The organism is Nocardia sp. CA-119907, assembly GCF_050955995.1.
Taxonomy (GTDB): domain Bacteria; phylum Actinomycetota; class Actinomycetes; order Mycobacteriales; family Mycobacteriaceae; genus Nocardia.
This window is the reverse complement of the sequence record NZ_CP192091.1, coordinates 1499463-1556535: the sequence shown is the minus strand read 5'-3', so window position 1 is coordinate 1556535 and position 57073 is coordinate 1499463. Positions and strand designations below refer to the sequence as shown.

Below are 57073 nucleotides of genomic sequence, written 5' to 3'. Positions count from 1 at the left end.
GCGGCGTGCGGTGGCGGGCTCGCGCCGCTTCGCCGCCCGGTCGCTGCCCGATGAGGACCTGGTCGCCTTCGTCATGCGCCATATCGCGACCACCGGCTGGAAGGTGCAGGCCAGGGTCACGGTGCTGGCCCCCGCCGAAACGGTGATCGCGCGCATCAACCCGGCCGTCGGCGTGGTGGAGGCCGTCGATGCCGAAACCTGCGTCCTGCTGACCGGTGCGGACGCGCTGGAGACCATTGCCATCTACCTGAGCATGCTGATGATGGATTTCCGGGTCGACGGCCCGCCCGAGCTGGTCGCGCATCTGCGCACGCTCGCGCGGCGATACACCGAGTCGGTGGCACTGGCGCCCTAAGGTTTTCGAACGTCGTGGCGACTTTTGGGTCGAAGTCAGGTTGGTGCGTGTATCTGAACGGGGGGATCAGCTCTTGATCCCGAGGGAATCAGGAGGTACATCACCATGACGGATACCCGCCCTTCGATCGCCAGCTATCTGACCGAGCGCCGTGAAATGGCCGGTCTGTCCCAGGCCGCGATGGCGGTGGCCACCGGACTCCCACAAACGGTGATCCAGGATTTCGAACAGGGCGCGGCCGTGCCAACGTCGGCAACGCTGGGTCGGTTGTTCGACGCGCTGGGCGTACCGGTGTTCTTCCGTGACCACATCGTGAGCCTCACTCAGGCGAGCCAGTTTCCGGACACCTTCGGCCCTGTGCCCAGCGTGCCGCTGCCGACCGATCTGCGCACCTTGCGCAGCATCGCCCAGCCCGCCTGGTTCCAGATCGTGCCCTCCTTCGATCTGGTTGCCGCGAACTCCGCTTACCTGCGGCTATGTCCCGGGCTCGAGCCCGGCGGGAATATCCTCGAGTGGACAATGCTGAATCCGCAGGCCAGACAGGCCGTGCACGAGTGGCACAAGGAAGCGCATCTGATGATCTACGCGCTGCGGATAATGGCGCCGGGCCTGGTGCCGCGCGAGCGGCTGGACAAGATCATCTCGGCGTGCCGGTCGGCGCCGGAGTGGGAGCAACTGTGGCTCACCGATGTGGCACCGGCCGACATCGCCAGGCCGTGGATCCACGTGCGCGATCCGGCGCGTGGCGAACTGCGCCGAATGACATTGAACGTCTTCATGTTCGAATTTCCGCGGCGGCCGTGGTGGATGTACACCCTGGTGCCGATCGACTGAACCGACCGAGCGCCCAGGGTCGCCCCGACGACAACGGGACCGATCCTCGCCGTTGAGGATCGGTCCCGAGGGCCGTTCGGGCGCACTCGCCCGAAGATCAGGCGTGCCCCGCCTTATCGGCGGCATCGGCGGCCTTGCGCATCGGAATGACCAGCGTGAGCACGATGGCGACCAGGGCAGCCGCCGTGGCGATGAGGAAGGTGGTGTGGAAGCCGTCGCGCGACGGGAGCACGTGCGGACCGAGCTGCATCGTCATATGCGCCAGCACCACACTCATCACGGCCGAGGAGGTGGAGGTGCCGATCGAGCGCATCAGCGAATTGAGGCCATTGGCCGCCGCGGTCTCGGTAACCGGGACCGCGCCCATGATCAGCGCGGGCATCGCGGCGTAGGCCAGGCCGACACCACCCGCGACGATCATCGCCGCCACCATGAGCTCCCAGACGCTGTTCATCAGCACCACGGCGCACAGGTAGCCGACCGCGATCACCGCCGAGCCCAGCGCCAGCGTGACCTTCGGGCCGCGCGCCGCGGACAGTCGCGCGGAGACCGGCGACAGCAGAATCATCACGAATCCGGTTGGGGCCAGGGCCAATCCGGCATTGACCATGGACAGGCCGAAACCGTATCCGGTCTGCTCCGGCGCCATCATCAGCTGCGGGAAGGTCAGCGACATGCCGTAGAGCGCGAATCCGACCGCGATGGAGGCGGCGTTGGTGAACAGTACCCGCGGCCGCGCCGAGACCCGCAGGTCGACCAGCGGCGAGCGCTGCTTCAGTTCGAAGAAGCCCCAGATCAGGAACACCACCACCGACAGCGCGAACAGGCCGAGAGTGCTCGCACTGCCCCAGCCCCAGTCCGCACCCTTGGTGATCGGAATCAGCAAGGCCAGCAAGGCGATCGACAGTCCGACCGCACCACCGAAATCGAACCGCGCGGGGGTCCGCACCGGCGACTCCGGCACGAAGACGAAAACCAGTGCGGCACAGACGACACCGAGTCCGGCCGCGGTCCAGAACAGCATGTGCCAGTCCGCGTTCTGCGCGATCGCCGCCGCCAGCGGCAGGCCGAGCGCACCGCCGACGCCGAGCGTCGCACTCATGATCGCCATCGCCGAACCCACCTTCTCGGCGGGCAGTTCGTCGCGCATGATGCTGATGCCGAGCGGGATCGCACCGACGGCCGCACCCTGCAGCGAGCGCCCGATGATCTCGGGAACCAGCGAGGAGAACAGCGCGCAGACCACCGAACCGGCGACCAGCGACACCAGATTGGCGAACAGCACTCGGCGCTTGCCGAACATATCGCCGAGGCGGCCGCTGATCGGGGTCGCGACCGCACCGGCGAGCAGGGTGGCGGTGATCACCCAGGACGCATTCGACGCCGAGGTGCTCAGCAGCGTCGGCAGCGTGGGAATGATCGGAATGACCAGCGTCTGCATCAGCGATACGACCACACCCACCATGCCGAGGGTCGCGATGAGCAGGCCGGATGCGGGACGACGCCGGGCGTCGTCCGCGGTGACGGTCGGAGACGCGTCGGCTGCAACAGTCATAAATGTGTAAGGTACACAGCATATGTATCGTGCACAATTTGCTATCGACGTGATTCAGGCGACATAGTGTGGGCCATGCCCGAACCAGGTCCCACGGATAACGATGCGCTCACCCGCCTCGTCTTCGAGTTGACCCTGCTGTCCCGGCACTTCCCCGCCTCACTGCTGCGGCGGCCGGGATTCCAGCTCGATCGGTCGGCCTATCTGATCCTGACCAGACTGGAGATCGATTCCCCGCTCAGCCTGCGTGAGCTGTCGGAGGCCTTCCAACTCGATATCTCCACCATCAACCGCCAGGTCGGCGCCATGTTGAAGCAGGGTCTGGTCGAGCGGGTGCCCGATCCGGAGGGCGGTATCGCCCGCAAGATCCGAGCCAGCGCCAAGGGCCTGGAATTGGTCGCCGCCGATCGGGAGCAGAGCCACGACGGCATCGGCGCCGTCGTCGCCGACTGGAATACCGCCGATATCGTGCAACTGAGCCTGCTGGTCTCCCGGTTCAACGAGTCGATCGAGCACATCGAAGACAACCCGTGGCCACGCCCGCCACATGCCAGGTAGCGCGCGGCCCGCACGGTCGGGCAATATCGCTGCGGTGAGGTTCGGGTTCGGGATGACCGCGATAGCGCTGCTCTTGGCGTCCCCGCTCGCCTCCGGCTGCGGACTCAGCACCGAGACCGACGAATGGGACGGCTGGACGGTGACGGTCTATTACACGGCGGTCGAGTCCTATCACTCCGGACCGACCGAAACCGTGCGCGGCTGCAGCGATCTCGAATGCACCGACGCCAATATCGAAATCGGCCCGCTACCAGAGGCTTTCGTCGATGTGGTGCGCGAAGAGGGCGCGGGCCGGATCACCAGCGGCGACCATGCCGGCGCATATCTGAACTGGTCCTACGATGTCGGCTTCTGGCTCGATACCGAACCGCGCGATACCAGCGGCGAGGCGCTGCACCCGTTCGAGAGTGCGGCGGCGGACGAACTCGAGCCCGGAACTCGACTGCGGCTCACCGGTTGTGGGACCGTCGATTTCGAATCCGAAAGCGCGTGTAGCAGATTCAGCGCCGCCACCTGGACGATCGGCGACGAATTCACGCCGGGTCTCGGCGGGCCGCGCCATCTGGACGTCTACGTCGGCGAGGAGAACTCCGACAGCTTCACCGAGGGGCCGGATTTCGTGACGTTCGTCAACGCGACGCTCGAACCCGTCGGCTACTGAATTCATCCGGCCGCGAGGTAGACGCCCGGTGTGATGCCATAACAGCGCCGGAACCAGCGGGTCAGATGCGCTTGATCGGCGAATCCGGCGGCTACCGCCGCCTCGCTGATCGGTTGGCCGGCGGCGATCAACCGACGGGCGGCACGTAGTCGGAGCAGTCGTTGGTATTCGCTCGGCGCCAGACCATAATTGGCGCGGAAGGCGCGGTACATAGCGAATCTGCTGCATTCGGTCGCCTCGGCCAGATCATCCATGGAAATGGGATCGAGATAGCGATCGTGGAGTACGGCACGGACCCGCCGCGCGATATCGGCTGCCGAACCGGATTGCACAACCGATGCTTTCGTTGGCGTGGTGGTGCCACGCTGCACCAATGCGGCGACCGATGCGGCGAGTGCCTCGTCGGCGGCGAGTTCGGTGGCTGGCCCGATCAGACTCGCGCACAGCCTGCCGAGCGCGAGCGACAGCAGCGGATCAGGCAGGACCGGATCGGCGAACAGCGGCAGACCGGTCGCACGGCCCGCCCGGTCGGTGAGCAGATCGGTGATCAACTCGGATCCGATATGGGCGATCCAGTAGGTGAATCCGAGTTCGGTCGTGCTGTGGCCGTCGTGTGGCTCGTCCGGATTGAAGGCCATCACCATGCCCGCCGTGCTGGTGCGCGTCGCGCCGCGGCAGTGGAAGGTCTGCGCGCCGAATTCGGTCAGGCCGAAGGAATACGTTTCGTGACTGTGCGGGTCGTAGACGTGGCGTTCGAAATGCGCGTGCATGACCTCGACGGGCCGATCGGTCATCCGCCGGTACTGGACCCATTCGTGCTCGGTCACCGATCCATTGTCGCCGCACCAGCGTTCAAGACTCGCTCGCGGCCCCCGCCGAGTATTGATCCGTGCGTATCCGATTGCTTTTGGTCCTGGTCATGGCGTTGTGGGGCAGTGCGTTCGCCTCCTCGAAGCTCGCGGTGCACGAGGTACCGCACGCGGTCGCGGGATTCCTGCGATTCCTGATCGGCACGATCGTGCTGCTCATCGTGCTGCGCGCACCGCGGCTGCCCGTCGCCGACGCCGCGCGCGCCGCCGGGCTCGGGCTCATCGGTGTGTTCGGCTACAACTTCCTCTTCTTCCTCGGGCTTTCGCTGGCGCCCGCGGCCGATGGGAGCGTGATCGTGCCGATGGCCGCGCCGATTTTCACGGTTGCCGTGACGGCATTGTTCGGGCGTACCCGGCTGCCGCTTATCCGGATGGTCGGGCTGACCGTCGCCATCGCTGGCGCGGGTGTGTTCTTCCTCGGGATTCCGGCGAGCGGATCCCATCGGCTGCTCGGCGATCTCGTCTTTCTCGCCGCGGCGGCCTGCTGGGCGAGCTATACGATTTTCGGGGCGCCGTTGTTGTCCAGGCTCTCGGCCCCGACTGTCACGGTGTATGCCACCGCTGCGGGCACGCTCGCGCTCGGGTTCGCTGCCGCGCCGGATCTCTCCGACGTCGCGTGGTCCGAATTGGATTTCGAATTCTGGCTCAACCAGGCATATCTCGGGATGCTGCCCACCGCTCTCGCCTATGTCCTCTATTACCAGGCGGTGCGTCAGGTCGGTGCGGCCACCGCGTCCGCGGCGATATTCCTCGTCCCCGCGTTCGGGCTCAGCTGTGCGTGGATGCTGCTCGGGGAATCCATCTCCGCTGTTCAGGGCCTCGGTGCGGCGCTGATGTTCATCGGCGCTTGGCTCAATACCCGCACTCCCGAAGCCGGGCAGGCCGACAGCACGCATACCGGGCCGGACCGCCTGGTCCCCGCCGATCGATAATGCTGCGCCCCATGTGAAACAGGCATGTCGCGTGGGTGCGGCAATGCACATAGGCTTGCGCAGTGATTTCCGGGCGGACAGTGGTCGACGGGCGTTTCGAGTTGCTCGAGCCGCTCGGCAGTGGCGGGATGGGCACGGTGTGGCGCGCGTACGACCTCGCGCTGCATCGTGAGGTCGCGCTGAAAGAGGTACGGGCAGAGGCCGACGATTCGAGCCGCTCGCCCGGCGTGCACCGTGAGCGGGTGCTGCGGGAGGCCAGGGCGCTGGCCCGAATCGGCCATCCGAACGTCGTTGCCATTCACCACATCGTGGATTCGGCCGCGGTGGCACATCCGTGGATCGTCATGGAACTGGTTCGCGGACAGAGTCTCGCCGACCATCTGGCCAATGGACCGCTGCCGCCCACCCGAGTGGCGCACCTCGGCCGCGGCATACTCGCCGCCCTGCGCGCCGCACACCAGGTGGGTGTGCTGCACCGCGATATCAAACCCGCGAATGTGCTACTGCGCGAAGACGGTTCACCGGTATTGACCGATTTCGGCATCGCCGCGATCAATGGCATGACCGCATTGACCTCCACCGGCAGTGTGGTCGGCTCGCTGGACTATGTTGCGCCGGAACGACTCAGCGGTCAGGAGGGACATCCGGCCTCGGACCTGTGGTCGCTGGGTCTGTTGCTGTATGTCGCGGTGGAGGGATTCCACCCGATGCGGCGCGAGTCGACCGTCGCCACGCTGGCTGCCGTCATCAGAGGCGAGGTGCCGCCGCCGCAGCGTGCCGAGGCTTTGACCGCCGTGCTCACGGCGGTGCTCGTGCCCGATCCGAGTCGTCGGCCGACCGCGGAGCAGGTCGACCGGATGCTTGCGCAGGCGGTTGGTTCGGGAGGGGCATTCGGTGCGCCGGGAGCCTTCGATACACCCGCACCGGGCGATTTCCACACTCCCGGTGCGGGCAATGCTCCGGGCGCGGCCGCGTTCGATACTCCCGGCGCTGCTGGCGCGTTGAATAGGGCTGGGGCAGCTGATCTACCTGGTTCATTCCATACTTCCGGGCCGGGCGATTCGCCGCCTATGATCAACACTCCCAGCCCTGTCAGCGCATCGGGCGACTTCAATACACCCGGTGCGGGCAATGCTCCGGGAGCAGCCAGTTCACCGACTGTCTTCGACACACCTGCCGCAGCCGATGTGCCAGGTGCGTTCAACACACCTGGGGCAGTCAACTTCTCGGGCGCAGCCAGTTCACCGACCGTGTTCGACACACCCGGCGCAGCCGATGTATCAGGTGCGTTCAACACACCTGGCCCAGTCAACTTTTCAGGCGCAGCCAGTCCACCGGCTGCATTCAATTCACCCGGCGCAGCCCACGCACCGAGTGCATTCAACCCACCCGGCGCAGTCAACTTTTCGGGCTCAGCCAGTTCAGCGGGTGCGTTCAACACACCCGGCGCGGTCCACTCTCTGGGCGCAGCTAGACCGGGCGCGTTCGATACCCCTGGGGCGTTCAACACGCGTGGTGCAATCAGCTCGCACGGCCCGGTCGGCACGCCCCATGCGCACGGCGGCCTGCGCAACTCGGCTTCCACGCCCCATGTGGCCACGAAGCATCCTGCGCGCAAACCATTCTCGCGCGGGGTGGCGATCGGGGTCGCCGCCGCCGTTGCAGTCGCTGCCGTAGTCGCCACCATTGCGATCGTGGCGCTGCGACCCGATGCGACCACAAGCCAAGCCATTTCGAGTACACCGCCAACCACCGGTAGCCTTCCGCCCACGACCCGATCCGCAGGCCCGACGTCGGCACCCGTGACCGGAAACTCCGTCGACCTCCTCACCCCGAGCGGTATCCGCCAGGCCATCGCCGCACTCGAAAAGGCTTCCGGCAGTGAGGAATTCAACGAGGCGACCTTCTACCCGACCTATGCCAACGTCGGCGCACCGGTCAAGGACAAACCCACCCTCTTCGACCTCTTCGTCTACCGTGACGGAACCGCTACTCGAAAGGGAGCAGGCGGCCCGCTCTCCGGCCACGCCACGGTCAAACTGAACTCGATCAACTGGGACATCCTCCCGCCCCTGCTCCGCACCGCCGAGGAAAGCCTCGGCATCCCCACCCCCACCCTGCGCTACGTCATCGTCGACCCATCCTGGACCTTCAACAACGACCAGCCGACGGTCATGGTCTACCTCACCGACGACTACGGCGGCGCCTACCTAGCCGCCAACACCGACGGCTCCGTAGTAACGATGTACCCCCGAGGCCGGTAACCCCCACCCAAATCCGGAACCTGCTCAACTCCACCAACTTTCACCCTGGTTACACGAAATCCCAGGCACCCAACCAAAATTGGGTGCCACAGCGGAGCCGGACAACGTCAGGTATTCATACCAGGAAGAACACACCGCCCATCGACCCCAATAGTCCCGATAACCATCCCATCCGTCATCGTGCAGAAGCTACCAACAGCAACACACTCCTGATTGGTATTCATAACCATATTGTCCCCACACGGCGTACCAGGATCATCCGCCGCGGCCAGCACACCCCCAGCCCCCAACACCACCCCAAATCCAGAAGCAGCGATAGCAAGAAAATGCGAAAAACGGAGCATGACAAATCCTCCAAACCAAATTACGCACACTGATTGCTTCTATTAACACCCCCAGAATCACCCATAGGCCCCATCAACCGAGAACCCACCCCGACCTGCAAGATCATACTCCCGAGCCCCCCAATTGCCCACACCCGAACACCCACAAAGCCAATTCCCCGGCGAGAATGTGCTGGTGCAGATGCGCTCTCGACGTTTACCTGCATGAGCGCATGGCGATCGCTTGTCCAAGGGGCTGGTCCCCTGGTTTGTGCGGCGTTTCGGGCGCTGGGGCGTTCCGCTGGACGATTACGATCAGGTCCCTACTGTTACCGGACTAGTTTTCGGTTCGGTCGGTGACCGCGCGGACTACATTTTCGAGGGCGTCTGCGGTTTGGTCGAGGGGGTGGGTGCTGCGCTGGGCTCGGCACATCGCGACGGTGCCTTCGATGGCGGCGACGATGAGGGTTGCGGTCCGGTCGGCGGCGGATTCTGTTGCGCCGTGGGTGCGTAGGGATTCGGCGAGTAGCGCGGTCCAATGGTCGAAGGCGGCGGCGGCTGCGCGCCGGGGTTCATCGTCGTCGTCGGGCTGGTCCTCCACGGAGACCGCCAGCACCGGGCAACCGGCCCGAAAGTCGCTGTCCACCACTACCTTTCGCCACATCGCCACGAACGCGCGTAGCCCGGCAACCGGGCCGGCGGGCAGCTCCTTGACCAGCTTGCGCGCGGCCAAGCCGTCGGCGAAGCGGACCGCCTCGGCGGCCAGCTCGGACTTTCCGCCGGGGAAGTAGTGGTAGGTCGAGCCGAGTGGGGCGCCGGAGTGCTTGGCCAGCTCCCGCACACTGGTCGCGTTCAGCCCGCGCCGCCGCAGCATATCGGCCGCACCGGCCACCATCCGATCACGCGCGTCCGACTGCGCCATCGAGCACCTCCTTGACCATAACGACTGTCATAGCGTACCGTCCCCGACCTATAACAGTCGTTATAACGGAGGTGTTCCCATGCCGATGATCCAGCTCACCCTGCCCGCAGGCGTGCTGTCCGCCGATGCCCGCAGCGCATTGCAGAAGACCCTCGCGACCACCTTGCTCACTTGGGAAGGCGCACCGGACACCGCGTTCTTCCGCGCGCAGGCCTGGTGCCGGATCGACGAGGTTCCCGAGGGCGCGTTCGGCACCGCCGAGGACGATCTGCCGCGCTTCCGGGTGGATGCCACCGTGCCCGATGGAGCGCTGTCCGAACGGCGCAAGGCGGGCCTGATCCAGCAGGTCACCGCCGATGTGCTCGCCGCCGCGGGGCTCACCGATGCGGACGGACTGCGGGTCTGGGTGCTCATCCACGAACAGCCCGAGGGCACCTGGGGCGCCGCGGGCAATATCGTCCGCTTCGCCGAACTGAAGGCGCTGGCGGCCGGGGCACGCGCCTGATGCGGGAACTGCAACTCGTCCGCGCCCGCCACCTCGAATGGCGCGAACGGCCCGACCCGGTGCTGCGGGGACCGCGGGATGCGATCGTCCGCCCGTTCGTCGCGGGGCGCTGCGACGGGGACACCCTCCCCATCCACCGGCACGTTTCCCGCGCCATGCAGCTCGGTATCCGGACCGGGCTGATCGACCCGGTGGTCGCGAGCATCTGCGGGGATGTTCCGTTCCAAGGACCGTTCGGCATCGGGCACGAATGCATCGCGGAGGTCATCGAGATCGGCGCCGAGGTCACCGGCCTGGCCCGCGGCGATTTCGTGGTCGTGCCGTGGGCGGTGTCCTGCGGCGAGTGCCGTGAATGCGAGCGCGGGCTCACCGCCAAATGCGCGACCACCCGGACCGGCACGCTGGCCGCATTCGGATTCGGACCCGCCAGCGGCCCATGGGGTGGCATGGTCGCCGACCGGCTGCGCATCCCCTACGCCGACCACATGCTCGTGCGCCTGCCCGCCGGACTCGACCCGCTGCGGGTGGCCGCCGCCAGCGACAATCTCGCCGATGCCTGGCGCTGCATCGTCGGCCCGCTGGCCGAACGTCCCGGCGGATCCGTACTCGTTCTCGCCGGTGCGGCCCAGAGCATCGGGCTCTACGCCGCCGGCCTGGCGGTCGCACACGGCGCCGAGGTCGTGGACTACGTCGATCACCGGACCGAACGCCTCGCGATCGCCGAAAAGCTCGGTGCCCGAGCACATCCGGTCAAGAAGGGAAAACTCCGCCGCGCGGACCTGCCGTCCCGCCGCTACGACATCGTCGTCGAAGGCACCTCCACCGCCACCGGTGTCGACGCCGGACTGCGCGCACTACAACCGGGCGGTATCTGCACACCGGTCGGCTACTACCTCCCACCCGGCACCAAGGTGCCACTGATGCACATGTACGCGAACGACGCGACATTGAAAATCGGTGTGTCCCACGTACGTCCGATACTTCCGGATCTACTCGACTTCGTCGCCCACACCAACTTCCCCGCCGAAAACGTCACCACCCTGCTCGCGGACTGGGACGACGCCCCCGACGCCTACCGCGCCCACACCACCAAACTCGTCCTACACCGCCAGCCACTCGGCACCAACTGACCACCCGTCCGGTCCACCGAAATACTCACAGAACCAGCGCAACCTACTGCCGCGGGTGGCGAACATCCAGAACTGCCGCATGCCACCTCAGAACGGCCAGCTGCCCCGAACGACTGAGCCCCACCCAGAACCGAGGGTGGGGCTCAGTGCTTTCGCGGACCACATCGTCGACCCGGATTGCTGTGTCATCGCGGGCCGCCAGACGCCGATGACGTTGCCGCCCATGCGCCGGAGGCGGATGCGAGAAAGCTTGCGCGACAGGCCACATCCGCGACAACGCACTGTAGGCGACTACGCTCACCCGCAATATCGGCATAGGTCACGTGATCAACGAGGGGAAGGCGTAATGGAGGATCTCGCCGCGCGATTCGAGGAGCTGAGTCGCCTGGTACCGATCCCCTACCCATGGGACATAACGGAATACATCGCGCGGGTGGCAGAGTACCGGGGACGGCCGATCACGTTGTGCCCGATCGACGTCGGCGCACTCTCGGGGAACGGATGCGGCACCGGAAGTGGCCTGTGGATTGCCCGGGAAGGCGATGACGTGATCATGTACGGGGCCGACTCCGAATGGCATGCCGATCACATCATCGCCCATGAGATCGGTCACATGCTGCTCGGCCACGGCGGGACCGCGAGCGGTCCCGGTGGTGCCGCGGCTGATCTGCCGTTGCGCGAATTGATGCCCTCGCTGTCGCTGGAAACCATCCGCAGCGTACTGCGCCGCCAGGACTACGGCAGTGCGCGCGAGCGCGCCGCCGAAACCTTCGCCGACCTGCTGCTGGTCGAAGCGATGCTGCCGAAGCGGTCGGCGAGCCGGTTCCGCTCGACGTTCTTCCGGAACCGGCATCGATGAGATGACCTCCCCGATCCCTGCTCTGATCACCTGGCCCGTCCTGACCGGTCTCACGTTGGTGCTCGCCGGTCGGTGGTGGCTGTTGCGGGACAGCTTCGTCGACCGACTCATCAACCGCGCGCTCGCCGCCGCTCTCTGCGAAAACCTGTTACGGGACGCATGGTTCGAACAGTCACTGGCCTGGCTGCTGCCCGGCGACGACAGCGATGTGGTGAACATCGCCCGCCAGCTCTCGCTGGGCGCAACCCTGTTGGGCATCTCGAATATCTACGGCTTTGCCAAGTTGTGGGCAGGCGCCGATCCCGCCCAGACGTGGCGCAGGCAGCGGCGCTATTACCTCGTCACGATCACCGCCACCGCCGTCATCCTGATCGCAGGGACGCCCGCCCGCCGCGCCGACCAGTTGATCGACCAAGCCCTCGGCTGGCCGGCTGTCGTGGTCTGCTTCGCATTTTCCCTGCCGCTCGGCGCTACAGCCCTGCTCCTCGGCCGGGTAAGTGTGCGCGAAATGCGCGCCGTAGGCGCTACCACCTGGCAGGAACGTGCACTGTACACAGCGGTCCTGGGCACCATAGTGGGCCTGGGGGCAATCGCGGTCGTATACCCGCTCGGGACCGTCATCAGCCTCATGACAGGCCGACCGTCATTCGATCCCGAGATGCACTGGGAAGCATGGAGCGGCTTCCTTCTCTCGGCCGTCGGCGCTCCCGCCGTGGTCACGGTGCCGCTGATCAGCACCCTGCTCACCCATATCGGATGGGACCGCACCGGCCGATACTGCCGCCGCCTGCAGCCGATGTGGGCCGATGTCACCGCAGCCGCACCCGAAATCGTCCTGGAGATGCGGCGCGACCACAACGGCCGAGCAGACCCGGCCGTCCGTCTGCACCGCATGACGGTCGAGATCCGCGACAGCCTGCTGCATCTCAAGCGCTACAGCGACAGCCCCGACGATCTGACCGCCACCAGCAGTGACCCACGCATCTATGCCCGCCGCATCGCCGAGGCCATTGCCAACAAAGCTGCCGGGCACCCCCCGAGCGCGAGCCGGTTCACGCTCCGGCATCAAATCCAACCGGGGGCACGGGACCTCGACGCGGAGCTGCGCCAGCTACTCACACTGGCCAAGGCATGGCCACACGTCCGCGGCCTGGCAAAGTCGCCGTAGCGTCGCGGTGTGACACCGGCGGTCAGCCGCGCACATGCAGCCCGAAACCCATGCGGCCCGCGGGCTCCAGTCCCTGCTTCAGGTGCAGCGAGGGGATCTCGTACTCACGGCCATTGCCACAATGCTGGCCCGTGGAGCCGAAACCGGCTCACTGCGTGGCGATATCGAACCGGAGGACATCACGGTGATGCTCCTCGGAATTCTGCTCACCACGGCGGGCGATTCCTCCGAACAAACGAAACGGCTACTCGACCTCATGCTCGATGCCTTACGAACGACCACCTGACCAGACGGAAACCAGTGTGGAAGCACGACCGCATCGGCCGCCGGACGTCACGCGCGATCGTGCCGATTATGGGATGTGCACATGCTCGCGCCCGGCACGGACAAGCATGACTGCCCGGTCATGTTGCTGGACAGGCGATCTGAGCTACACGTGTTCGGAGGGGTGTGTAGCAGGTGGTCGCCAGCTGCGGAAAGCCCGATTGTTGGTGTAGCGGAACATGCCGACATTGAGGGCATTGGGCGTGGCCAGGATCGCGGCGTCGCGGAGAGCGGCGAGGGTAGCCGATCCCGGTGAGGTCATGCGCATTCCGTGCCGGGACAGAAAGCTCATCGTCGCGACCCTGCGACGGCGGGCGGCGGAGTATCGGGCCAGGTCCGGGGCGCAGGCGGCCAGCGTTACGGCGTCCTCGAGTGCCATGCCGGCGCCCTGGCCGAGGGTCGGCCGCATGGCGTGAGCGGCATCGCCGACGAGGACGACACGGTCGTTCCACAGTCGTCGGGGCACTCGGATTTCGAGCAGCTCGTCGATGACGATGCGGGAGGGGTCGGTGGCGGCAATGAGTTCCGGAAGCGGGTCTGGCCAGTCCGTGAAGTAGTCCAGGCTGGTGATTCCTGGTCGGGCCGCGGCGAAGACGTAAGTTCGGTCGCCGGCCATCGGCACCACGCCGCTCTCGGCGCTGCGGCCCAAGATCACTCCCACCGGGTCGGGCGCGGGCACGTCGAGGACCCACCGCCACGCGGTTATCCCCGTCCGACGCACCGCGCTTCCATGAGGCCACAACTGCTGCCGGACCACGCTGTTGACGCCGTCGGCACCGATGACGAGGTCGTATCGGGTTGTGTCGGTGTCTGTTTCGATCCTGGCGTCGGCGTGGACAGCAACGACCCGGGTGCCCGAGCGGACACACTGCGCGGGCACGGCGGCGGCCAGAATCGCGATCAGATCGGCACGGTGCACGGTCACCAGGCCGCCGACGAAATCGCTGATGTAGGCGTCGATCAACACTCGTCCGCGTTGATTGCGAGCGAAACCGCGGCGGTCTTCGATGGCCGCGGACCGTACAGCATCCCCGACACCGAGTGCGTCCAAGGCGGTCAAGGCGTTGGCGGCGAGGGTGATTCCCGCGCCGACCTCGGTGAACTGCGGCGACTGCTCGTAGACGGTGACGTCCCATCCGGCGGCGCGCAGTGCGATTGCGGTCGCGAGACCTCCGATACCGCCTCCGACAACACCGGCCCGACCCATGACTTCGGCCATGATCCCCCCTAAATGATCTACCCGAGTGATCGTAACCACCGATCGAAGGCGCAGTCCAGAGGCCACACCACTCGGCCATTTCCGTGAGGTACGAATCACCATCCGCGCGAACGGCGGTCGGCAAACAACTCGTCCGAGCTGCAAAACCACTGCTGCACAACCGATCACGCCCCGCAGTTCGCTGTGCCCGGGACGAGCAGCGCCAACCTGCCATAGGTTGGACTGTGACGCGACACGTCAAAATGTCCGAGGCCGCGCCTGATGCCGAACGTCCCATAATGCCGAGTTCGGGGTGTTCGCAGGAGCGTGGAGGCGATCTCGGCCGCACCGATGAATTTCGGGTGGATCCGTCGTCGATACCTCTGGATACACCGACGGCGGTGGGCCTGCGCCGGGACCGTCCCAGCGCGGGAAGAAACACAGGCAGGCATTGGGGTGCGGAAGTTGACTATGGGCTTTTACGTCCCGCTCGACGGCAAAGCGCTGACGCGGACAACGGAATCCGGGACGTCATGATGAGCGTCGGCAACCCTGAGCAGGAGCAAACGATCCGGACAGTGATCCGGACGGGTGAGCAGGAGGCGAAGTGAGCGGTACCAGAGTATTGGTGGCGGGGGCGAGCATCGCGGGGCCCGCGCTGGCCCATTGGCTGCGTCGGCGCGGTGCCGAGGTGACCGTGGTGGAGCGGGCTCCCGAGCTGCGTCCCGGTGGGCAGGCGGTGGACGCGCGCGGGGTGGCCAAGGAGGTCATCCGGCGAATGGGGCTGGACGCGGCGGTGCGCGCGGCCTGCACCGAGACCGCCGGCGCGCACACCGTGGACGTGGACGGGAACGTGCTGGAGACCTATCGCGCGGACGACCACGGCGGCGACGGGTACATCGCGGAGATCGAGATCCTGCGCGGGGACCTGTCCCAGGTGCTGTACGACGACACCTGCGACGGTGTCGAGTACATCTTCGGCGACCGGATCGCCGAACTCACCCAGGACGCGGACGGGGTCGACGTGGTCTTGGCGGGTGGCGATCGGCGGCGCTTCGACCTGGTGGTCGGGGCAGACGGGCTGCACTCGGCGCTGCGAGCGATGGTCTTCGGACCGCGCGAGCGGTTCGTCCGCCACCTCGGGCTGGTGCTGGCCTTCTACAGCGTGCCGAACGAGTTCGGGCTGGATCGCTGGCTGATCGACTTCCAGGAATCCGGGCGCTCCGCCGGTCTGCGGCCCATTCAGGACGCCACCCGGGCGATGGCCATGTTCTCCTTCCCCTCGGCCGACTTCGACGTCGACTACCGCGACGTCGAGGCGCAGAAGCGCTTGCTGCGCGAGCGGATGGCCGGCCTGGGCTGGTTGACCCCGGACATCCTCGCGCACCTGGACGACACCCCGGACTTCTACCTCGACCAGGTCGCCCAGGTGGTGATGGACCGCTGGTCGAGCGGACGGGTGGTGCTGCTCGGGGACGCGGCGTTCAGCGCGTCGCCGATGTCCGGGGCGGGCACCGGGCTGGCCCTGGTCGGCGCCTACCTGCTGGCCGGAGAGCTGGCCGCCGCCGGGTGGGACCCGGAGGCCGGGTTCGCCTGCTACGAGCAGCGGATGCGCTCGTTCGTCGAGGCCAACCAGGAGATCGGCAGATTGCACGTGCGCAGCCGCGACGTCTCCGGGCCGGATGCCGAGCCGAGCATCGATTTCGAGAGCGAAGGGTTCACCGAACTGATCGAGCGCGCGATCAACGGCGTCGAGCTGCCCGACTACGCAGGGGTGCCGGACTCCGGAGCCCCGCCCGGACCGCCGAGCAACTCGTCGGCCGAGCCGTAGGCCACCGCCTCGGACGCGCTATACGTTGAAGCGGAATTCGACTACGTCGCCGTCGGCCATGACGTAGTCCTTGCCTTCCATGCGGACCTTGCCGGCGGCTTTGGCGGCTGCCATCGAACCTGCGGTTATCAGGTCGTCGTAGGCCACTACTTCGGCCTTGATGAAGCCGCGTTCGAAGTCGGTGTGGATTACGCCGGCGGCCTTGGGGGCGGTGTCGCCCTGGTGGATCGTCCAGGCGCGGGCCTCTTTTGGACCGGCGGTGAGGTAGGTCTGCAGGCCGAGGGTATGGAAGCCGGTGCGGGCCAGGGCGTGCAGGCCGGGTTCGGATTGGCCGATGGATTCGAGGAGTTCCAGGGCGGATTCGTCATCGAGTTCCAGGAGTTCGGCTTCGACCTTGGCGTCGAGGAAGACCGAATCCGCGGGTGCGACAGCGGCTTTCAGCTCGGCGACCTTCGCGTCGTCGGTGAGCACCGATTCGTCGGCATTGAAGACGTAGAGGAACGGCTTGGTGGTGAGCAGCGAAAGTTCTTTCAGCAGTTCACCGTCCAGCTGGGCGCGCGCGGAAAAGAGGGTCTTGCCGCTGTCGAGGACTTCCTGGGCGGCCTTGGCCGCGTCGAGCAGCGGCTTGCGGTCCTTCTTGACCTTGGCTTCCTTCTCGAGGCGCGGGATGGCCTTCTCCAGGGTCTGCATATCGGCGATGATCAGCTCGGTCTCGATTACCTCGATATCGGCGAGCGGGTCGACCCGCCCGTCGACGTGCACCACGTCATCGTCGGCGAAGACCCGAACCACCTGGCAGATGGCATCGGCTTCGCGGATATTGGCGAGGAATTTATTGCCGAGTCCGGCGCCCTCGGATGCGCCCTTGACGATGCCCGCGATATCGACGAACGACACCACCGCGGGCAGGATGCGCTGGGAGCCGAAGATCTCGGCCAGCTTGTCCAGGCGCGGGTCGGGCAGCGGCACCACCCCGACGTTCGGCTCGATGGTCGCGAACGGGTAGTTCGCCGCCAGCACGTCGTTCTTGGTCAGCGCATTGAACAGCGTCGACTTTCCGACGTTGGGCAGGCCGACGATTCCGAGGGTGAGACTCACGCGACTGCCTCGCTTCGCTCGGCAATCGCGTACGTCTCAGACGCTGTGTTGGATGGTTCGCTCGCACGCTCACTCACGAGGAACAGAGTCTACGCGGCGCGCCCATTCGTTCTGCCCGCAGGCCGTCGGCCGCCAACCGCCGGGTCGGCGCGGATAACCCGCTGGCCGGTGGGGTCGCTTGCGCGGCCCCTGCCCGGCGAGCGGCATCGGCGTCAGGGGATCAGGATGACCTTGCCGAGGTTGGCGCGGTTCTCGATGACGGCGTGTGCCTCGGCAACTGCTTCCAAGGGGAACTCCGCGTGGACAGCGGGGCGGAGTTGGCCGGAGGCGAAGTATTGCCACAGTTCTTGGCGCCAGTGTTCGTACAGGTCCGGTGAGTTTCGGGCGATGCGGGCCATTTGGAAGCCGATGACCGATTTGGCGCCGACGAGCAGGTCGTAGGCCTGAATGGTGCCGCCACCGGAGCTGTAGGCGACGAGACGGCCGCCGGGGACAACGGCGGCGATGGCCGGAGTGAGGAGGTCGCCGCCGACCGCGTCGAGGACGTAATCGACTGGGTCGCCCCAGGATTCGTCGTCGTAGGCGACCACTTCGTCGGCGCCGAGGTCGCGCAGGAAGTCGGCCTTGGCGATATCGGAGACCGCGGCGACCACCCGCGCGGCGCCGCGCACGCGCGCCAACTGCAGGGCGAGGTGGCCGACACCGCTGGCCGCGGCGGTGATCAGGGCCGATTCGCCCGGCTTCGGGTTCGCGGCGTCGAGTGCGCCGAGCGCGACCAGACCGCTGCGGACAAGTGCGACGGCATCGACGGCCGAGGCGCCGTCCGGAATCGGCGAGGCCATCGCCGCGGAGAGCAGGGCGTAGTCGGCGTAGCCGTGGCCGAAGACCATACCGGTCACCCGGTAGCCGGGCATGCAGCTGGTGACGCCATCCCCGACCGCAACCACCTCACCCGCGATCTCGCCACCGAGCGCGATCGGCTCCCGCGGTTCGCGCACCTTGCGGACCACCGGCAGGGTCACACCAACCGCATCGACCCGGACCAGCAGTTCACCCGGGCCGGGCGTCGGCACCTCGGCCGATACGACCTCGAGAACTTCCGGACCACCGCTGCGCTGGTATTGCACCCGCCGCATCACACCTCCAAGAACGTTAGAAGCGGTAACGGTAACCGGCCACGACGCCATCTCACAGCACGTCACCGACCCGAGTGCGATATCTCACCGTCCGGTGGCGGCGGTCGTCACAACGGTGACAACCGCCGCATCCGACTCGCCTTGCGATAGCGGCCGGGCGGCGTACCGTTCCGGATGTGGAGCCGACCACCGAAGTGGTGACGGCACGTCCGGCACCGGCGCTCGCGGCGTTCATCGATGGCTACGTCGGGTATCGACTGTGCGGATTCGCGCCCGGACTGCATCGGGGGCTGCCGTCGCGGCATATGACGTTCATCGTGTCCATCGGGCCGAGCATCGACGTTGTCGCACAGACCGACTCGCGGCAGTCGCCAGCGGACTACCGGTGTGTGCTGAGCGGGTTGCAGGCCAGTTCGGCGGTCATCGCACACAACGGGTACCAGGAGGGGATCGGCATCGAGCTGACGCCGCTCGGGAGCCGGGCCCTGTTCGGGATGCCCGCGAGTGCGCTGTGGAACACCTCGGTGGAATGTGCCGAGGTGACGGGGCCCGTTGGGCGTCAGCTGTGGGAGCAACTGCAGGAGCTGAGCACCTGGCCGGATCGCTTCGCCGCCTGCGACCGGATCCTGACCGCACTGGCCTGCCACGATCGCTTGGTGACACCCGAATTGACTTGGGCCTGGCGGACTTTGGTCGAAACCGACGGTGCGGCGCAGATCGGTTCGCTGGCCGAGGATATCGGCTGGAGCCGCCAGCATCTGGCCCGCCGCTTCGGCGCGGAGTTCGGCCTCAGCCCGAAGCTCGCCGCCCGGATCGCCCGATTCGAACGAGCCAGGCGGATGATCGGACACACACCGTCCTACGTGACAATCGCCCAGGTGGCCGCCACCTGCGGATACTACGACCAAGCCCATCTGAATCGCGATTTCACGGAACTGGCCGGTTGCAGCCCCACCGTATGGCTGGCCGAGGAGATTCCATCCGTCCAAGACCCGGAGGGGTCCGGCGAGTGAGGCTGGATCCATGACGACACCAACGAATTCCGCACCGACCACAGCGACCCGCACCGCCGTCTGGCCGTGCCTCAATTTCACCGACGCCCGCGCCGCGGTCGGCTTTCTGACCGGCGCATTCGGCTTCGAAGAGACCGCGCTCTACGCCAGGGATGACGATCCGTCGTTCATCGAGCACGGTCAGCTGCGCTGGCCGCTCGGCGGCGGCATTATGTTCAGTTCCATCGGCAAGGGCGATAATCCGTTCTGTGAGCGGGGGCCGGGCACCGACTCGATCTATCTCGTCTGCGAGGACCCCGATGCCCTGCACGACCGCGTCGTCGCCGCAGGCGCGGAGGTAGTGCGCGGACTGCGCGATGAGGACTACGGATCGCGCGGCTTCACCGTCCGCGATCCGGAGGGCAATCTCTGGAGCTTCGGCACCTATTGGGGCGAGTAGCCGAGCGTCGGCTTTCGGTCGCGGAAACGGCGATAGGCCGCGGCCGAGGCCGACGTGACGTCAACGACCACCGAGACCGGACGCCGCGATGCCGCGCACGAACGCACGTTGCGCGATCGCGTAGACCACCACCAGCGGCAGCAGAACGACCATGGCCGCGGCCATGAGGATCGGCCATTGCGTGTGGTACTGACCTTGCAGCCGAACCAAACCCAAGGTGGCGGTGGCAATGTCGTTGCGTTGGATCATGATCAGCGGCCACAGGAAGTCGTTCCAGACGGTGATCCAGGTCAGCACACCGAGCACCATCAGCGCAGGACGGGTGTGCGGCAGTAACACTCGCCAGAACACCTGCCAGGTGGTGCAGCCGTCCACGATCGCCGCCTCCTCGAGCTCGGCGGGCAGCGTCCGGAAGAACTGGCGCATCAGATAGGTGCCGAATGCGCTGCCGAACAGGCCAGGAACGATCATCGCCCACGGCGTGTCCACCCAGCCGAATGCGCGCATGAGCAGGAATTGCGGAATCACGGTCACGGTCAGCGGCACCATCAGCGTGCCGAGATAGGCCAGGAACAGCACCTCTCGTCCGCGAAATCGCAAGCGCGCGAACGCATACCCGGCCAGCGAGCAGAAGAACACCTGCCCAGCCGTGACACACAGTGCGTAGCAAGCGGTATTGGCCAGCATCCGCCCCAGCGGCAATAGTTCGAAAACCTTCCCGTAGTTGGACCACTGTGGGCGCGCGGGAATCAGTGTCGGCTCGGTGATCTCGCCATCGCGCTTCAACGAACCCGACAGCGCCCACAGGATCGGCCCGACTGCGCACCAGGCGATGCCGATGAGTGCCACGTAGATGAGAACACCACGCACCGTGCGGCGCACAATGGCCCGCTCCACCCGTCCACGACCTGCCCGCGCGCCGATCGGAGCGGGCGTACTACCGATGCGCCGCACCGGAAGCGATCGCCGCACCATTTCCGACGTACTCACAACTCCACCTCCGCCCGCCGCGCGAACCGCAACTGCAACACCGTCAGCACCAGCAGAATCGCGAAGATCACCCACGCCAGCGCCGCCGCGTAGCCGACCTCGTAGAAACCGAAGGCGTTCTGGAACAACATGATTCCGAGCAGATAGGTCCCCGTCTCCGGCCCGCCATTGCCACCGGTCAGCGCATAGGCCTGATCGAAGGCCTGCACCGAATTGATAATGGTGATGACGAAGACGAACGATAGCGGCCCGCGGATCAAGGGCAGCGTGACCGACCAGAACCGGCGCAGCGCCCCCGCCCCATCGATGCGCGCTGCCTCGTACAGCGTCTCGGGCACCCCCTGCATCGCCGCGAGCAGGATCACTGTCGCGAAAGGCACGCCCTTCCATACTGTCACGATGCTCAGCGATATCAGCGCCCGATCCGGATCGGTCAGCCACGGCACCGGATCGATGCCGACCCAGCCCAGCATGACGTTGAGCAGCCCGTCATCGGTGGTGAACATGAAGCGCCAGACCACCGCCATGGCGACGGTCGAGGCGACCAATGGCAGGAACGCGATGGTCCGAAAGATGCCGATACCGGCCAACTTCCGATTGAGCACCGCCGCGACCGCCAGCCCGATCACCACCGTCGGCACCAATGTCAACACGGTGAACACCGCGGTGTTGCGTAATGCGATGAGGAACAACGGATCCGATGTGAACAGCCGCCGATAGTTCGCCACCCCGACGAAGCGCGGCGCACTGAACAGATCCCACGAGTGCAGACTCAGATACAGCGAAACCGCGAGCGGAAACAGCAAGAACACCAGCACCGCGACCACATTCGGCGCCACGAACGCCCATCCCGCCCGCTCCCGACGCCGCGCCAGCCGCCCCTGCTCATGCGACACGGCGCGGCGGGGCCTTGGTGCGGTCCGCCGCCGTGTGCCGATCGAAACACGCGATGGTGTTGGGGTCATGAGGGATCCAGGAGAGTGTCGATGTCGGCGGTCAGTGATGCGCTGATGGAATCGGCGGTGGCGGCGCCGCGCAGCACACGGTTACCGCCGCGCTCCAGCAATGCGGAAACCTTTCCCCAGACGGGGGTAACCGGCAGCGGGCGCGAATTCTGCGGTCCCTCTGTGAAAACCTGGAGGTTGCGTATCTCGCGGTGCACGGCCGCAAATCCGGGTGACCCCATCGCCGATTTCAGCACGGGCACGAATAGTCCGGAGGCCGCGATTATGGCCTGCCCCACCGGACCGGTCGCGAACTTGACGAATTCCCAAGCCTGTTCGATGCGCGGACTATTCGCAGCGATCGACAATCCCGTGCTGCCGACATCGGTGATCGCCCCGGGGCCGCCGTGTGGCCCGACCGGCAACACCGTGACATCGATGGGCAGATCATCTTGTCCGGCGAATTCGGAATACAGCCAGTGCCCACCCATCGCCATGGCAGCACGGCCGCGCCGGAACAGATCGGGCGCCGAAACCGACTGCTGGTCCGCGACTTTCGGCGCAACCCCATGGCGCACCGCCAGATCCGCATAGAACTGGAACCCCTCGGCGAACCGGGGATCGCCGAGATTGGTTCTGGTCGGGTCCACCGATGGCGTGAACCACTCCGCCCCGTTGTTCATCCCGAAGCAGGCGGCCGAGAAGTACGGCACCCACGCGTCGGCGAAGCCCCACTGCCGCGTCCGGCCGGAGGGATCGCGGTGTGTGAGTGCCTTTGTGGCATCGAGGAATTCGGCGAACGACCAGGCCTGCGACCACCGAGTCGGTGCACTGAGCCCGGCTCGGGCGAACAACTCCCGGTTGTAGTAGAGGAATACCCCCGACCACTGCTCCGGCAGCGCGTACTGCCCACCGGCATAGGTGAAGGTGTCGTACAGCGTCGGGTAACTGTCGGCCCGCAGTGCCGCGGCGTATTCGGGCTCCCGATCGAGCAGGGTGCGCAAATCCAGCAGCACCCCGCGCTCGGCGAGTCCGGCGTAGAGCAACTCCCACGCCATCATGACGTCCGGACATTTGCCGCCCGCGCAGTAGGTGAGCATCTGCTGCAGTGGGTCGGGTCCGGACATGATGGTGCGAATCCGGATGTCCGGGTGCCGCTTCTGAAATTCGTCGATGATCCTCAGCCGGACCCGCGCCTCCTCCGGCCGGGCCTGGAAGAAGAAGGTCAGCGCGTCGTCATCGGATCCGCAGCCGGTGGCGGCGAGCAGCGGCGCGGCGAGCACCGAGCCGAGCAGCGTGCGCCTGCGCAAAAAGGCCCTCCTCCAGGCGGATGTGGAGCTTGGCGGAATCGCATGGCAGCATACGTTCGGCAACACCGAGGTGACGGCCGACACACGAACAAAACTTAACGTTGTCCAAAGCCGAAGGAAAACGGCCGCGATCGGCGTCACCAATCGGATACGTTGTCACGAGTTCGAGCAGCATCCTGCGCGTTTTACAGGAGAGTAGACCGATGGCGACAATCGAATATTTGCGGACGGATCCCGATCTGCCGCCCGTCGGTGTGATCGATCGATCACCGATCACACCACGGAAGAAGGCGATCTTCGGGGCCATCGCGGTCATCGGCGCGATCGCCTGGGCCGTCCTCGCCATCTCGCGCGGTGAGAATGTCAACGCGGTATGGATCGTGGTCGCGGCGGTCTGCACATATGTGACCGCGTACCAGTTCTACGCCAGGCTGATCGAGTACAAGATCGTCAAGCCGCGCGATGATGTGGCCACGCCCGCTGAGGCCATGGAGAACGGCAAGGACTACATGCCGATGGATCGGCGGGTGCTCTTCGGACACCACTTCGCCGCCATCGCCGGTGCCGGTCCGCTGGTCGGACCGGTTCTGGCCGCCCAAATGGGTTATCTGCCAGGCACGATCTGGATCATCGTCGGCGTGGTCCTGGCCGGTGCGGTGCAGGACTACCTCGTGCTCTGGGCCTCGTCCAAACGTCGCGGTCGCAGCCTCGGGCAGATGGCCCGCGATGAACTCGGCCCGATCGGCGGCGTCGCCGCGATCATTGCCGTGCTGGTGATCATGATGATCCTGCTCGCGGTGCTCGGCATCGTTGTCGTGCAGGCGCTGGCCGCGGTGAAGGGGCCCGACGGTGCGCTGCACGGCGGCAGCCCCTGGGGTGTGTTCTCCATCGGCATGACCATCCCGATCGCGCTGTTCATGGGCCTGTATCTGCGGTTCCTGCGGCCGGGCCGGGTCGGCGAGGTTTCGGTGGTCGGCTTCGCACTGCTGCTGTTCGTGATCATCTCCGGACGCTGGGTGTCCGAATCCGGTTGGGGCCGTGACCTGTTCACGCTGTCCGGCACCACCATCGCCTGGCTGCTGATCATCTACGGTTTCATCGCGTCGGTGCTGCCGGTCTGGCTGCTGCTGGCACCGCGCGACTACCTGTCGACCTTCATGAAGATCGGCACCATCGGGCTGCTCGCCCTCGGCATCGTCTTCACCATGCCGGTGCTGAAGGCGCCGGCGGTATCGCAGTTCGCGCACAACAGCAACGGTCCGTCCTTCGCGGGCAGCCTGTTCCCGTTCCTGTTCATCACCATCGCGTGCGGTGCGCTGTCGGGATTCCACTCCCTCGTTTCCTCCGGCACCACACCCAAACTGCTGGAGAAGCAGTCGCATGCGCGGATGATCGGCTACGGCGGCATGCTGATGGAGTCGTTCGTCGCGGTCATGGCGATCATTACCGCGAGCATCATCGACCAGCACCTGTATTTCGCGATGAACGCGGGCGCCGGACTCACCGGCGGCACCGCCGAGAAGGCCGCCGCCTACACCAATTCCCTCGGCCTGAGCGGTGATCCGATTACGGCGGGTGAACTCACCCAGACCGCCAAGGATGTCGGCGAGACCAGCATCATCTCGCGCACCGGTGGCGCGCCGACGCTGGCGATAGGCATGTCCCAGGTGATGTCGGACTTCCTCGGCGGCTCCGGGTTGAAGGCGTTCTGGTACCACTTCGCGATCATGTTCGAGGCGCTGTTCATCCTCACCACCATCGATGCGGGTACCCGCGTCGCCCGCTTCATGCTCTCGGATTCGCTCGGCAACCTCGGCGGTCCGGCGAAGAAGTTCAAGGATCCGTCGTGGCGGCCCGGTGCCTGGCTGTGCTCGGCCATTGTGGTCGCGGCCTGGGGTTCGGTCCTGCTGATGGGTGTGACCGATCCGCTGGGCGGCATCTACACGCTGTACCCGCTGTTCGGCATCTCCAACCAGTTGCTCGCCGCGATCGCGCTCACCGTCGTGCTGACCATTCTGATCAAGAAGGGCCTGGTGAAGTGGGCCTGGATTCCGGCGCTGCCGCTGATCTGGGATCTGACGGTGACTATGACCGCATCCTGGCAGAAGATCTTCTCCGCCGATCCGAAGCTCGGATACTGGAAGCAGCACAGCAACTACAGCGCCGCACGCGACGCCGGAAAGTTGTTGGCGCCCGCCAAGAATGCCGACGATATGGACAAGATCGTGCGCAACACGTTCATCCAGGGCAGCCTGTCGGTCATCTTCGCGGTGTTGGTACTGATCGTCGCGGTGGTCGGTGCCGTGGTCTGCTTGCGTGCCTGGCGCGCGGGCGGCGGACCGAGCAGCGAATCACCGGACGAACCGTCGAAGATCTTCGCACCGCGCGGCTTCATCGCCACTGCGGAGGAGAAGGCGGTGCAGAAGGAATGGGATGCCCTGATCGAATCGGGGCAGGTCCGCGCACCGGGCGCCGCGCACGCCAAGGGCGCCGCGGCGGAACCGGCGGGGCCAGCGGTACATTGACCGCAGCAGCGCAGCCCAGTGACGGCCGGTCGCCTCGACCGGCCGTCATTCGGCGTCTGCGGACCGCCGGAAGTGCCGGTGCGACAACGGTTCGCGCGGTCGGATCGTGGTTCAACGCGGTCCTCGGCGGCCAGGACTACCAGCGCTACGTGGACCATCTGCAGCGCAACCATCCCGGATGCGAAATCCCGTCCGAACGCGAGTACTGGCGTCGACGCCATGCCGACGCCGATAGCAATCCGCAGAATCGGTGCTGCTGAGCGCTGCCGACCCGAACCCGTTCCGGCGCGGGACTATTCGATGGTCAACTGAGCGTTGCCGCCTTCGTGATCCAATAGCCAGCGTTTGACCGGCAGCCCCCAGCGGAAGCCGCCGAGCGCACCGCCGATGCGCAGGACCCGGTGGCACGGTACGAATAGCGCCGCGGCATTGCGGGCGCAGGCATTGGCTGCGGCGCGGGTGGCATCGGGACGGCCGGAGATGGCGGCGTATTCGGTATAGGTGACCGGATCGCCCGCGGGGATCTTGCGCAGCACTTCCCATGCGTGCATGAGGAATTCGCCGGATCGCTGGCGCACCGCGATCGGATCGATCGCGGTCAGCTCACCGCGGTGATACGCGGCGATCGCACGGGTTACCGCGCCGAGTTCGTCGCGTCGGCGCAACTGGGCCGGACGCAGGCTCGGGTGGATGAGCTGCCGCAGGCACTCGGCATCGGCGGTCCAGCCGGAGGCCAGCACGGCACCCTCGGCGTCGACCAGTGCGGTGAACGGGCCGATCAGCGTGTCCGAGGTTGCGAAATCGGTGGGCGCATTCACAATTCGGTCTTCGCTTTCGCTGCGGCGACAGACTTCGTCGCGGGTGACTTCGGCGGAGCGGTCTTGCGACCGGCGAGCGCGGCCTTCCACAGTTGCATAGACAGATACGAGCGCCACGGCGCCCAGCGCGCGGTATCGGACAGGTCGACACCGAGCAGGGTGGCGCCTTGGCGGACAACGAGATCGGTATCGAGCAGGACATCCGGATCGGCCAGCAGCCGCATGGTCACGTAGTCGGCGGTCCACGGTCCGACGCCGTCCAGGGCCAGCAGTTCGCGGCGCAAGTCGGCGGCGGTGCGGCCCTGGTGCAGTACCAGATCGCCGGAGGCGAGGGTCGAGGCGACGCCGACAATCGAACGGATCCGGCGCGCCGGACCGGTCAGCACCTCGGCCCCGCGTTCGGCGATCACGGCCGGGGTGGGGAACAGCCGCGATACCGGTCCGTCGATCGGCTCACCGAGGGCCTCGACCAGCCGGGCGGTATGGGTCGCGGCCGCCGATACCGAGATCTGCTGTCCGATCATGGTGCGCAATAAGAGCTCCGGGCCGTCGAGGCAGCCGGGCACCCGGATGCCGGGGGTGAACGGCGGACGTGCGCCAGCACGGCGGGCGGTGGTCGCACCGACATTGAAGGGGTGGTTGGCCGGTGCCGCACCGGCATCCGGGAGATCGCGCGCCGATGCGACGACGACATCGGTATCGGCCGGCACCACCCCGAGCGCCTCATCGATGCCGACCGGGTCGGCGTCCAGATCCAGCAGGTGCCGCAATCGCGCGACGGTCGGCGCGAGATCGCGCATATCGTGCAGGGACAGTTCGGCGCGCACGTGATCGCGCTGGAAGCTCAGTCGCGCCAGCGCATGCCCGTGCGGGGTGCGCAGACTGCGGGTGTAGGCGCGGTCCTCCCACAGCTCCATGCCCGGCGAAACGTGCGCGGAGAGAAACCACTCCAGCCAGCCCCGATCCAGCGGTTCCCGAAATGGCAGGCGCAGCGTCAGCGAACCGTTGGCGGCGGCCACGGCGGGATTTCCCGAGCGGTGCACCCGCTGTGCCTCGGTGCGCATGGTGGTGGGGCTCACCGCGAATACCTCGCGGACGGTGTCGTTGAACTGGCGAATGCTGGCGAATCCCGCCGCGAAGGCGATATCGGACATCGGCATATTCGTGGTCTGGATGAGCAGCCGCGCGGTGTGCGCGCGATGCGCCCGGGCCAGCGCGAGTGGACCGGCGCCGAGTTCGGTGGTGAGCACCCTGGTCAACTGGCGCTGTGAATAGCCGAGGGTGGCGGCCAATGCGGGCACGCCGCCGCGCTCGATGACGCCGTCGCCGATGAGCCGCATGGCGCGCGCGGCCAGATCGGCGCGGGTATTCCACAGCGGTGACCCGGGTGCGGCATCGGGCAGACAGCGGCGGCAGGCGCGGTATCCGGCCTGCTGTGCGGCCGCGGCCGTCGGCAGGAACGTCACATTCGTCGGCTTCGGCGTGATCGCCGGACATGAAGGGCGGCAATAGATCCCGGTAGTCCGCACGGCGGTGAAGAACTGGCCGTCGAATCGGGAATCCCGGGTCGACACCGCCCGATAGCAGCGCTCGAAATCCAAAGCCGTGATCGTCACCCAATCCACAATGTCAGTAACCCGCGCCTGACGCTAGCGGAAATCCGCCATAAACCCCCATGGTATGCGCGGACGGCGCTGGCGGCAATCGGCCAGGACACCTGGGCACCATGATCGAGAGCAGTCGGCGATCCGCTGTCGGCCGACCCGTGCGCCCTCTACCAGGAGCGCTGGCCACAGCCGTGGACCTGGCAGGAGACCGCCGCCCTGCTGCATGCGCTGCAACCGGATTCGGGCTGGACCGAGCGGCATGTCGCGAATGTGATCGGGCGCGGCCGTGCGCGCCTGTCGGACGAGAAGTACGCCCGCGCCTGCGGCCACGACCCGGTCCCCGGACTGACCAGGGACCAACTCACCGAACCCATCGGCAATATGCTCAACCACAATCTGCTGCAGGAGCTGATCCAGCGACCACCCTGGTGCCCCGCGATCTCCAACTAGTCGACGGCTCCTGACCTCATTCGGCTCTCCGTCGAGGACGCGCGATGAAAGTGCCGCGGCTGTGCCGATGCCCGCGGCGGCGATTCCGCCGTACAACCAGGGCCGCCACGGTGTACCGGGATGCGCACCGACAGCGATCTCCCGGCGAGCGGTCGAGGGGGCGTGCTCGGCGCCGCCGGGGTACCCGCGGAAGCACACGCGACCGGGTCCCTCCGAAGACGCTGCCCGACAACGTGTTCTCGCTCCGCAGCTGCCAGCGCGTACGGTCGGCTCAGGCGACAGTGGTGCGCAGTTGGGAGCCCGCTCGACCGCGGATGACGTGCAGGCGGCTCGGGATGCGCTGGCGCATTTCATCGACATGGCTGACCAGCCCGACCACTCGCCCGCCCGCGCGGAGTTCGTCGAGGACGCCCATGACCGCGTCGAGGGTATCGGCATCCAGACCACCGAAGCCCTCGTCGATGAAGATGGTGTCGAGGACCACGCCGCCGGATTCGGCCGCTACGGTGTCGGCGAGGCCGAGGGCCAATGACAGTGCGGCCATGAAGGTTTCGCCGCCGGAGAGGGTTTTGGCGGGCCGGACGGCACCGGTGTAGTCGTCGCGGATATCGAGCCCGAGACCGCCGCGTCGGCCGCGTGGACCCGCCTTGTCGGAGTGCACGAATTCGTAGCGCCCGCCCGACATTCGGCGCAACCGAGCCGAACCCGCCAGCGCCACCTCCTCCAGCCGAGCGGCGAGCACATAAGAGCGCAGCGACATTCGGCGGTTGTTCTCGCCGCGCCCCGCCACCACCTCCGCGAGCCCGGCCAGCTCTTCGTGGGCGCGCTGCACCGGGGCAATGCGGTCGACCGCGGCCCACAGCTGTCCGCCCAAGTCCTCCAGCAGGTTCACCCGGCGAGTTGCCTCGGCATTGGCGGCGACCGCGGTGTTCAACTGGACCTGTGCGGCAGTCACCGCCGCCGCCAGCTCGTCGAGATCGCCGGGTTCGGTCGACGCCGCGGCCTGAATCTCCGGTTCGGCGAGGACGGCCTCGGCATGTGCGCGGGCGCGGTCATCGGCGACCAGTTCCGCCTCGATATCATGCTGCCGCTGCGGGGTTCGCGATGCGGCGGTGACCACTCGGGCGTAGGCGGTCAACAGGGCGACATCGTCACGCGGTGACGCATCGGCTTCGCCATTGACCTGCTCGGCGATGAAACCCGCGGCCAGCGCGAGACTTTCGACGCGGTCGGCAATGACGGTGACTTGTTCGGCGGCGGCCGACGCGTCGTTGCGGGCATCGCGCAAGGCGGTCGCGTCGCCGATCAACGTCTCGAGTCGGCCGCGGCGGCGGTCGATGGTTTCGTCGGCGCCCGCGGCGGCGCGCAGGCGGTCGGTGAGCTCGCTGAGACGGGTGGTCGCCGCGGCGATGCGCGTCGTGACGGTGCTGCGGCGAGTATCGGATTCGCGCAATTCGTCGTGCAGGCGGGTTTCGTCGGTGCGCAGGCGGGTCAGTTCGGCGGTGAGACTGTCCGAGAGGGCGGCGAGTTCGGCGGCGTCCTGGTAGCGGTCGGTCGCGGTGCGCAGGGCGGCGGCCAGGTCGACGCGGTCGGCATCGCCGCCGCGGGCGATGAGCGCTTCGATTTCGCGTTCCAGCCCGGTAATGCGGGCGAGCACCCGGTCGCGGGCGTCCTCGGCCGCGCGTTCGCTGGCGGCGGCCGCGTCCTCGGCCTCCTTCGATACCGCGCTCTGTGTCGGGCGGGCCGGTGCGGGGTGATCGGCGGATCCGCACACCGCGCAGGGCACCCCATCGGTCAATTGACCCGCGAGTTCGGCGGCCATACCGGCCAGCCTGCGCTCGCGCAGTTCGAGCACCCGCTCCTTGGCATCGAGGTGTGCGGCCCGAGCCGATTCGAATTCGATCCGGGCGTGGTCGAGAGTTGTACTGCGACTGGCGAGTTCGACGGCGGCAGCGGCAGCGGTTTGCAGCCGTTCGCATTCGGCGGTCAGCGTGGGCAGCGCGGCCGCGGCCGCGGTGGTTTCGCGCAGCCGGGCTTCGATGGTGGCGATCGAGTCGGGCAGTTGCTGACGCAGCCGGTTCAGTTTGTCCACCCGACCGGTCAGTGCGACATCCTCGTCGCGCAGCGTTGCCAGTTCGGATGTGAGCCGGGTCGCGGTGGTCGCGTCGGCACGCACCTCGTCGAGCGCGCCGATCTGGGCGCTCCACCGTCGGATGGCCGCATCGACATCGGCGGTCGCGGCGACGGTCGGCCTTCCGTCCGAACCTGGCTCGACCGAGATCAGTTCGATGCCCGCGATATCGGCACCAGCGGGTTCGGCGAGCAGTGCGGCCAATCGTGCCGCGATGCGCTGTGTTTCGTCCGCCTTGCGCCTGGCCTGCATGACCGCGGTGCGCGCCGCATCGATCGCCTCGGCGACCGGCGCGGCCCGACTCGCCAGTTCGAGTTCGGCCTGCAGGTCGGCGCGGTGGTCGGCGGCGGCCGCGTATTCGTCGAGCCGCTCGCGGGCGGCGGCCATCCGGCGGCGCAGTTCGTGCAGGCGGCGCTGTTCCTCGGCGAGGGATCTGGTGCGTACCGATTCCTGTTGGCAGCGTTCGGCTTCCGCGGCCGCCGTGCTGAGGGCGGCGCGCGCGGTCGCGAGCAGATCCTGGGACCAGCCGACCGCCTCCAGCGGCCCGACGGATTCCGCCGCCGTCTCCCCCGCCGCCACCGCGACCTGCGCGACCAACCGATCGATGCCCTGCTTGCGCGATTCGATATCGGCGGCCGAGGCCCGCCGCTTATCGGCCAGCCACTGCTCGGCACCGCCGAATCGCTCGGTGTCGAAGAGCTTTTCGAGCAGCTTCTCCCGATCCTCGTTCTCCGCGCGCAGGAACCGCGCGAAATCACCCTGCGGCAGCAGCACTACTTGGAAGAACTGGTCCGCGCTCATGCCGAGCAGCCGGATGACCTCGTCCCCGATATCGGACAGACGAGCCAGGTTCGTGCCGCGCCCGTCCAACCATTCCAACGTCGCGGCGGCATTCTCCTTCACCCAGCCGCTCTTGGCCCGCTTGCTCGGCCGCTGGAATTCCGGCGACCGGGTCAACCGCACGCGTCGGCCGCCCAGTGTCGCTTCCAGCACCACGCGCGGCGGCGTCTGCGCATCGGCATGATCGGAATGCAGCCGCTTACTCTCGCCGCGCGCACCCGGCACACTGCCGTACAGCGCGAACGCGATCGCGTCGAGCACGGTCGTCTTGCCCGCCCCCGTCTGCCCGTGCAGCAGAAACAGCCCATCCGCACCGAGCGCGTCGAAGTCGACAACCGTGGTCTCGGCGAACGGCCCGAACGCGGTCATCTCCAGCCGGTGCAGCCTCATTCAGCGCCCCGCCGCGCCTGACGGCCGCTCATGCGGACAGTTCCCCGGCCAGGGTTTCCACCGCGGCAACGACCCGGTCCGGTTCGGCGACAGCCGCGGCGAGTGCCCGTTCCAGCCAGGCCACTTCGCCCGCGGTGGGTTCGCCGCGGACATCGGTGAGGAAGCTCTGCGCTACCTCGGTATCGCGGCGTCCGTGCACGCGCTCACGGTAGCGCAGTTCCGGATTGCCTTCCGGGCGTGACCATTCCACGTGTACCGCATGGGGGAAGCGTTCGCGCAGTTTGCGCATGGCGTCGACGGGGCGGGCGTAGTCGGTCAGCGTCGCCGAGACGTAGTGCTGTTCCGCCTCGGAGTGGGCGGCGGCAGTGAGCAATTCGTCGAGGGTGCCGGTGAGGCGACTCAGGCCGCGCACGAGCGGCAGATCGCGGCGCTGCACCGAGCACAGGCCGGTGGCATCCAGATCGACCAGCCATACCGCCTTGCGATGTGAGGTCTCGGCGAACGAATACGGCAGCGGGGAGCCCGAATAGCGCACCGACCCCGACAGCGTCTGCGGCGAATGCAAATGCCCGAGCGCCACATAGTCGATGCCGTCGAACGCCGACAGCGGCACCGTCTGCACGCCGCCGACCGAGATCGAACGCTCCGAACCGGTCGCCTCGCCACCGACCACGAATGCGTGCGCGAGCACCACCGTGCGAGTGTCCGGCCGTTCGGCGATATCGGCCCGGATCCGGCTCATCGCCGCATCCAGGATCTGCGCATGCGAACGCGCTTGCGGCACACCGAGTTCGGCACGGGTGATCTCCGGCTCCAGATAGGGGATGCCGTAAAAGGCGATCGCACCGTGCGCATCGGATAGCAGCACCGGCCGATCGGCATCGGCGACAGTTGTGCGCAGATGCAGGCCACCCGCGGCCGCGAAACTCGCACCCGCACCGAGCCGCGTCGGTGAATCGTGATTGCCGGAGGTCGCGATGATCTGCGCCCCGGCCGCGCGAATGGCCTCGAAACCCTGGATGCACACCGCGATCGCGTCGGCACTGGGAATGGACCGGTCGTACACGTCTCCCGGCAGCACTACGACGTCAACGGATTCCGCGGCCACCAATTCGGCAATGGCCGCGAGCGCGGCGGCCTGATCGGCGAGCAGATCGACCCCATGGAATGTGCGCCCGATGTGCCAGTCCGAGGTGTGCAGCATCCGCATGCCGCGAAACCGTAGGCGATGACACCGACACACTTCAATTGCGCTGTTGAATTTGCCGCGCCAGCGCGGCGTGTTCGCGGCCCCGAATGTCAGCATCGCGTAGCGATTCGATGAGGGGTGGTGGTCGGGCGACGGGCGAGATTTGCTGGACGGCCCATACAACGGACTCCATGGTCTGTTCCAACGGGTCTGCGCATTTTCCGACGCGCTGCTGTCCGATAGCTCGCGGGTTCGGAACTTGTCGGTGCCATGCGGCACTATCTGCACTATGACCGCACCGATGCTCGTCGCACTGATGCTGGTGTTCATCGCGGGGGTAGGGCTCGGCTGGCTCGGACATGCCGCGCGCGCCGGGCAGCGGGCAACGGCCGCGGAGGCGAGACTCGCCGCCGCCACCGATAACGAGCGGTTACTGCGGCAGTCGCTCACCGTGGCGAATGAGGATGCGGCACGCCGACATTCGCACGCCATCGGCGCCATGATCGATCCGCTGCGCGAGGCCGTCGGCGCGCTGAACCAGCACATCCAGCAGGTCGAGCACCATCGCATCAACGCCTATTCCAGTCTGCGCGAACAGGTCGCAGGCATGCAGCGCACCTCACATCAGCTGACCAGCCAGACCGGTCAGCTGGTCGCCGCGCTGCGCGCGCCGCAGGTGCGCGGGCGCTGGGGCGAGATCCAGTTGGAGCGCGTGGTGGAACTGGCGGGGATGACCAGGCACTGTGATTTCGACACCCAGGTGACCAGAGCCGCGCGCGGCGACGGCGGCACCGAGCGCACCGGCATGGTCCGACCGGACCTCGTGGTCAAGCTGGCGGGCGGCAGGCAGATCGTGGTGGATGCCAAGGTGCCGTTCACCGCCTATCTCGACGCCACCATGGCCGATGATCCGGACGAGCGCGCCGAACTGCTCGCCCGCCATGCCAAACATCTGCGTGCCCATATCGATCAACTGGCCGATAAGGCATATTGGCTGGCCTTCGACCCGACACCGGAGTTCGTGGTGCTGTTCGTGCCGGGCGATCCATTCCTCGACGCCGCAGTGACGACCGACTCCGCACTACTCGAATATGCCTTCGGCCGCAACGTGATACTCGCTACCCCGACGACACTGATCGCGTTACTGCGCACGGTCGCCTTCGGCTGGCGCCAGGAGGCACTGTCCCGCGATATGGCAACCGTTCAGCAATTGGGTCGCGAACTCTACAACCGGCTCGGAATGACCGGCCGGCATCTGGACCGGCTCGGCACGCAACTCGGTAAGGCGGTAGACGCTTTCAACTACACCGTCGCGTCGGTGGAATCGCGGGTGATGGTCACCGCGCGCAAACTTCACGACCTGGAGATAGCCGAACAGGAGGCGCCAGCAATCCAGCGCGTCGATTCGTGGCCGAGGGCAGTCGGCTTCGCCGACGCCGACGATTAGCCCGGGTGACCGCCGTGCCGTAACACCCCCCGACGCGGCGGCAGTTAGTGTCATAGTGTGGCTGCTTCCCAACGTGTGCGAACCCGGGTGCCCGCGCCGCATAGTTCGATCCTGCCCTCGGTGCCGGGAATCCCGGCCGGGGCAGCGGTCGGGATTGCGGTGGCGTGCACCTTTCTGGGGTTCCTGATCGATGCCCGCGGCGAGAACAACGAGCTGACCGGGACGTTCAACACGTTGTACGTCCTCGGCTGCGTCGCGGCTGTGCTTGCCGTTCGCTATCGCGGCATCTTCACGACGATGGTGCTGCCGCCACTACTGCTGTTCATCGCGGTGCCGCTCGCCTATCAGCAGCTGACCGGTCACGCCTCGACCGGGCTCAAGGACATCCTGCTGAATCTGGCGATCCCGTTGGTGAACCGTTTCCCGGTCATGGCGCTGGCCACCGTGCTGGTGCTGGCGATCGGCGGGGGTCGGATCCTGCTACACCGGCGCGGCGAGGCCACCGAACGCGCCGACGAATCCCGCAGGGGCACCAGTTGGGGCCGCAGCAATGCGCCGAAGGCTGCGCGGTCCGAACGCACCAGGGGCGGTTCACTGGCCGATGCCGCGCGCCGCCGGACCCGCCGCCCGCAGGCCGATCCGGCCGACCTCGATACCGATCTGCATCTGCCGCGACCGAATCGGCGCGCGAATTCGGAAGTGGCGGAGACGCCGCCGCGCGTCGGCGGCACCGCGAAGGGCGGTCGGGGTGGAGAACGCCCGGCCCCCGAGCGCCGACCGGGCACCGCCCGCGTCGCCCGACCGGCGGCGGCAGCGCCACGGGGCGATGGCGATTCGAACCGAGCCGCCCGACCGGCGGCGGCATCCACTCGGGCCGAGGGCGATTCGAACCGAGCCGCCACGGCACGACGGCGCGGCGACGCACCGCCGCCGCATCCGCAGCCCAATGTCCGCTATCGCGAACGTGATCCGAGCCGGACCGAGCGACAGCGGCCGGAAAACCTCTAGCCGGATCGCCGCTGGCTCAGCGACGCGACGTACGCAATTCCCTTGGCAGCGCGAAAACAAGCGTCTCGTTGGCCGTTGTGACCGGCTGCACATCCCCGAACCCGTGCTCGGCCAGCAGATCCAGCACGCCGCGCACCAGGATGTCGGGCACCGACGCACCGGAGGTGATGCCGATCGTGCGCACCCCGTCCAGCCATGCCAGATCCACCTCGCGGGCGAAGTCGACCAGGTGGGCGGCCTTGGCGCCCGCACCGAGTGCGACCTCGACCAGCCGCACGGAATTGGACGAGTTGCGCGAGCCGACCACGATCACCAGATCGCATTCCGGTGCCATCGCCTTCACCGCGACCTGGCGGTTCGAGGTGGCGTAGCAGATGTCATCACTCGGCGGATCCTGCAGCGCCGGGAACCGCTCGCGCAGCCGGTGCACCGTCTCCATGGTCTCGTCGACGCTGAGCGTGGTCTGTGAGAGCCAGATCACCTTGGACTCGTCGCGCACGGTGACCCGGTCGACCGAATCGGGACCGTCGACGAGCTGGACATGGTCGGGCGCCTCCCCCGCGGTGCCCTCGACCTCCTCGTGTCCCTCATGGCCGATCAGCAGAATGTCATAGTCGTCGCGGGCGAAGCGCTTGGCCTCCTGATGCACCTTGGTCACCAGCGGGCAGGTCGCGTCGATGGTGCGCAGATTGCGTGCGGCCGCCGACGCGTGCACCGCAGGTGAGACACCGTGCGCGGAGAAGACGACCAGCGCGCCCTCGGGCACCTCATCGGTCTCGTCGACGAAGATCACGCCGCGCTCGCGCAGCGTCTCCACCACGTGGCGGTTGTGCACGATCTCCTTGCGCACATAGATCGGCGCACCGTGCTTCTCCAGCGCCTTCTCCACCGTCTCCACGGCACGATCCACACCGGCGCAGTACCCACGCGGCTCGGCTAGCAGCACACGCTTGCCACCGTCGGCATCGGCGGATCCGGAATCGGCCGAGCGGGCGATTCCGACGTTCAAGGGGATGGCCGAAGACATGCCACTCAGCTTACGTGCGCCCGGTACCTGCCGGACGGCCGGTCACCGCCTCGGCGAGGTCATTCTCGACACACCGGCATGGAGTCGGCAGGCAGCCCAATGATGATGCAGAACCCCGGCGCGTCTGATCAGGAAGGCAGACCGGGGAACCACGTCGGGCCGCACGCGCCGGATAGATTGTGTGTCTGTGACACCAGTGCTTTGCATAACATCCCGTATCGGGCAGGCTAGGAGCATGTTTCGACCACCGTTCCTGGCCCGGGTCGCTGCCGGAGCCGCCGTATACGCCATCGAAGAAACACGTCGGTTACCCACTGCCGCAATGAATTTCCCGATCACCGCGATCAGCCAGATGCTGCAGACCACCATGCACGTCCAGCAGTTCGTGACCAGCCTCGCCCTCAAGGGCGACGGCGTCTTCGACCGTCTCACCAGCTCCTCCGTCGAACAGCCCGAGTGGGCCACCTTCGATGAAGACGCGGAGCCCGAGTTCACCGCCACCGCGCGCGAGAGCCGCTTCGACCTGTACGCCCCCGAAGCCGAATTCGCCCCGCAGGACACCCTGACCGTCGAAGCCGCCGCCCGCGCCGGTGAGCGCAATGGCCACACCGCCTCGATCCAGACCATCGCGGAGCCGGAAACCGAGGTCGCGGGCCCAGGGGCCGCAACGGCCGCCGAACCCGAACCCGAGCCCGAGTCCGAACCCGAACCCGAGGTCGTCGAGCCCGAGGTGGCCACCCGGTACGACTACGCCAATATGACCTTGGCTCAGTTGCGCGCACGCCTGCGCATGCTGACCGTCGAGGACCTGACCGCCCTGCTCGACTACGAGCAGGGCACCCGCGCCAGGGCGCCGTTCGTGACCATGCTGACGAATCGGATCGCCACCGTGCGGGCCCAGTGAATTCAGCATCGCGCAGCGATTCGACGGAGGGGGGCGAACCCGCCGCCGCATCGTCGACGGTTGGCCGGGAATCTTCCGGCCAACCCGACCGAACGGCCGCCCCCGCCAATTCCGCCGAGCACCCGATGCCGGTGCGCTCGGTATCCATCAAGGTCGCGCAATGGATCGATCGGCTCGGCAGCATCTGGGTGGAGGGGCAGATCACCCAGATCAATCTGCGGCCGGGCACCAGCACCGCATTCCTGGTATTGCGCGATACCTCCGCCGATATGTCGCTATCGGTGACCTGTCATCCGGACCTCATCCGCCGATCCGCGGTACCGCTGCAGGAAGGCAGCCGGGTGGTGGTCTACGGCAAACTCGCGTTCTTCACCGGTCGCGGCACGATTTCGTTGCGCGCCATGGAGATTCGACCGGTCGGCATCGGTGAACTGCTGGCCCGCATCGAACGGTTGAAGGCACTGCTCGCCGCGGAGGGATTATTCGATCCCCGGCTGAAGCGGCCGATCCCGTTCCTGCCCAAGACAATCGGACTGATCACCGGTCGGGCGAGCGCCGCCGAACGCGACGTCCTGACCGTTGCCCGAAACCGCTGGCCCGCAGTGCGTTTCGAAATTCGCAATACCGCCGTGCAGGGCCCGACCGCCGTGCCGCAGATGCTGCAGGCGCTGGCCGGGCTCGACCGCGATCCGGCGGTCGAGGTCATCGTGCTCGCCCGCGGCGGCGGCAGCGTCGAGGATCTGCTGCCGTTCTCCGATGAGGCGCTGTGCCGCGCGATCGTCGCGGCGACCACCCCGATCGTGAGCGCGATCGGTCACGAACCCGATAACCCGCTCTGCGATCTGGTCGCCGATCTGCGCGCCGCCACCCCCACCGATGCCGCCAAGCGCATCGTGCCCGACGCGGCCGCCGAACTGGCCGGGGTCCGCGATATGCGCGCCCGCGCCGCGGCCGCGCTGCGCGGCTGGGTCGACCGCGAGACCAGGGCATTGGCACAGCTGCGTTCCCGGCCGGTGCTCGCCGACCCGCTGCGCGAGCTGGACCGCCGCTACGACGAGATCGAGCGCCTGCGCTCGGCCACCCGCCGCACCGCCGAACAGCTGATCCGCACCGAAACCACCGCGACCCGCCATCTGCGCGAAAAACTCACCGCGGTGGGACCGGCCGCCACTCTGGCCCGTGGCTACGCTGTCGTGCAACGCGTCACCGGTAAGGAACGGCATGTGGTCCGGTCCATCGAGGACGCGCCCGCGGGCAGTCAGCTGCGGATCCGGGTCGCCGACGGCGCGGTCACCGCCGCCGCGCTCGGAACCCAGGCCCTGGGCAATCCCGTACTCGCACCGAACAACACCGACACAGGGAGGAACTGACCTTGGCCGACTCCGGCAAGGACGACGAGCTGGCCGAGATCTCCACCTTCGGCTACGAACGCGCCCGCGACGAACTGGTCAACGTCGTGAAAATGCTCGAACAGGGCGGCCTCGACCTGGACGACTCGCTGGCACTGTGGGAGCGCGGCGAAGCACTGGCCACCCGCTGTGAGGAACATCTCGCGGGTGCGCGCCAACGCGTCGAGAACGCGCTGTCCCGCACCGATCTCGAAGCCGACGAATAACCCTGAGTGGCGCGCTACTTCGGTAGCGGCTGGGCCGCGGTGACGGCGGCGGCCAGTGTGGTGAAGGCGGCGTGATTGCCCGCGCCGGTAATCAGCACCCTGGACCGGCCGAAGTCGCCGATCCATGCCGTCTCGGAGCCCTGCTCGGCGTACACCACCCACTTCTGGTCACCGACCTGTTCGGTGCCGGTGCCGTAGCGGGAACCGAGGACGAAGCGGGACAGCGCTTCCTCGGTAGCGCTGCTCTGGCTCATCCGCATGTAGGTGCCCTGCGGTGTGATGTAGCCGACGGTGCTGACCGGACCTCCGCCACTGGTGGTGATGGTGTCGCGGCTACCGGAGTTGGGCGTCCAGCCCTCGGGCAGGCTCGGATTGCGGATCGGGAACGGCATCGACTTCGCGTCCACCGACAGCGCCGCGTTCACGTCGAAGTGCGGTATCTGGCCCTGGGTCGGCCCCTTCGCGGCGAAGCTGCACTGACTGGCGAGCCCGGCGAAGACCACGGCGATCAGCACCAACGGGATCAGTGACCAGAACAGATCCCGGTAGTCGTTGAGGATGCGTGGTTTTTGGTACGACACGCCCCCAGTATCCACGCTCGACCGGACCGGCTGAACCAGAGGTGCTCCGCGATCTGGAACGGTAGTACCTGATCGGGAACGGTCGCGCTTCTGAGACAATCAGCCGTAGCAACGACCGTAGGAGGCACACCGTAATGACGGCATCTTCGCCCGCACCCAGCCGCCGCGAGGCGCCGGACCGCAACCTCGCGCTCGAACTTGTCCGGGTCACCGAGGCCGGTGCGATGGCCGCGGGCCGCTGGGTCGGCCGCGGCGATAAGGAAGGCGGCGACGGTGCGGCCGTCGACGCCATGCGGCAGCTGGTCAGCTCGGTTTCCATGCGCGGCATCGTGGTCATCGGTGAGGGCGAGAAGGACGAAGCGCCCATGCTCTACAACGGTGAGCTGGTCGGCGACGGCACCGGTCCCGAGGTCGACTTCGCGGTCGACCCGATCGACGGGACCACGCTGATGTCGAAGGGTTCGCCGGGCGCCATCGCGGTGCTCGCGGTCGCCGAGCGCGGTGCCATGTTCGATCCGTCCGCGGTGTTCTACATGCACAAGATCGCGGTCGGCCCGGATGCCGCGGGTGTGATCGATATCTCCGCGCCGATCGCCGAGAACATCGCCCGGGTCGCCAAGGCCAAGAATGTCTCGAAATCCGATCTCACCGTCTGCATCCTGGACCGGCCCCGGCATGCCGAGCTGATCCAGCACGTGCGCAACGCGGGCGCGCGCATCCGGCTGATCTCCGACGGTGACGTCGCGGGCGCCATCGCCTGCGCCCGACCGGATTCCGGCACCGACATCCTGGTCGGCATCGGCGGCACCCCGGAGGGCATCATCGCCGCCGCCGCTATGCGCTGTATGGGCGGCGAACTGCAGGGCATGCTCGCCCCGAAGGACGATGAAGAACGCCAGAAGGCGATCGACGCGGGCCACGACCTGAGCCGCGTACTCACCACCGAGGATCTGGTCGCGGGCGACAACGTCTTCTTCTGTGCCACTGGCGTCACCGACGGCGACCTACTACGTGGCGTGCGCTACTACGGCGGCGGCGCATCGACCCAGTCCATCGTCATGCGCTCCAAGTCCGGCACGGTCCGCATGATCGACGCCTACCACCGCCTCACCAAGCTCCGCGAGTACTCTTCCGTCGATTTCATCGGCGACGAGCACGCGGTGCCGCCGCTCCCCTGAGCGATGCGTCCACCGGTCGAGCCCGATCCGAACGATTCGGATCGGGCTCGACCCGTCTCGCGTGCATGTTCGCGCCCGCCGACTTCCGATCCCGAATCGAGAAGCACCCGGCTTCACACACCTGGCGCTAGGGCACAGATTCCGTCAGGAGCTGCGGATACGGCTCTCGAGAAATAGCGCATCCAGACCTGACAGCGATCGAATTGCCCGGCCACGACACGATGCCGGTGACGCCGCACCAGCTCGACGGCGCCGACCGCGCACAGGGAATGGCAGCGCATCATCGCCGCCCAACCTCGCTACGCGAAGTACCAGCGCAAATCCGATAAGGAATACCTGCCGATCCGGCTCACGCCGCACTGACTACGCGACGAGGGTGAGGTGCTCGGCCTCGACATTGTCGGGCCCGCCCGCGCGCGTCAGCAGGCGGGCAATGGCCTCGGCGACCCGGGTCGGCTGCTCGAGAATCACCGAATGACCGGCGCCGTCGACCAGCACGCAATCCGAGTACACGACGGCAGCCGCCATTGCGACGGAATGCGACGGCGGCGTCATCAGGTCGGCGCTGCCGCACAGCACCAAGGTGGGGATATTCGAGAGCACCGCGAGCGCATCGGTTTGGTCGTAGGTCATGAAGGCGCTCAAGAAGCTCGCCATCGTCACGATCGGCGTCGAGTTGTGCATCGTGTTGGCCAGGTTCAGCACCCGGCGGCTGACCTTGCGATCGCCGAATTCGGCGGTATGGATGATCGGAGCGAAAGCCTTGCAGGCCATGAGCTTTGCGTGGTTGATCAGGCCGGGAGCACATCGGACGGCGGCCTGGAATGCCGAAACGGCCGGGGTGCGCAGCAGGCGGCCGAACCCGGCGTCGGCGAGTCCGCTCGCCGCGGTCGCGATGAGCGCGACACCGACGATGCGCGTGCCGATCTCGTGCGGGTGCTGGCTGGCATAGGTCAGTACGGTCATGCCACCCATCGAGTGACCGACGAGAACGACCGGACCGGTGGGGGCGACAGCGTCGAGGACGTCGCGCAGGTCGTAGCCGAGCTGCTCGAGGCTGTAGGTCTGTGGTGACGCCGCGGCGGAGTCGCCGTGGCCGCGGTGGTCGTAGCAGACGACCCGGGCGCCGACGTACCGGCGCAGCAGGGCGTCGCGGACGTAGGTCCAGGACGCGGTGCCCAGGCAATGTCCGTGCAGCAGAACGACGGTGAGGTCCGCATTTCGCGGGCCGTCTTCGCGAACCGCCAGCGCCACACCGTCTTTGGTCACGACCGTGGCACGACGTTCCGCCGAGTGGGCGAGTGTGCTCGAGTTCGACATCGGAGGCTCCAGTTCGGCGTGTGCGGTGACCTGTCCAACTTTCCACCGGATTCGCCGCCGGTATCAGGCCCCCGAGTGCTGGGGTCGGTCCCCCAAGGTGGAGCGGATCACCACCAAGGTGCGAGCCCGACATGACGGCTCTGCGGCAGCGATGAATTCGCGCCGCTCGGTTCGTCCACACTGGTATGACCGAGCACACTCTCGAAACCGCCGAAGCCGATATCGTCTATGACGTTCACGGACCGCTGCCCACCGCCGACGGGCGCCCGCCGCTGTTCATGATCGGACAGCCCATGGACGCCACTGGTTTCCGCACGTTGACCTCGTACTTTCCCGATCGCACGGTGGTCACCTACGATCCGCGCGGCCTCGGCCGCAGCCTCCGCAAGGACGGGCGTGTCGATAATTCGCCCACCGTCCAAGCCGACGATGTGCACGCGATCATCGGGGCGCTCGGCGCCGGGCGGGTCGAGTTGTTCGGCAGCAGCGGGGGCGCGGTGACCGCGCTGGCGCTGGTCGCAGCCCACCCGGACGATGTGACCACGCTGGTCGCCCATGAGCCGCCGCTCATCCCGGTACTTCCCGACGCCGCTGCCGCCGAGCATGCCCGCGCCCAGGTTCGCGATGTGTACGAGGCCAAGGGGGCCGGTGCTGGCATGGCGAGCTTCATCGCCATGACCTCGTGGCAGGGCGAATTCACCGACGACTACTTCGCCCAGCCCGTGGCCGATCCGGCCCAGTTCGGCATGCCGACCGAGGACGACGGATCCCGTGACGACCCGCTGCTGTCCGACCGTTCCTGGGCGGTCAGCGGCTATCGCCCCGACGTCGCCGCCCTCGCCGCCGCGCCGACCCGCATCGTCATTGCCGTCGGCGAGGAGTCCGCGGGCACCTTCACCGGACGCACCTCCGAGGCCGCCGCCGCACTGCTCGGCCAGCCGGCAACGGTATTCCCCAGCCACCACGGCGGATTCCTCGGCGGCGAGTACGGCTATCCCGGCCAACCCGAGGCCTTCGCCCGCAAACTCCGCGAAGTCCTCGAGGGCTGACGCGTATTCCCGGCGCGGCCCGGCGCGCGGTGTGCGAATCGCCTCAGGTGTGGCAGCCCCGCGCGGGTCGTCTCGGGCATAGGGTCGAAATCATGACGACCGAGGAGACGCAGTACCGCATCGAACACGACACCATGGGCGAGGTTCGGGTACCCCTGCACGCGTTGTGGCGGGCGCAGACCCAGCGTGCGGTGGAGAACTTTCCGATCAGCGGGCGGGGGCTGGAGCGGGCCCAGATCCGCGCGCTCGGTCTGCTCAAGGCCGCGTGCGCCCAGGTGAACAAGGATCTCGGACTGCTCGATCCGGCGAAGGCGGATGCGATCATCGCCGCCGCCAATGAGATCGCCGACGGCCTGCACGATGACCAGTTCCCGATCGATGTCTTCCAGACCGGCTCCGGCACCAGCTCGAATATGAACGCCAATGAGGTGATCGCCTCCATCGCGAAGGCGAAGGGCGTGACCGTGCACCCGAACGACGATGTGAATATGTCGCAGTCGTCCAATGACACCTTCCCCACCGCAACCCATCTGGCCGCCACCGAGGCCGCGATCAAGGATCTGATCCCCGCGCTGGACCACCTGCGGCTGGCACTGCTGGACAAGTCGACCGAATGGCGCACCGTGGTGAAGTCCGGCCGCACCCATTTGATGGACGCGGTGCCGGTGACCCTCGGCCAGGAGTTCGGCGGCTACACCCGTCAGGTCGCGGCGGGTATCGAGCGCATCATGGCGACGCTGCCCCGGCTGGGCGAGCTGCCGATCGGCGGCACCGCGGTCGGTACGGGCCTCAACGCGCCGGCCGGCTTCGGCGCGAAAGTCGTTGCCGAACTGGTGCAGTCGACCGATCTCGATGCGCTCACCGAAGCGACCGATCACTTCGAGGCGCAGGCCGCCCGTGACGGTCTGGTCGAGGCGTCGGGCGCGCTGCGCACCGTCGCGGTGAGCCTCACCAAGATCGCCAATGACATCCGCTGGATGGGGTCGGGCCCGCTGACCGGTCTCGGCGAACTGCGACTGCCCGATCTGCAGCCGGGCAGTTCGATCATGCCCGGCAAGGTGAATCCGGTACTGCCGGAAGCAGTTACGCAGGTCGCCGCGCAGGTGATCGGCAATGACGCGGCCATCGCGTTCTCGGGTGCCAGCGGCGCGTTCGAGTTGAATGTCTATATCCCGGTCATGGCACGCAATCTGCTGGAGTCGATTCGACTGCTCGCCAACGTTTCGCGACTGTTCGCCGATAAGTGCATTCGTGGTCTGATCGCCAATGAGGATCATCTGCGCACCCTCGCGGAATCGTCACCGTCCATTGTGACGCCGCTGAATTCCGTGATCGGTTACGAAGAAGCGGCCGCGGTCGCCAAAGAGGCTCTGAAGGAAAAGAAGACCATTCGCCAGACCGTGATCGATCGCGGTTTGCTCGACGAGAAGCTGACCATCGAAGAACTCGACCGCCGTCTGAATGTGCTGTCGATGGCGAAGGTAGAGAACGAGGAGTAAGCAAATGTGCGGGTATGGCCGCTGCGGCCATACCCGCACAACTGGTCGAACCGTGAACCAGGTCAGCGATCAGAACCGCAGATGCCCGAGTTCCGCGCGCGCCTTCTCACCCTCTTCACCGAGGTCGGTCCGGGTGAAGATCTCCCACCGCTGCAGCAGCGGCGCGAAGACCAGCTCGCCCTCCTTGGCGCGGTCGTAGATGCCCGCCTCGGCGAGTACCTCATCGCTGCTGCGCCCGTCGGCAAGCGTCACCGACGGCACATGGAAGTTCGCCACACTGTCGGCGATGGCCCGCATCGTCTGATCCGGCGCGAGGCCGAACGCCGCCGTGATCAATTCGGCGAAGAACACCGACTGCAGCTCATCGTCGGCCGCGATGCGCTCGGCCATGGCGGTGACCATCCGGTTCTCCCCGAGTGCCGCGGTATTGCGATGCCGGATGGCCGCGGCCGCTTCCTCGAACGCGCAGGTGGCGAGCACGTCGAGCAGGTGCAGTGGGGGACGCCGGAATCCCTTGGTCATATGTTCCATCCGCAACCGCTCCAACTCCACCGGGTCGACCGACCGGGTGACCATGAGGTAGTTGCGGATCATGATCTCGTGGCGGTTCTCCTCGGCCGTCCACCGGCCGACCCAGCGCCACCACGATCCGATGCGGAGATATTTGCCGACCTCGCGGTGGTACGAGGGCAGGTTGTCGGCGATGAGCACGCTGACCGTCAACGCCAGCTTGGCGGTCTCGCTCAGTGTGGATTGCTCCGGCTCCCAATCGATTCCGCCGAGAAAGCCGAAATTGCGGCCGTCGTCCCACGGGACGTAGTCGTGCGGCTGCCAGCCGTCGGCGGCGGCGATATGGCGGCGCAGATTCAGCTCCACCTCATCGGCGAGGGACGCGAGTAGTTCGCGATCGGTCAAGAGAGTTTGCACTAACACAACCTAGCGGCTGGGGCCCCGCGGTGCGGGGATCTACGAATAGGAATTGGTACCGGCGTCCGAGCGTACAAGTGCCGGCCCTTTCGGACGAGCCCCCAGCATATCCATCGGTGAAACACCGGTGCCCGGACGCCGTGCCGGAATCAGTACTTCGGCGTGACGGTGGTATTTCCATCCACCCAGGTGATGGTGCCACTGACGAAATCGGTCTGCTTACCGCCGGGGATGTCCTTCTCATCACTGGTCGGGTAGCCGAGCATGCCGCCGGGGCCGCCGTTGTCCTCCCACGCCTTGCGGATTTCGCCCCAGACGATGTGCGCGCCGGTGTCCTTGTCCCAGACGATCGCGCCGCCGGTGAAGTCCTGCCACTTGCCGTCGTTCGGGCCGTCCTCCTGCGCCCGCAACGGAGCGCCGAGCGGACCGGTCGGGCCGCCGGACTGTACGTACTTGTCGAAGATCATGCCGGTGACCGCGATGTCGCCGCCCTGGGTGGCGATCTTCGTTTCGCCCGCGGCGCCGGATATGTGCTCTTCGCCGTGGCCGACGGCCGCCGAGGTGGTCGTCATGGACTCGGCGGTGTTCTTGTCCTTGTCGCCGTCTTTGCTGCAGCCTGCGGACAGCAGCAGTGCCGCCGCCGCGATGACCACGGTGAACCCAGCCGTTCGTCGAGCGAAGTGGTGCATTTCCATCCTCCCGAAAGTGGCTACCGATGCCACCGCGGCGCGGTGAGATCGCGCGTAACCTAGGCCGATGTCCGGCAACGGCCCGGCGAATCCACACGGGAATCGCCGGGCCGGTGCTGAACAGGTTATCGCGCGGATATTACCCGCTCGGTTGTGAGGTGAAACACACGCTGAGCATTTGCTCTTTGCCGGTACGGTTTCGTGCTGCTAGGCGTTGGGGCCGTACTCCTCCAACATCTCGGTCACCAGTGCCGCGATCGGCGAGCGTTCGCTACGGGTCAGCGTGATGTGCGCGAAAAGCGGATGCCCCTTGAGCTTTTCGATCACCGCGGCGACACCGTCGTGCCGACCGACCCGCAGGTTGTCGCGCTGGGCCACATCATGGGTGAGCACGACCCGCGATCCGGTGCCGAGTCGGCTCAGCACCGTCAGCAGCACATTGCGTTCCAGCGACTGCGCCTCGTCCACGATCACGAACGAATCGTGCAGCGAGCGACCGCGAATGTGGGTGAGCGGCAAGACTTCCAACATATCGCGGCTGAGCACCTCCTCCATCACCTCGCGACTGGCCAACCCGTCGAGCGTGTCGAAGACCGCCTGCGCCCACGGGCCCATCTTCTCGCTCTCCGATCCCGGCAGATAGCCGAGATCCTGCCCACCGACCGCGTACAGCGGACGGAACACCACCACCTTGCGCTGCGTGCGGCGCTCGAGCACCGCCTCCAATCCCGCGGTCAACGCCAGCGCCGACTTGCCGGTGCCGGCCCGGCCGCCGAGCGAGACGATGCCGACGCTCTCGTCCAATAGCAGATCCAGGGCGATGCGCTGTTCGGCCGAGCGGCCGTGTAGTCCGAACGCCTCGCGCTCGCGCACCAGCTGCACCCGCTTGTCCGGCGTGACCCGGCCGAGCGCGCTGGAACTGGAGCCGAGCAACCGGATCCCGGTGTGGCACGGCAGTTCCCGCGCCTCGTCCAGATCGATCACGCTTTCGGTGTAGAGCTGATCGATCTGGTTCTTGGAGACATCGATCTCCACCATTCCGGCCCAGCCGGAGGTCACCACGTCCTGGGCGTGGTACTCGTCGGCGTGCAAACCCACCGCACTCGCCTTGACGCGCAAGGGAATGTCCTTGGACACGAGCAATACCTCGCGGCCCTCGGCCGCCAGATTGAGCGCACAGGCCAGGATGCGGGAGTCATTGGTGTCGGTGCGGAATCCGACCGGAAGTACCGCGGGATCGGTGTGATTGAGTTCCACCTGCAGCGTTCCGCCCTCGGTGCCGATCGGCACCTGCTGATCCAGCCTGCCGTACTGCAGACGAAGATCATCGAGGTTGCGCAGGGCTTCCCGCGCGAACCAGCCCAATTCGTGGTGATGGCGCTTGCCTTCGAGTTCGCTGATCACGACCAGCGGTAATACGACGTCGTGTTCGCCGAACCTGGTGAAAGCCCAGGGATCGGACAGTAGAACCGAGGTGTCGATGACGAAGGACTTGGCACCGTATTTCTGGGAATGCGAGGGGCGGGCCCCCTTCGCGGCGGCTTCGCCTTTCGCGGAGCTGGAGTGCGCCGAGGGAGCGGGAACGGAGCGTGCAGCAGTCACGGTGGGCTCCTTTGTGTTCGCGCGGCACCCGCACGAACGATCTCGCTGGACCGGTCCGTCCCGATGGGATCCGACTTGCGTCAGATGCCCAGAGGGCCGGGTGCCGGCCCTCTCGTACTGAATAGCTCAGTCACGGTTCAGGACCTCCCGTACGAGCCACACCGACGCGGCCCGCACCACCGACGCTACCGCCGACTGCCCGGTCTCCGCTCGGGCACAGGTAGGCGTGTCCGTGAATTTGTCGTTAACCCCTGATTGGGGAACCGGATAGAGTCGCAGGTATGGCCGGTAACGAGGAGTTGGAGAAGCTGTCGTCCAAGGAGCTGCACGACCGGGCGGTCCGGCTCGCGGTGCGGCGCGCGGACATCAAATACCTGTGGCGGCTGCTGAAATCGATCCCGGCCGCCGAGGCCGCCGCGGGCGATCTCGGCGAGAGCGAGGCCGATATCAAGTACGTCGTCCCGATGATCGATGACTACATCCATGCGGGCGACGGCAGGATCGCCGAGGTGCTGCGGCCGTACTACCTCGACTACCTGGCCGAGCACTCCTGACCGCGCGACGAGTCGAACGCGCGCTCCGAGCAGCCGCCATTCGGCTCGCCGCGACGCCGCGTCACCGGTTGGGCAGCGCGGCGCGGACCAGTCCGACGACGGTCCCGCGCAGGAAGTTCTCCCAGCTGAAGTGGTCGTGCCACAGGATGATTCGGCCGTCGCGCAGTTCGAAGGTGCCGCAGACCCAGAACGCGATCCGCACCGAGCCGACGCGCAGGATATCGGTGCGGTCGGTCAGCACGATGTCACCGTCGGCGGCGATGTGACGCATCTCGGCCGCGAAGCCGATGGTGTCGCGATTCAGGCCGCGCAGAATGCGGCGGGTGAGACCGCCGCCGACGGTCGGCAGCGAGGTGTTCTTCCAGACGACGTCGGGGTGCAGGAGGTCGAGCGCCTCCTCGACGGCGCCGAGCTCCAGCGCGGCGAAGAACTCCCGCACGGTGGTGATCGCGTCCTGCTCCAGCTCGAGTTCTTCGCTCATATTCCGAGCGTAGGCCGCCGCCGTGGCGCTCGACAGTGCCCATCGCAGCTCACCGGGATTCGTGTCGGCGCTGATCGATGAGCACGGCCAGGCCGTCGAGCACACGGGCGATACCGAAATTCAACGCGTCGTTGGGACCCCCGGCGTAGGGCGGCGCGGATGTCGCGGACGCCTCCTCGGCGAAGGCCGCGACGACCTCGGGATAGCGGTCGCCCGCCGCGGTCAGCATCTCGGCGAACTGCTCGTTGAACTGCGCCACCGCATCGCCGCCGCCGGTTGAGTCGACCTGCTGGGCCAGGCTGCGGACATGCCCGTTGAGCAGCACGATGGTGTCCAGTCGCTCGGATCCGTTCAGTCCGCTGTCCTTGAGCGCCACCAGCGCGGCCTCGGTCCAGCCCATCTCATTGGGTCCGATGGGACGCAGTCCGGTGGTGAGTTCGATCGCCCAGGGATGGGCGATGTAGCGCTCGAATATCGTCCGGGCCCAGCTGCGCAGCGCGCCGCGCCACGGTTCTTCGGTCGAATCCGCCTGCGCCGCGGCCATATCCGGCGGCGGCCCCATGGCGGTGTCGAACATCAGCGCGGTGAGCTGCTCCTTGCCGGGGACATACCGGTACAGCGACATCTTGGTGAAGCCGAGGCGTTCGGCCAGGCGCTGCATCGACAGATTCGCCAGACCTTCGGCATCGGCGAGGGCGATGGCCTCCGCGACGATCCCCTCCAGAGATAGCGCGGGCTTCGGCCCGCGTTTGGGTCGCTGCTGGGTGCCCCAGAGCAGCTCGACGGTGGTCGGTGACGGCATCTGCACATCCTTCCGGAAAGCGCGTTGACAAGTAACTGTGTCTACCATACTCTAATTCGTGTCCTACGGATACAGATTCCGCCGGACGCAGATACCGACATCAGGAGACACCATGCGTAACCAGTCCGTTCTCATCTCCGGCGCGAGCATCGCGGGCCCCGCCCTCGCCTACTGGCTGAACCGCTACGGATTCGAGGTAACCGTGGTCGAGCGCGCGCCGCAGTTGCGGCCCGGCGGTCAGGCCGTCGACTTCACCGGCGAGACGCACCACCGGGTACTCGAGCGGATGGGCATTCTGGACGAGATCTACGCGCACCGAACCGGCACCACCGATATCGCGATCGTCGACGCCGCGGGCGAACAGCAGGCCCTCATCTCCGGGGATTTCACCGGCGGCGATGTGGAGATCCTGCGCGGTGATCTGGCCCGGATCATGTACGAAAAGACCTACCAGGACTGCGAATACGTATTCGGCGACTCGATCAGCGCACTGACCGAGACCGACGACGGTGTGTGGGTCGAATTCGAGAAGGGCGCGCCGCGCTCCTTCGATCTGGTCTTCGGCGCCGACGGAATCCATTCGCGGGTACGGCGTCTGGCGTTCGGGCCGGAGCCGGAATTCGTCAAGCACCTCGGCCATTACTACTGCGTCGCGGGCGCGAGCCCGTGGGCGACCAAGTCCGAGGGCACCCCCGAGCGGATGACCGCCTACGGCTACAACGAGCCGGGCAAATGCGTCATCACCGGCGGCTCGAAGGCCCAGCAGCTCTACATCTTCGCCTCGCCCGAACTCGATTACTCCCGTGACGACACCGAGGCGCAGCGCCGCATCATCAAAGAGACCTTCGCCGACGTCGGCTGGGAGGCGCCGCGCATGCTCGCCGAAATGGCCGAGTTCGACGACTTCTTCCTGGACTCGATCAGCATGGTGCGCAAGATGAAGAGCTACAGCCGGGGCCGGGTCGCGCTGGTCGGCGATTCGGGCTACGGAAACACCCTGGGCGGCTTCGGAACCGGACTCGCGGTGCAGGGCGCCTACATCATCGCCGGAGAACTCGCACTCGCCGACGGCGACTACCCGACGGCCTTCGCACGCTACGACGAGCGCATGCGCTCGCTCACCAAGCTCGCGGATTACAGCAATGCGGGGCGTTTCTTCGCGCCGAAGACCGCGCTCGGCATCAAGTTCCGCAACTGGTTCCTGCACTCGTGGATGTTCGACAAGATGCTGAAAATGACCGAGAACGTCAAGACCATCGAGCTTCCGGACTACCCGGCGCTGGTCGCGGCCGCGGATGCGAACTGACACCGGCACCACCCGACCTTCGGCGGACCGTACGGTCTGGCGCGGCGAGATCGGCTGTGTTTCGATGGAACCGGGGCGGGGTCGGGTGCGTCTATAAGGTCAGACGGCACTGACGGAAGGGGCTGGGTCGGCCATGACAGCACAGACGGACGGCCGCGCGATCACCAATCCCGAGAACGCGCAGAACTTTTCGCACGCGGAGATCAAACAGGCGGCCGACCAGATGAATCCGGACGGACTGGACGGCGCGTTCGACGCCTGGTCGGCCATCGCGACGGCGGTGACCAAGGCGGGTCAGCAGTTCGAAACCGCGATTCAGCAAGCGGTGGAACAGCATTGGGAGGGCGCCGCCGCGGACCGGGCGGTTCGCGCCATCCGGGATTACGCCACACGGGTCGCCGAGCTCGGTGAGTCGCTGGATCAGCAGTCGGCACCGCTGTCGTCGGCCGCGAGTGCGGCGGCGCGGTTCAAGGTGGCGGTGCCGTCGGTGGTGCCGACCTCGAACAATCCGCGTGGGCCCGAACTGCGGAATACGCAGGAGGAACAGGCTCGCGACGATATGAGCACCCTGTACATCCAGCCGTACGGGAATACCGCTCCGACGATTCCGACGCTGCCGCCGCCGGTCGATCCGATCTCCGTGCCGGGGGTGGTGCCCGGAGTCGTTCCCGGGATATCGCCAACCGATACCGGGTCGGGTCGGCCCGGTAAGACGGAGGACTCGGGTAAGACGACCGAGCCGGGGAAAACCGAGGATACGAGCAAAGCGGGGAATCCGAGCAGATCCGAGGACACAGGTAAGACGCAGGAGCCCGCCAAGACGGAGGAGTCCGGTACGGCGGAGGAGCCCGGTAAGACGGCCGACACGGGAAAGACCGAAGCCGTTGCTCCACAATCGGTTTCACCGACGCAGCAGAGCGGTTGGCAGACCACACCCGCTACCACACATACCGCCACGACCACGACCACGCCAACGACGATCGGTGCGCAGCCGACCTCGCCGATCACCGTCACTTCGGCCGGAGTCACGCCGGGCACCGCGAGTCCGAGTCCCTCCGCTACTTCCCCGAATCCCAGCGGCGCATCCGGGAGCGGCGCGACAACACCGAGTCCCGGCAAGTCGGTCCCGGGAACCACCACTCCGGGAGCGGCAACCACACAACCCACAACCGGTACGCCGAGTCGGGTGGGCGCGCCAGGGGCCGCCGGGTACTCCGGGATGTTTCCGCCAGGGGCCCGTGCCCGACGCGGAGAGGACGGCGAGCACAAGGCGGCGGCGTACCTGCGCACCGAGGAGCACGGCGAGGAGCTCATCGGCGAAGTGGAAAAGACCGTACCGCCCGTGCTCGGGGCGCAATGATGACGCAATGGACCTTGTCCGCCGAGCAGTTCGCGGCGGCCTGGTTCGGTACCGGCCTGGATCGCATGCCCTTTCCGTTTCGCTTCACCAGCCGTTTCCCCGGACTCCACGAATATCGTGCCTACCAGCGAAAATTCCTGGCTGAACTGGCTCATGCCGACCACGCGCCGCTACAGCGCGCCCTGCAGGTGCTCGCCCGACCCGAGTGGCGCATCGAACTGTTCGGCATCGATAACACGCGCGGCGCGGTCGAGATGCGCGCCATCGGCTGCGCCACCCGCAGCGGACCCGGCGTCATTGCCCTGCAGGCCCCCGCACCGGACGGCGGCCGGGTGCGGCTGCGCCGCGTCCGCGCCGACCAGCTCGCCACCGAACTGATCCGCCTGCTCCCCGATCCGACACCCGGCACCGCGGCCGAAAAAAGCTACCTCCTGGACGATCTCAACGACGACCGCCCCGACCTCTTCGGCAACGCCCCCGCCCGCGCCATCCAAGACCGCTACCGCCGCTTCTGGCGCCAACCCTGCGATACCAGCGGCATCGCGACCGTCCTGGTCGGTGCCCGCAATGCCGAGCCATTGCGCACCGGCAAAATCCGGTGGATCGACACCGGGGACGGCCGCTACTGCGAGGTCCCCGCCAACCGCGCCCTGATGATTCGCCCAGCCAGCAGCGCCGACATCACGCGGTATCTCGACGAGTCCATCGTCCGCGCGAAAGCCCGCATGGACCAATAGGATCCGCGTGCCCGATGGCCCGCACCGCGGTGGGAATACCCATGTGGTTCATGGCAAGTTGGGCGCTCGATAGGTTTATGGGATGACAACCGCCGAGGAAATCGAATCCTATCTAGTCGAGTATCAGGAGGCGTTGAGCGCGTTCGACGCGCAGCGTTCGGTCGCGCAGTGGGGTGCGCCGGGAACCATGGTCACCGACGCTTTCGTGGGATCCGTCGCCACCACCGCCGAGATGGCGAAGGGCCTCGAGCAGTCCTATCCGCTCTATCAGGCGCTCGGCCTGGCCAGCGTCGATCACACAGTGCTCGAGCATGTCGATCTCACCGACCGCATCACCCGCCTGCATGTCCGCTGGCACTTCTACGACGTCGAAGGCAATCTGCTGACCGACAGCGATTACGAATACCTGCTGCGCCGCGATGACGATGGCCAGCTGCGCGCCTATGTCGCGGTCGCCATCGACGAGATGGAGAAGATCGCGAAGTTGGCCGCCGCCAAGGGCATTCAACTGCCATCCTGAATTCGTCGAACCGAATCCAGGACCGATGACAACACGCCCGCCACGGAATCGCGGCGGGCGGGCATTGCCCGGACCTGTTCCGTCCCAGCTGCTTCGATGGCTACTTTCGAGCGGCAGCCAGATGGGCCGCCACCAGTGTGTCGATGAGAACATCCAGGTCGAGCCAAGGAAAGCTGGGCCGGTCTTGACGCAGGGTGATCAGGCCGTGCATGGCGGCCCAGAGGCAGCTGGCGGTGGCGGTCGGGTCGACGCTGCCACATGCCTCGGCCGTATCGGCCAGTAGGCGGAACAGCGGTAGGCCGGGCATCTGGGCATCGGTGGGTTCCCATCCCGGGGTGCCCGCCGTGCCGAACAGCACCCGATAGTGGCCCGGATTCCGCAGGCCGTATTCGCAATAGGCGCGGCATATTTCGGTGAGGCGGGTGGGGCCGTCCGCCGACGACGCGGCCGACAGCGCGGCGCGCAGTTCGGCGAATCGGACCTCGTATACCGCGGTCAGCAGTTCCCGCCGATCGGCGAAGTGCAGGTACACACTCTGCGGCGCGATACCCGCGGCCCGCGCGACCGCGCGCAGCGATAGCGATTCCTGGCCGTCCAATGTTTCCAGCAGGCGACTCGCCGCCGCCACCAGTTCCGCGCGCAGACGCCCGCCCGCGCCGCGGGGGTTGCGATCCCTAACGGTGCTCTTCTTCGCCGTCACCTTGACAGGCTAACAAGACGGGTGTCAACTGACAACGTAAGCAGACACCCGTCTTGTTAGGAAACGCCATGTCCGTCACCGCGACTCGTGTCGTCCACGCCAGCGTGCTGCTCGATTTCGGCGGCGCCCGCATCCTCACCGATCCGTGGCTGTCCGAACGCCGCTTCTACTACCAGGGCGAGCCGCGCAGCATCGCCACCGCCGCCGACCTCCCGGAACTGGCCGGCATCGCGATCAGCCACGCCCACTACGACCACTGCGACCTGGGCGCGCTACAGAGTTACCCGGACAAGAATGTGCCGTTCGCCGTCGTGCGCGGCCTCGCGAAACGGGTGCGGGCGGCCGGATTTCGCAATGTCGTCGAGTTGGATCCCTGGCAGACAACACATCTCGGCCCTGTCGAGGTGACCGCAACGCCTGCTGGTCACGGCATACCCGAGGTCACCTTCGTACTGCGCGCCGACGGCCACACCGTCTTCTTCGGCGCCGATACCCTCCGCATCGCCGAACTCGACGAAATCGCGAACCGCTTCAAGGAATTGGATCTGGCCCTGCTCCCCATCAATGGCCTGCGTATCCGCCCGGCGTTCAATCACCAGGTTGTGATGGATGCCGCCGAGGCCGCCGATCTGACGCGCGCGCTGCGCCCCCGCCTCGCCGTCCCCATCCACTACGCGTTCAGCAGCGGCCCACTCGGCGACCGGCTGATGACCAAAGCCACGCGCAACCGCCCCGACCTCTACCGCGACGCCAGCGCAGACGTCGCCCCAGATACGACCGTGCACATTCTCGACCCCGGCCGCACGCTAACTCTGTAGCACTGAATCAGCGTCGGCTGCGCCAACGGAGTTCACGAAGCCGACGCGGCCGGGAACCAGCGCTCTCGAGGGCCTGGTCTACCCGGGGAAGTTGGAGACGTATGCGCCGGTGGCCGAGAAACCTTCCACCACGTCGCCACCGAGGCAGGTGATCCGCTCGGTGGAGTGCGGCTGGAGTGACTGGGTCAGTGCGTTCAACTCACCATCGCAATATCCGTAGCCGGTCACGCGGTACACCTCATCGGTGTCGTTGTCGCACAGGTCGGCACTGCAACTGACGCCCGGCGCTACCTCCTTGGCGCTTGCCACCGGAGCACCGACCCCGAGCATCGCCGCCGCGAACACCGCGATACCCACACCGAATACGTACTGACGCTTCACCATTCAACCCCATTGCCGGATATTCACCGACAAAGGTAAGCGCAATCCGCCCTTGACACAACTGCTGCGACATACGTCCCCGCGACCGGGCACGCACCGAACGAATTCGCCTGGAAACCCGGTCAGCGCGCACACAACCGCAGGTTTGCTATTGGCGCGGAGCCGAATTCCCAGGCGAGTCGAAACGAACTGTGATCAGCCGAGCAGACGCCAGTCCTCGAGACCGTTGTAGAGCGGCAGCTCCCGCGCCAGCTTGCTGACCCGGGCGCGCAGCGCGTCGACATCGGCACCACCCGCGAGCGCGGTGGCGATGATGTCGGCGACCTCGGTGAACTCGGCATCGCCGAAGCCACGGGTGGCCAGCGCGGCGGTGCCGATGCGCAGGCCCGAGGTGACCATCGGCGGACGCGGGTCGAACGGAACGGCATTGCGGTTCACGGTGATTCCGATTTCGTGCAGCAGATCCTCACCCTGCTGGCCATCGAGTTCGGAGTTGCGCAGGTCGACGAGCACCAGATGGACGTCGGTGCCGCCGGTGAGGACGCTGATGCCCTTGTCCTTGACATCGGCGCCGCCGAGCCGCTCGGCCAGGATCTTCGCACCGGACAGGGTGCGCTCCTGACGCTCCTTGAATTCGGCACTCGCGGCGATCTTGAACGCCACGGCCTTGGCGGCGATCACATGCATGAGCGGGCCGCCCTGCTGCCCCGGGAATACCGAGCTGTTCAGCTTCTTGGCGTACTCCTGCTTGGCCAGGATCAGGCCGGAGCGTGGACCGCCGAGGGTCTTGTGCACGGTGGAGGACACCACATCGGCGTAGGGCACCGGCGAGGGATGCAGACCGGCGGCGACCAGACCGGCGAAGTGGGCCATATCGACCCACAGCTTGGCGCCGACCTCGTCGGCGATCTCCCGGAACGCGGCGAAGTCCTGGTGCCGCGGGTAGGCCGACCAGCCCGCGACGATCACCTTCGGACGTGCGGCGAGCGCGGTCTTGCGCAGCTCCTCCATATCGATGCGGTGGTCTTCCTTGCTGACCCCGTAGGAGTGCACTTCGTAGAGCTTGCCGGAGAAGTTCAGGCGCATGCCGTGGGTGAGGTGACCGCCGTGCGCGAGGTCGAGGCCGAGCAGCCGGTCGCCCGGCTCCATCAGCGCCATCAGCACCGCGGCGTTGGCCTGTGCGCCGGAATGCGGCTGCACATTGGCGAATTCGGCGCCGAAGAGTTCCTTGGCGCGGTCGCGGGCGAGGGTCTCGACGACGTCGACGTGCTCGCAGCCACCGTAGTAGCGGCGGCCCGGATAGCCCTCGGCGTATTTATTGGTGAGCACGCTGCCCTGCGCCTGCAGCACCGCGCGCGGCACGAAGTTCTCCGAGGCGATCATCTCGAGGGTGTCGCGTT

Annotated in this window: 55 protein-coding genes (2 of these 55 only partly in view); 31 read left to right on the top strand and 24 right to left on the bottom strand. The window is 66.9% G+C overall.

Translation table 11 applies throughout. From position 1 onward, the window contains the following. Together ACQP2D_RS07115 and ACQP2D_RS07110 are read left to right on the top strand one after the other, a co-directional pair. Window positions 1–355 carry the 3' end of a helix-turn-helix transcriptional regulator gene (locus tag ACQP2D_RS07115; RefSeq protein WP_433682913.1) on the top strand. It extends 617 nt beyond the left edge of the window, so the window shows 355 of its 972 coding nt (coding positions 618–972); the start codon falls outside the window, past its left edge; it ends in the stop codon at window positions 353–355. Window positions 356–460: 105 nt separating this feature from the next. Beyond that, window positions 461–1189 (top strand): helix-turn-helix domain-containing protein, encoded by a 729-nt coding sequence (locus tag ACQP2D_RS07110; RefSeq protein WP_433682912.1) that lies wholly within the window; start codon window positions 461–463, stop codon window positions 1187–1189. A gap of 97 nt (window positions 1190–1286) precedes the next feature. Here the strand turns inward: ACQP2D_RS07110 and ACQP2D_RS07105 are convergent, their stop codons facing one another. Continuing rightward, window positions 1287–2744 (bottom strand): MFS transporter, encoded by a 1458-nt coding sequence (locus ACQP2D_RS07105; protein WP_433682911.1) that lies wholly within the window; start codon window positions 2742–2744, stop codon window positions 1287–1289. 75 nt (window positions 2745–2819) lie between these two features. On the opposite strand from ACQP2D_RS07105, the gene ACQP2D_RS07100 reads away from it, so the two are divergent. Together ACQP2D_RS07100 and ACQP2D_RS07095 are read left to right on the top strand one after the other, a co-directional pair. Beyond that, window positions 2820–3302, top strand: a complete 483-nt coding sequence (locus ACQP2D_RS07100; protein WP_433682910.1) for a MarR family winged helix-turn-helix transcriptional regulator — start codon at window positions 2820–2822, stop codon at window positions 3300–3302. A gap of 52 nt (window positions 3303–3354) precedes the next feature. Then, window positions 3355–3963 (top strand): hypothetical protein, encoded by a 609-nt coding sequence (locus ACQP2D_RS07095; RefSeq protein ID WP_433682909.1) that lies wholly within the window; start codon window positions 3355–3357, stop codon window positions 3961–3963. A gap of 2 nt (window positions 3964–3965) precedes the next feature. Here ACQP2D_RS07095 and ACQP2D_RS07090 read toward each other — a convergent pair whose 3' ends face one another. Continuing rightward, entirely contained in the window at window positions 3966–4790 is an 825-nt protein-coding gene (locus ACQP2D_RS07090; RefSeq protein ID WP_433682908.1) for an AraC family transcriptional regulator, read from the bottom strand. Between the two features lie 62 nt (window positions 4791–4852). On the opposite strand from ACQP2D_RS07090, the gene ACQP2D_RS07085 reads away from it, so the two are divergent. Beyond that, complete coding sequence (locus ACQP2D_RS07085) at window positions 4853–5764, top strand: DMT family transporter (RefSeq protein WP_433682907.1); 912 nt, start codon at window positions 4853–4855, stop codon at window positions 5762–5764. Between the two features lie 62 nt (window positions 5765–5826). Then, a complete protein-coding gene (locus ACQP2D_RS07080; RefSeq protein ID WP_433682906.1) occupies window positions 5827–8028 on the top strand; it encodes a protein kinase domain-containing protein in 2202 nt (733 codons plus the stop codon). 660 nt (window positions 8029–8688) lie between these two features. On the opposite strand, the gene ACQP2D_RS07075 is transcribed toward ACQP2D_RS07080, so the two are convergent. Continuing rightward, window positions 8689–9273: a TetR/AcrR family transcriptional regulator gene (locus ACQP2D_RS07075; protein WP_433682905.1), complete on the bottom strand. Its 585-nt coding sequence runs from the start codon at window positions 9271–9273 to the stop codon at window positions 8689–8691. 79 nt (window positions 9274–9352) lie between these two features. On the opposite strand from ACQP2D_RS07075, the gene ACQP2D_RS07070 reads away from it, so the two are divergent. The 5 genes from ACQP2D_RS07070 (at window position 9353) to ACQP2D_RS07050 (ending at window position 13221) form a co-directional block, all read left to right on the top strand. Next, window positions 9353–9778, top strand: coding sequence for a tautomerase family protein (locus ACQP2D_RS07070; RefSeq protein ID WP_433682904.1), 426 nt, complete (start codon window positions 9353–9355; stop codon window positions 9776–9778). Continuing rightward, on the top strand, window positions 9778–10908 hold the full coding sequence (locus ACQP2D_RS07065) for a zinc-dependent alcohol dehydrogenase (RefSeq protein ID WP_433682903.1): 1131 nt from the start codon (window positions 9778–9780) through the stop codon (window positions 10906–10908). Before ACQP2D_RS07070 ends, ACQP2D_RS07065 begins: the two co-directional genes overlap by 1 nt. Window positions 10909–11254: 346 nt before the next feature. Further along, window positions 11255–11767: a hypothetical protein gene (locus tag ACQP2D_RS07060; RefSeq protein ID WP_433682902.1), complete on the top strand. Its 513-nt coding sequence runs from the start codon at window positions 11255–11257 to the stop codon at window positions 11765–11767. A 1-nt stretch (window position 11768) separates the two neighbouring features. Next, window positions 11769–12935, top strand: a complete 1167-nt coding sequence (locus tag ACQP2D_RS07055; RefSeq protein WP_433682901.1) for an MAB_1171c family putative transporter — start codon at window positions 11769–11771, stop codon at window positions 12933–12935. 34 nt (window positions 12936–12969) lie between these two features. Then, window positions 12970–13221: a hypothetical protein gene (locus ACQP2D_RS07050; protein ID WP_433682900.1), complete on the top strand. Its 252-nt coding sequence runs from the start codon at window positions 12970–12972 to the stop codon at window positions 13219–13221. A gap of 144 nt (window positions 13222–13365) precedes the next feature. Here the strand turns inward: ACQP2D_RS07050 and ACQP2D_RS07045 are convergent, their stop codons facing one another. Next, the gene (locus tag ACQP2D_RS07045) at window positions 13366–14478 is read right to left on the bottom strand and encodes an FAD-dependent monooxygenase (protein WP_433682899.1); all 1113 of its coding nucleotides are present in this window, start codon (window positions 14476–14478) and stop codon (window positions 13366–13368) included. Between the two features lie 586 nt (window positions 14479–15064). On the opposite strand from ACQP2D_RS07045, the gene ACQP2D_RS07040 reads away from it, so the two are divergent. Beyond that, window positions 15065–16288 (top strand): FAD-dependent monooxygenase, encoded by a 1224-nt coding sequence (locus tag ACQP2D_RS07040; RefSeq protein WP_433682898.1) that lies wholly within the window; start codon window positions 15065–15067, stop codon window positions 16286–16288. Window positions 16289–16306: 18 nt separating this feature from the next. Here ACQP2D_RS07040 and ychF read toward each other — a convergent pair whose 3' ends face one another. Next, window positions 16307–17386, bottom strand: coding sequence for a redox-regulated ATPase YchF (gene ychF / locus ACQP2D_RS07035; protein WP_433682897.1), 1080 nt, complete (start codon window positions 17384–17386; stop codon window positions 16307–16309). A gap of 212 nt (window positions 17387–17598) precedes the next feature. Continuing rightward, on the bottom strand, window positions 17599–18522 hold the full coding sequence (locus ACQP2D_RS07030) for a quinone oxidoreductase family protein (RefSeq protein WP_433682896.1): 924 nt from the start codon (window positions 18520–18522) through the stop codon (window positions 17599–17601). Window positions 18523–18698: 176 nt separating this feature from the next. Here ACQP2D_RS07030 and ACQP2D_RS07025 point away from each other — a divergent pair, with 176 nt between their 5' ends. Beyond that, window positions 18699–19535 carry a helix-turn-helix domain-containing protein gene (locus tag ACQP2D_RS07025; protein ID WP_433682895.1) on the top strand — a complete coding sequence of 279 codons (837 nt, stop codon included), beginning with the start codon at window positions 18699–18701 and terminating at the stop codon, window positions 19533–19535. A 10-nt stretch (window positions 19536–19545) separates the two neighbouring features. Next, window positions 19546–19974: a VOC family protein gene (locus ACQP2D_RS07020; RefSeq protein ID WP_433682894.1), complete on the top strand. Its 429-nt coding sequence runs from the start codon at window positions 19546–19548 to the stop codon at window positions 19972–19974. A gap of 60 nt (window positions 19975–20034) precedes the next feature. On the opposite strand, the gene ACQP2D_RS07015 is transcribed toward ACQP2D_RS07020, so the two are convergent. The 3 genes from ACQP2D_RS07015 to ACQP2D_RS07005 all read right to left on the bottom strand — a co-directional run bounded on the left by ACQP2D_RS07015 (window position 20035) and on the right by ACQP2D_RS07005 (window position 23218). Further along, entirely contained in the window at window positions 20035–20964 is a 930-nt protein-coding gene (locus ACQP2D_RS07015) for a carbohydrate ABC transporter permease (protein WP_433682893.1), read from the bottom strand. Beyond that, on the bottom strand, window positions 20961–21839 hold the full coding sequence (locus tag ACQP2D_RS07010; protein WP_433685562.1) for a carbohydrate ABC transporter permease: 879 nt from the start codon (window positions 21837–21839) through the stop codon (window positions 20961–20963). The genes ACQP2D_RS07015 and ACQP2D_RS07010 overlap by 4 nt, the downstream gene beginning before the upstream one ends. An 86-nt stretch (window positions 21840–21925) precedes the next feature. Then, complete coding sequence (locus tag ACQP2D_RS07005; protein WP_433682892.1) at window positions 21926–23218, bottom strand: ABC transporter substrate-binding protein; 1293 nt, start codon at window positions 23216–23218, stop codon at window positions 21926–21928. 203 nt (window positions 23219–23421) lie between these two features. Between ACQP2D_RS07005 and ACQP2D_RS07000 the strand changes: the two genes are divergently transcribed. Then, window positions 23422–25743, top strand: a complete 2322-nt coding sequence (locus ACQP2D_RS07000) for a carbon starvation CstA family protein (protein WP_433682891.1) — start codon at window positions 23422–23424, stop codon at window positions 25741–25743. Continuing rightward, complete coding sequence (locus ACQP2D_RS06995) at window positions 25647–26003, top strand: YbdD/YjiX family protein (protein WP_433682890.1); 357 nt, start codon at window positions 25647–25649, stop codon at window positions 26001–26003. The genes ACQP2D_RS07000 and ACQP2D_RS06995 overlap by 97 nt, the downstream gene beginning before the upstream one ends. A 33-nt stretch (window positions 26004–26036) precedes the next feature. Here the strand turns inward: ACQP2D_RS06995 and ACQP2D_RS06990 are convergent, their stop codons facing one another. Next, window positions 26037–26561: a methylated-DNA--[protein]-cysteine S-methyltransferase gene (locus ACQP2D_RS06990; protein WP_433682889.1), complete on the bottom strand. Its 525-nt coding sequence runs from the start codon at window positions 26559–26561 to the stop codon at window positions 26037–26039. Beyond that, window positions 26558–28186 (bottom strand): DNA-3-methyladenine glycosylase 2 family protein, encoded by a 1629-nt coding sequence (locus tag ACQP2D_RS06985; protein ID WP_433682888.1) that lies wholly within the window; start codon window positions 28184–28186, stop codon window positions 26558–26560. Before ACQP2D_RS06985 ends, ACQP2D_RS06990 begins: the two co-directional genes overlap by 4 nt. Window positions 28187–28438: 252 nt before the next feature. Here ACQP2D_RS06985 and ACQP2D_RS06980 point away from each other — a divergent pair, with 252 nt between their 5' ends. Continuing rightward, window positions 28439–28618, top strand: a complete 180-nt coding sequence (locus tag ACQP2D_RS06980) for a hypothetical protein (protein ID WP_433682887.1) — start codon at window positions 28439–28441, stop codon at window positions 28616–28618. Window positions 28619–28889: 271 nt separating this feature from the next. Here ACQP2D_RS06980 and ACQP2D_RS06975 read toward each other — a convergent pair whose 3' ends face one another. Beyond that, complete coding sequence (locus ACQP2D_RS06975; RefSeq protein ID WP_433682886.1) at window positions 28890–31979, bottom strand: AAA family ATPase; 3090 nt, start codon at window positions 31977–31979, stop codon at window positions 28890–28892. 28 nt (window positions 31980–32007) lie between these two features. Then, a complete protein-coding gene (locus tag ACQP2D_RS06970; RefSeq protein WP_433682885.1) occupies window positions 32008–33189 on the bottom strand; it encodes an exonuclease SbcCD subunit D in 1182 nt (393 codons plus the stop codon). Window positions 33190–33457: 268 nt separating this feature from the next. Here ACQP2D_RS06970 and ACQP2D_RS06965 point away from each other — a divergent pair, with 268 nt between their 5' ends. Then, window positions 33458–34615: a DNA recombination protein RmuC gene (locus tag ACQP2D_RS06965; RefSeq protein ID WP_433682884.1), complete on the top strand. Its 1158-nt coding sequence runs from the start codon at window positions 33458–33460 to the stop codon at window positions 34613–34615. A gap of 57 nt (window positions 34616–34672) precedes the next feature. Next, window positions 34673–35623 carry a DUF6542 domain-containing protein gene (locus ACQP2D_RS06960; RefSeq protein ID WP_433682883.1) on the top strand — a complete coding sequence of 317 codons (951 nt, stop codon included), beginning with the start codon at window positions 34673–34675 and terminating at the stop codon, window positions 35621–35623. Between the two features lie 16 nt (window positions 35624–35639). Here the strand turns inward: ACQP2D_RS06960 and ACQP2D_RS06955 are convergent, their stop codons facing one another. Continuing rightward, a complete protein-coding gene (locus ACQP2D_RS06955; protein WP_433682882.1) occupies window positions 35640–36650 on the bottom strand; it encodes a 4-hydroxy-3-methylbut-2-enyl diphosphate reductase in 1011 nt (336 codons plus the stop codon). Window positions 36651–36885: 235 nt separating this feature from the next. Between ACQP2D_RS06955 and ACQP2D_RS06950 the strand changes: the two genes are divergently transcribed. From ACQP2D_RS06950 to ACQP2D_RS06940, 3 genes are all read left to right on the top strand, one after another. Beyond that, complete coding sequence (locus ACQP2D_RS06950; RefSeq protein ID WP_433682881.1) at window positions 36886–37554, top strand: lipid droplet-associated protein; 669 nt, start codon at window positions 36886–36888, stop codon at window positions 37552–37554. 125 nt (window positions 37555–37679) lie between these two features. Further along, entirely contained in the window at window positions 37680–38924 is a 1245-nt protein-coding gene (gene xseA / locus ACQP2D_RS06945) for an exodeoxyribonuclease VII large subunit (RefSeq protein ID WP_433685561.1), read from the top strand. Window positions 38925–38926: 2 nt separating this feature from the next. After that, window positions 38927–39169, top strand: a complete 243-nt coding sequence (locus ACQP2D_RS06940) for an exodeoxyribonuclease VII small subunit (RefSeq protein ID WP_354961314.1) — start codon at window positions 38927–38929, stop codon at window positions 39167–39169. Between the two features lie 14 nt (window positions 39170–39183). Here ACQP2D_RS06940 and ACQP2D_RS06935 read toward each other — a convergent pair whose 3' ends face one another. Then, complete coding sequence (locus ACQP2D_RS06935; RefSeq protein ID WP_433682880.1) at window positions 39184–39750, bottom strand: DUF4245 domain-containing protein; 567 nt, start codon at window positions 39748–39750, stop codon at window positions 39184–39186. Window positions 39751–39884: 134 nt separating this feature from the next. Here ACQP2D_RS06935 and glpX point away from each other — a divergent pair, with 134 nt between their 5' ends. Further along, window positions 39885–40928, top strand: a complete 1044-nt coding sequence (gene glpX, locus ACQP2D_RS06930; RefSeq protein ID WP_433682879.1) for a class II fructose-bisphosphatase — start codon at window positions 39885–39887, stop codon at window positions 40926–40928. Window positions 40929–41291: 363 nt separating this feature from the next. Here glpX and ACQP2D_RS06925 read toward each other — a convergent pair whose 3' ends face one another. Beyond that, window positions 41292–42248 carry an alpha/beta fold hydrolase gene (locus ACQP2D_RS06925; RefSeq protein ID WP_433682878.1) on the bottom strand — a complete coding sequence of 319 codons (957 nt, stop codon included), beginning with the start codon at window positions 42246–42248 and terminating at the stop codon, window positions 41292–41294. 185 nt (window positions 42249–42433) lie between these two features. Between ACQP2D_RS06925 and ACQP2D_RS06920 the strand changes: the two genes are divergently transcribed. Beyond that, entirely contained in the window at window positions 42434–43297 is an 864-nt protein-coding gene (locus tag ACQP2D_RS06920) for an alpha/beta fold hydrolase (RefSeq protein ID WP_433682877.1), read from the top strand. A gap of 92 nt (window positions 43298–43389) precedes the next feature. Next, window positions 43390–44796 carry a class II fumarate hydratase gene (locus ACQP2D_RS06915; protein WP_433682876.1) on the top strand — a complete coding sequence of 469 codons (1407 nt, stop codon included), beginning with the start codon at window positions 43390–43392 and terminating at the stop codon, window positions 44794–44796. Between the two features lie 69 nt (window positions 44797–44865). On the opposite strand, the gene ACQP2D_RS06910 is transcribed toward ACQP2D_RS06915, so the two are convergent. From ACQP2D_RS06910 to ACQP2D_RS06900, 3 genes are all read right to left on the bottom strand, one after another. After that, window positions 44866–45723 carry an acyl-ACP desaturase gene (locus ACQP2D_RS06910; RefSeq protein ID WP_433682875.1) on the bottom strand — a complete coding sequence of 286 codons (858 nt, stop codon included), beginning with the start codon at window positions 45721–45723 and terminating at the stop codon, window positions 44866–44868. Between the two features lie 149 nt (window positions 45724–45872). Further along, complete coding sequence (locus ACQP2D_RS06905; protein ID WP_433682874.1) at window positions 45873–46418, bottom strand: LGFP repeat-containing protein; 546 nt, start codon at window positions 46416–46418, stop codon at window positions 45873–45875. Between the two features lie 201 nt (window positions 46419–46619). Then, window positions 46620–47894, bottom strand: coding sequence for a PhoH family protein (locus tag ACQP2D_RS06900; protein ID WP_433685560.1), 1275 nt, complete (start codon window positions 47892–47894; stop codon window positions 46620–46622). A 401-nt stretch (window positions 47895–48295) separates the two neighbouring features. Here ACQP2D_RS06900 and ACQP2D_RS06895 point away from each other — a divergent pair, with 401 nt between their 5' ends. After that, window positions 48296–48568, top strand: a complete 273-nt coding sequence (locus tag ACQP2D_RS06895; RefSeq protein WP_354951591.1) for a hypothetical protein — start codon at window positions 48296–48298, stop codon at window positions 48566–48568. A gap of 61 nt (window positions 48569–48629) precedes the next feature. On the opposite strand, the gene ACQP2D_RS06890 is transcribed toward ACQP2D_RS06895, so the two are convergent. Next, on the bottom strand, window positions 48630–49049 hold the full coding sequence (locus tag ACQP2D_RS06890; RefSeq protein WP_433682873.1) for a limonene-1,2-epoxide hydrolase family protein: 420 nt from the start codon (window positions 49047–49049) through the stop codon (window positions 48630–48632). 49 nt (window positions 49050–49098) lie between these two features. After that, window positions 49099–49851, bottom strand: coding sequence for a TetR/AcrR family transcriptional regulator (locus tag ACQP2D_RS06885; RefSeq protein ID WP_433682872.1), 753 nt, complete (start codon window positions 49849–49851; stop codon window positions 49099–49101). A gap of 112 nt (window positions 49852–49963) precedes the next feature. On the opposite strand from ACQP2D_RS06885, the gene ACQP2D_RS06880 reads away from it, so the two are divergent. The 4 genes from ACQP2D_RS06880 (at window position 49964) to ACQP2D_RS06865 (ending at window position 53774) form a co-directional block, all read left to right on the top strand. Then, window positions 49964–51157, top strand: coding sequence for an FAD-dependent monooxygenase (locus tag ACQP2D_RS06880; RefSeq protein ID WP_433682871.1), 1194 nt, complete (start codon window positions 49964–49966; stop codon window positions 51155–51157). 133 nt (window positions 51158–51290) lie between these two features. Beyond that, the gene (locus ACQP2D_RS06875; RefSeq protein WP_433682870.1) at window positions 51291–52517 is read left to right on the top strand and encodes a PPE domain-containing protein; all 1227 of its coding nucleotides are present in this window, start codon (window positions 51291–51293) and stop codon (window positions 52515–52517) included. Continuing rightward, the gene (locus ACQP2D_RS06870) at window positions 52517–53254 is read left to right on the top strand and encodes an ESX secretion-associated protein EspG (protein ID WP_433682869.1); all 738 of its coding nucleotides are present in this window, start codon (window positions 52517–52519) and stop codon (window positions 53252–53254) included. Before ACQP2D_RS06875 ends, ACQP2D_RS06870 begins: the two co-directional genes overlap by 1 nt. Before the next feature lie 82 nt (window positions 53255–53336). After that, window positions 53337–53774, top strand: coding sequence for a hypothetical protein (locus ACQP2D_RS06865; RefSeq protein WP_433682868.1), 438 nt, complete (start codon window positions 53337–53339; stop codon window positions 53772–53774). A 100-nt stretch (window positions 53775–53874) separates the two neighbouring features. On the opposite strand, the gene ACQP2D_RS06860 is transcribed toward ACQP2D_RS06865, so the two are convergent. Then, window positions 53875–54474, bottom strand: coding sequence for a TetR/AcrR family transcriptional regulator (locus ACQP2D_RS06860; protein WP_433682867.1), 600 nt, complete (start codon window positions 54472–54474; stop codon window positions 53875–53877). A gap of 68 nt (window positions 54475–54542) precedes the next feature. On the opposite strand from ACQP2D_RS06860, the gene ACQP2D_RS06855 reads away from it, so the two are divergent. Beyond that, entirely contained in the window at window positions 54543–55292 is a 750-nt protein-coding gene (locus tag ACQP2D_RS06855) for an MBL fold metallo-hydrolase (protein ID WP_433682866.1), read from the top strand. Between the two features lie 78 nt (window positions 55293–55370). On the opposite strand, the gene ACQP2D_RS06850 is transcribed toward ACQP2D_RS06855, so the two are convergent. Together ACQP2D_RS06850 and glyA are read right to left on the bottom strand one after the other, a co-directional pair. Further along, a complete protein-coding gene (locus ACQP2D_RS06850) occupies window positions 55371–55676 on the bottom strand; it encodes a hypothetical protein (RefSeq protein ID WP_433682865.1) in 306 nt (101 codons plus the stop codon). 192 nt (window positions 55677–55868) lie between these two features. Then, window positions 55869–57073, bottom strand: the 3' portion of a protein-coding gene (glyA, locus tag ACQP2D_RS06845) for a serine hydroxymethyltransferase (RefSeq protein ID WP_433685559.1). 91 nt of this gene lie beyond the right edge of the window; the window shows 1205 of its 1296 coding nt (coding positions 92–1296); its start codon lies off the right edge, out of view; its stop codon occupies window positions 55869–55871.

Bases quoted from the DNA above. Each gene is read 5' to 3' on its own strand.
- ACQP2D_RS07075 (WP_433682905.1), bottom strand. From the start codon at position 9,273: ATGGCGCAGTCGGACGCGCGTGATCGGATGGTGGCCGGTGCGGCCGAT.
- ACQP2D_RS06965 (WP_433682884.1), top strand. From the start codon at position 33,458: ATGACCGCACCGATGCTCGTCGCACTGATGCTGGTGTTCATCGCGGGG.
- ACQP2D_RS07095 (WP_433682909.1), top strand. From the start codon at position 3,355: ATGACCGCGATAGCGCTGCTCTTGGCGTCCCCGCTCGCCTCCGGCTGC.
- ACQP2D_RS06895 (WP_354951591.1), top strand. From the start codon at position 48,296: ATGGCCGGTAACGAGGAGTTGGAGAAGCTGTCGTCCAAGGAGCTGCAC.
- ACQP2D_RS06915 (WP_433682876.1), top strand. From the start codon at position 43,390: ATGACGACCGAGGAGACGCAGTACCGCATCGAACACGACACCATGGGC.
- ACQP2D_RS07045 (WP_433682899.1), bottom strand. From the start codon at position 14,478: ATGGCCGAAGTCATGGGTCGGGCCGGTGTTGTCGGAGGCGGTATCGGA.
- ACQP2D_RS06850 (WP_433682865.1), bottom strand. From the start codon at position 55,676: ATGGTGAAGCGTCAGTACGTATTCGGTGTGGGTATCGCGGTGTTCGCG.
- ACQP2D_RS06890 (WP_433682873.1), bottom strand. From the start codon at position 49,049: ATGAGCGAAGAACTCGAGCTGGAGCAGGACGCGATCACCACCGTGCGG.
- ACQP2D_RS06925 (WP_433682878.1), bottom strand. From the start codon at position 42,248: ATGTCGAACTCGAGCACACTCGCCCACTCGGCGGAACGTCGTGCCACG.
- ACQP2D_RS07070 (WP_433682904.1), top strand. From the start codon at position 9,353: ATGCCGATGATCCAGCTCACCCTGCCCGCAGGCGTGCTGTCCGCCGAT.
- ACQP2D_RS06865 (WP_433682868.1), top strand. From the start codon at position 53,337: ATGACAACCGCCGAGGAAATCGAATCCTATCTAGTCGAGTATCAGGAG.
- ACQP2D_RS07020 (WP_433682894.1), top strand. From the start codon at position 19,546: ATGACGACACCAACGAATTCCGCACCGACCACAGCGACCCGCACCGCC.
- ACQP2D_RS07030 (WP_433682896.1), bottom strand. From the start codon at position 18,522: ATGCGGCGGGTGCAATACCAGCGCAGCGGTGGTCCGGAAGTTCTCGAG.
- ACQP2D_RS07100 (WP_433682910.1), top strand. From the start codon at position 2,820: ATGCCCGAACCAGGTCCCACGGATAACGATGCGCTCACCCGCCTCGTC.
- glpX (WP_433682879.1), top strand. From the start codon at position 39,885: ATGACGGCATCTTCGCCCGCACCCAGCCGCCGCGAGGCGCCGGACCGC.
- ACQP2D_RS07110 (WP_433682912.1), top strand. From the start codon at position 461: ATGACGGATACCCGCCCTTCGATCGCCAGCTATCTGACCGAGCGCCGT.
- ACQP2D_RS07000 (WP_433682891.1), top strand. From the start codon at position 23,422: ATGGCGACAATCGAATATTTGCGGACGGATCCCGATCTGCCGCCCGTC.
- ACQP2D_RS06875 (WP_433682870.1), top strand. From the start codon at position 51,291: ATGACAGCACAGACGGACGGCCGCGCGATCACCAATCCCGAGAACGCG.
- ACQP2D_RS06870 (WP_433682869.1), top strand. From the start codon at position 52,517: ATGACGCAATGGACCTTGTCCGCCGAGCAGTTCGCGGCGGCCTGGTTC.
- ACQP2D_RS06975 (WP_433682886.1), bottom strand. From the start codon at position 31,979: ATGAGGCTGCACCGGCTGGAGATGACCGCGTTCGGGCCGTTCGCCGAG.
- ACQP2D_RS06880 (WP_433682871.1), top strand. From the start codon at position 49,964: ATGCGTAACCAGTCCGTTCTCATCTCCGGCGCGAGCATCGCGGGCCCC.
- ACQP2D_RS07105 (WP_433682911.1), bottom strand. From the start codon at position 2,744: ATGACTGTTGCAGCCGACGCGTCTCCGACCGTCACCGCGGACGACGCC.
- ACQP2D_RS06995 (WP_433682890.1), top strand. From the start codon at position 25,647: ATGGGATGCCCTGATCGAATCGGGGCAGGTCCGCGCACCGGGCGCCGC.
- ACQP2D_RS07065 (WP_433682903.1), top strand. From the start codon at position 9,778: ATGCGGGAACTGCAACTCGTCCGCGCCCGCCACCTCGAATGGCGCGAA.
- ACQP2D_RS07055 (WP_433682901.1), top strand. From the start codon at position 11,769: ATGACCTCCCCGATCCCTGCTCTGATCACCTGGCCCGTCCTGACCGGT.
- ACQP2D_RS06950 (WP_433682881.1), top strand. From the start codon at position 36,886: ATGTTTCGACCACCGTTCCTGGCCCGGGTCGCTGCCGGAGCCGCCGTA.
- ACQP2D_RS06970 (WP_433682885.1), bottom strand. From the start codon at position 33,189: ATGCGGATGCTGCACACCTCGGACTGGCACATCGGGCGCACATTCCAT.
- ACQP2D_RS06920 (WP_433682877.1), top strand. From the start codon at position 42,434: ATGACCGAGCACACTCTCGAAACCGCCGAAGCCGATATCGTCTATGAC.
- xseA (WP_433685561.1), top strand. From the start codon at position 37,680: ATGCCGGTGCGCTCGGTATCCATCAAGGTCGCGCAATGGATCGATCGG.
- ACQP2D_RS07050 (WP_433682900.1), top strand. From the start codon at position 12,970: ATGCAGCCCGAAACCCATGCGGCCCGCGGGCTCCAGTCCCTGCTTCAG.
- ACQP2D_RS07060 (WP_433682902.1), top strand. From the start codon at position 11,255: ATGGAGGATCTCGCCGCGCGATTCGAGGAGCTGAGTCGCCTGGTACCG.
- ACQP2D_RS06885 (WP_433682872.1), bottom strand. From the start codon at position 49,851: ATGCCGTCACCGACCACCGTCGAGCTGCTCTGGGGCACCCAGCAGCGA.
- ACQP2D_RS06955 (WP_433682882.1), bottom strand. From the start codon at position 36,650: ATGTCTTCGGCCATCCCCTTGAACGTCGGAATCGCCCGCTCGGCCGAT.
- ACQP2D_RS06905 (WP_433682874.1), bottom strand. From the start codon at position 46,418: ATGGAAATGCACCACTTCGCTCGACGAACGGCTGGGTTCACCGTGGTC.
- ACQP2D_RS06855 (WP_433682866.1), top strand. From the start codon at position 54,543: ATGTCCGTCACCGCGACTCGTGTCGTCCACGCCAGCGTGCTGCTCGAT.